Origin of the sequence: Paenibacillus curdlanolyticus YK9, from assembly GCF_000179615.1 — a bacterium.
In the GTDB taxonomy this organism is placed as follows: domain Bacteria; phylum Bacillota; class Bacilli; order Paenibacillales; family Paenibacillaceae; genus Paenibacillus_T; species Paenibacillus_T curdlanolyticus.
This window is the reverse complement of record NZ_AEDD01000003.1, coordinates 266,363-324,033: the sequence shown is the minus strand read 5'-3', so window position 1 is coordinate 324,033 and position 57,671 is coordinate 266,363. Positions and strand designations below refer to the sequence as shown.

Below are 57,671 nucleotides of genomic sequence, written 5' to 3'. Positions count from 1 at the left end.
TGATGCCACTCTCCATTCATTATAAAGACTTTTCCGTTTGGCAGAACGGTCTGTTACAGCAAGAGCAATTTGCGAATCAGGAAAGATACTGGCTGAACAAGTTTTCGGGAACTCTTCCAGTTTGCGAGCTTACGGGCGACAAACCGCGACCTGCCGTCTTTAATTTTGAAGGCGCGCATTATCCGTTTTTTATTCCTGAATCGTTAACCCGCAAGTTGCAATCTTTATCGAGAACGCATGATGTCACCTTGTATATGGCACTCCTTTCTTCTGTATATGTGTTGATGCATCGCTATACAGGTCAAGATGATTTAATTATCGGCTCTCCTGTAGCCGGTCGCTCTCATTTTGATTTGCGGAACGTCATCGGATTTTTTGTTAACACGCTGGCACTGCGAACGACAGTGAAATCAGACGACTCATTTGTCAAGCTGTTGTCGGAAGTAAAGCGAAACATACTAGAGGCGATTGAACACCAAGACTACCCATTCGATCTGCTGGTAGATAAGCTGCAATTGCCAAGAGACACGAGCCGCTCGCCGTTATTCAACGTAAACGTCGTACTGCAAAATATTAAGCTTGACAAAGGTGTTCAGTCCGTATTATCGGAGCTGACCGATATTCAAATTCGCAAAGCCGATATCATCGAGCACGTATCGTCGAAGTGGGATTTGGAATTTGACTTTACCGAAACGGACGACGGTCAAATTTATTGTTTGCTGGAATATTATAAGGGAGCGTATTCCGAAGCGTTCATTGAGAATTTGACGGCAGTATACTTGCAGTTGCTTGATCAACTGGTCTCGGAACCAGAGCAGCCCCTGGGTCAGTGCAATTTGCTAACGGATCGTCAATGGGAACAAATGCTGCAAGCGAAAGAGACAGACATTCCATATAAAACGATTCATGAGATTTTCAAAGAGCGGGTGAAAGAAGTACCGGATCAGGTGGCCGTTCGACATGGGGGTCGGGAAGTTACTTATAAGGAATTGGATGAACAGTCGGAGCGTCTGGCTGCATTTTTGTACGAGCGGGAAAAGGTTCGCGAAGGTGCATTTGTCGGCATACTCGCGGATCATTCACCGGAAATGATCGTCGGCATACTCGGAACTTTGAAAACAGGAGGGGCTTATGTTCCTCTCGACGCCAGATTTCCGATAGAGCGTCTGGAAACGATTGTGGAAGCTTCCGGCATGATAACAATCGTATCCGAGAAAAAATATATCGGGTTGTTGGACAAGCTGCAGTGGTCTTGCGAATCGCTGCGCTCCTTTATTTGTTTGGACACGGAACATGTTTATTTGGAGAACATAGAACAGTCCAGCGAGCTCATGAATAGCCAAATCTGGAACTACGTCTCAGAAATCTCAACCGATGAAATCAGCGGAAGTGGCTGGGTAAGCAGCTATACCGGCGAGCACTTCAGCGAACTGGAGATGGCGGAATACAAAAGTAACGCACTGAGTAAAATCCGTCCGTATTTGCATAAAGACGCCAAAGTGCTGGAAATCGGATGCGGATCCGGGATCACGGCCTTTGAAGTAGCGCCCGAAGTTAAAAAGTATGTGGGCATTGACTTATCCGAAACTATTATCGCCAAAAATATCGAGAGAGTGACAGCGGCAGGCGTTGCCAATACCGAATTTATAGTCATGCAGGCGGCTGATATTGATCGGTTAGAGCCAGGGGCATACGATGTCATTATTATGAATAGCGTCATTCACTGTTTCGGCGGCCTTAACTATTTCCGCAACATTGTAAGCAAAGCGATTGATCTGCTCGCAGGTACCGGGGTGTTGTTCTTCGGGGATGTGTTGGATCCAAACTTGAAAAAACAGCTGATTCAATCCATGACGCAATTCAAAAGGGAGCATAGCCAAGTAGGTTACACAACGAAAATCGGCTGGGAGACGGAGCTGTTCGTATCCCCTAAGTATTTGGAAGATTTGCAAGTCGATTTCCCTGTCATTCGCTCCGTGCAATGTTCGAAAAAAGTGCATACTGTCGTTAACGAGCTGACGCTGTTCCGGTATGATGCGATTCTGGAAGTGGACAAAAACGAGTCGAATGCGAGCGAGCGACCGCTCGTGAAAATGAAAAATCAATATGATCGTAAAGATCTTGATCAGTTAGACGCATGCCGGTCGATCGTTGCAGCCAATCCGTCGAATGCCGCGTACGTTCTGTTTACATCCGGTACGACCGGCAAACCTAAAGGGGTAGTAGTCGAGCACCGCAGCGTAGTGAATTATATCCAATGGGCGAATCGCTACTATTATGCGGAGCGGCAGCCTGTATTTCCACTGTACTCGCCATTGACCTTTGATTTAACGGTTACGAGTATTTTTTGTCCGTTATTTGCGGGCTCCACGATCGAAATTTACAATGGCGATTTCGAGACGGTTATTCAAGGAATCAGCGATGAAAACCGAAGTAATACGATGAAGTTGACGCCGGCTCATTTATACTACTTGCAACATAGCGATGTGTCATTGAGTAGTGTTCGTAAGTTCATTGTTGGAGGAGAGGCGCTGAGCTCCAGGAAAACGGAAGAACTGCTAATGCGTTGCGAAGATGGAACTGAAATATACAATGAGTACGGGCCGACCGAAGCAACTGTCGGATGTATCGTTTACAAGGTAACGAAAAACAATCTGGATACGGAACGTCCTTCTGTCCTGATCGGCCAACCGATAGACAACACTAGAATTTATATTCTTGACGGATATAGGCAACCGGTTCCTGTCGGCGCCGTAGGAGAAATTTACGTATCGGGCGCATGTTTGGCACGTGGTTATTTGAACAATGAGAGCTTAAATGAGGAGCGGTTTTTGGCAGATCCTTTTGTCGCCGATCGTCACGAGAGAATGTATAAGACCGGAGATTGGGGAAGGTATCTTCCAAGCGGAGATATCGAATATTGGGGGCGGAAAGACCGACAGGTCAAAATTCGTTCGTTCCGCATCGAGCTGGATGAAATTGAAGGAAAGCTGTTGGAGTATGACCAAATCCGTAGCGCTCATGTCATTGACTGTACGGATCATGATGGAGAAGTGTTCCTGTGCGCCTACGTAGTATCCGACGAACCGTTGGATGTCAACCATATTAAAGCTACGCTAATGCAACGTTTGCCGGAATATATGATACCGAAAGTTATACTAGCTGTGCCGCACATTCCTGTTAACGTGAATGGAAAGGTAGATCGCAGTAAACTACCCGTTCCTAAGGGGATTCAAACGGAGGAGAAAGTGTACAGAGCTCCGGAAAATCAATTACAGGAAACGCTATGCAATATTTGGAAAGACGTGTTGAAAATAAGTGAAGTTGGCATCGATGAAAGCTTCTTTGAGCTCGGAGGAGACTCCATTAAAGCGATTCAGGTTGTTCAAAGATGCAAACGGATGAACTTGCGCGTAACGGTAAAAGACATCTTCTCTTATCGCTCCGTCGCCGCTGTCAGTGAAGCTATAAAGCTGACGGAAGCGCCGACTGCCGCTGAAGCGCATTCGTCCGAGAGCGGGAACGGCGAAGTTCCGCTGCTTCCGATTCAACAATGGTTTCTAGAGAAAGATGTGCCGCAACCTAATTATTTCAACATGGGGCATATGTTCGAGCTTGCACATGACGCTGACTTTGTCAGCCTGGAGCGGGCGTTCCAACATACGGTGGACAGCCACGATATGCTACGCGCCCATTACTTCCTGCAAGGGGACCGCTTCGTACAGGCCGTACGAGATATCGAAGCGACGCCGAAGTTCCAGCTTTGCCATTATGATCTATCATACATTGCGGAATCGGAGCAACTGCACAAGGTAAAAGAAATCGGCGTTTCCATTCAGGAACGATGTGATTTGAAAAACGATTTGCTGCTCAAGGCAATTGTATTCGATTTTGGTCGGCAGAAGCCTAAGAAACTGCTGGTGTTATGCCATCATCTCGTCATTGACGGAGTTTCTTTCCGTATTGTAATCGAGGACATTCAGTGGCGATACGAAGAATTCCGCAAGGGGCGCGAATCACAATCATTACTCCCAGGTGCTTCTTATAAACAGTGGAGTGAGAGCCTTAGCAAAGGGTCGGCAGAACGCCGATTTGACGTGTCTTATTGGGAGTCGCTAGCGGCTGAACAGGTCGAAAATCTATTCGAGGAAACCGATGAAGAGACGACTCACAGAGAGCAGGAATGGATTGAGCTTTCCGCCGAGGACACAGAGCGTTTGCTTCAGGAGTGTCGAACAACGTTCCAGACAGATCCGGGTCAGGTCGTGTTGTCTGCTTTGTCAGTCGCATTAACGAGCGTATTCGGCGTCGAGCGGTTTTTGTTGGGGCTCGAAGGGCATGGAAGGGAGGAGCTGGACGACCGTCTTGACTTAAGCTACACGGTTGGATGGTTTACTAGTCTGTTCCCAGTGATGTTTGAGAAGCAAAATAGTTTGACGGAAGCGGTACGTCATGTACAGGAAGTATTGACGCAGTTGCCTAATCGTGGGCTGAATTACGGAATTGAAAGATATGTTGCCAAAAATGAAAAATTAGCGTCGTTAAATCCGCAAATTCTGTTCAATTACATCGGGGACGTCAGAAGCACATTGGATGAGCGCGAGGATAACAAGTTACTGAAAGATTGTCGGGATGACTACTTTGGTGCGGTATGGTACCGGAACAATGGACTGTTACATTGTATGGAGTTCAATTCCGTCATCAGCTCAGAGGGGAAGATGTGCATTTTCTTTGAATATTTACCTGAATCGGTCAGCCGGGATCGCGCTCGCCAGTTAAAAAATGAGTTGATGTCTGCCCTCCATAGTGTGATTGACGTGCAGAGCATGGCTAGAAAGGGTTAGTGCAGATGAAAGGAATCGAATCCAACAAAGGCGAAGAAAGCGTTATGCTTTCTTCGCCCCGAATTGCCAAGCGCCCGGCACCTCCCGGCCCGAATTTGTGGCAAACGGTACGGTACGGTATTCAAATGGTAAGAGGAAGAGATGTTAATGAAATTTTTGGGGAGATGCATCGGAAGTTCGGGCGTATTTCGAAAATCGGCCGTTATGTGCTGATCGTCGGCCGCGACGAATGTCGCAATGTGCTAACGGCATCCATCGACGAGATTCAACGCTCGCCGCTTGCAGAGAAAGGGGTTGAAACGCTTGGCGGTTTGGACGGAAAAAAACATACCCACCATCGCATGATCGTCATGCAAGCGTTTCGACACGAACGGTTCGAAGAGTATATTCCTCGAATGGAGCGTCTTATTAAAGAGCGAATTTTGAAATGGAACGGTCCTGTCCGTCTGATGGAGCAGCTAAGAGAACTGACGTTGGATATTATGATCGAAACGATGGTGGGCATCGTCCCCGGTTCGGACGAGCATGCAAGATTTCTTTCCCACTACTGGCCGATCACTCACCGTGGCAAGAAGAGCAGCATCCCCTGTTCGCATTATCAAAAAGCGATGAAATCTAAGCGAGCGATGTGGTGGATATTAAAGAAAAAGCATGCAGAACGGCCAGACGAGCCGACTGCACTTAACATCATGTTCAGAGCGTCTCAAGCCAGCAAGCAAGGTCCGCTCACGGAAGATGAGTTGATCAGTTATGCCTACATGCTCACCGAGTTTGGGGAAAGCGACGTTGCGGCTCTTACTACCTACGCGCTCTTTGAGATGCTATCCAGCCCTCAATGGCTAAACTCGTTTGAACAGGAACTTGCGCAGTTTTCCGGCAGTTCGGTCGACTTGAAGATGCTGAATCGATTGTCGTTTATTCAACATTCGATAAGTGAAGCCGAAAGGTTGCATCCCCCCGTTCCGTTTATAGCTAGGCAAGCGATGGTCGATATGACGTTCAAAGGGTTTCGGATCAAAAAAGGGAGCAAGTTTATTTGTTCCATAGAGCAGACTCATCTGCTCGAAGAGTTGTTTGATAATGCCACAGTGTTTGACCCGAACCGCTTCGCTCGATCGGGAGACGAGCATAAGGCTCCGTTTTCATTGCTTGGATTCGGTGGGGGAAGTCATTCCTGTGTAGCCAAGCAATATAGTCAGCTGCTAAGTGTGCTGATTGTGTTTCTCTTGGGAGAAACGTTTGCGATGTCCGACTGCTACCTTGTGCCTGGAACAGCGCAGGAAAAAGGTGCAAAAATCGATCTAAGCTCGATCGAAGTCGATTTTCGTCTTCGTGTGCAGTAGTCAAAGCTCATATCTCCTGTTTAAGGAAGGATGACAGAAATATATGCCAAGCGCAGTGCGCGTTTATCTAACTATGGTTTCCTTGATTGCATTTGCGAATACCGTCATGTTCACGACTTATGCCGTGTACTACATCAATACACTGGATTTTAACCCCTTACAGTTGATTTTAGTTGGCGTTGCATTGGAGATTACCGTATTTCTTTGCGAAATTCCTACAGGTATCGTTGCGGACGTTTATGGTCGAAGGTTATCGGTCATTATCGGCTGTTTCGTACTCGGACTTGCTTTTGTGCTGGAAGGGTCGGCCCTGTATATTTCGGTACTTTCATTCATTGCGATGGTCATACTCGCCGAAATTATTCGTGGAGTCGGAGAAACGTTTGTAAGCGGGGCTCAAGGCGCGTGGATTACGGACGAAGTAGGAGAGGATAACGTCGGCAAGTTGTTCCTTAGGGCAAGACAAATTACACTTGGCGTCGAAGTGATTGGAATCGGGGTTAGTGTAGCACTTGCCAGCTATAAGTTGAATGCTCCGTTTATTGTCGGCGGACTTACTTATTTGGTGCTCGGAATTTTCTTGTTGATGAAAATGAAAGAAACGAATTTTATCCCAGCTATTGCCGAGCGAGGAAACCGCAACACGCTAAAAGTCATTTCAAACACGTTAATGAGCGGCATAAAGGAAGTAAAGAAAAAGCATATTCTGTTGATGCTAACTTTTGTAACTTTTTTTGTAGGAGCTTCTTCGGAAGGGTTCGATCGATTATGGGAGCTTCACTTTATCGACTCGATCGGACTGCCTAAACTCGGAGGTTTATCTACAGTCGTATGGTTCGGCATTATTAGTATCGGTTCCAAACTTATTGGAATCGGGGTTGCAGAAGTTGCCAGAAGAAAATTGGATACAAGATCTGTTTTCTCGGTAAACATCGCTTTGCTCTTATTAACTTCAATCAAAATTGTATTTATATTTTTGTTCGGAGCATCCGTCAACTTTCCGATGGCACTTACGAGCTTTTGGGCGTTGACTGTAATCGGCACTATCTACGGTCCTATTTTTGACACTTGGCTTAATCAAAATATCGATAGCAAAGTTCGAAGCACCGTTCTATCCTTGATGAGTCAAGTGAATGCGTTCGGCCAAACGGCGGGTAGCCCTTTTATAGGTACGGTAGGGGTACGTTATACGGTCAGGGCAGCGCTTATTTTGGCAGCTGTGCTGCTTATCCCTGCCTTTATCGTATTCGCAAGAATGTTAAAACTCGTGAAAAATAGCTCTTCAAAAACTTCTGGGGTCGGACATTAAGGAGGATGCGTTATTGGAAGCGGTTCTTGCAATAAGCCGTAAAAATCGAATTTGGAAGCGGATCGGCATTTGGACTTCATGTGTCTTGCTCGTTGCAGTTGCTGCCGTGTGTGCGGTGTCTGTTTATGTAGGGTGGGTTCTTACTCACCCTGACCGTTTGTTAATTCAGGATAACCCTCAAAATTTCAATTTGAAATATGAAAATATACATTTTCCGAGTAAGAACGATTTAACATTGAAAGGATGGTTTTTGCCTGGGGATGCGAGTGGCGCTAATAGGGGGAAAACGATTATATTCGCCCACGGCATCGCCAACAACAGACTTGAACCGGAAGTTCCGGCGTTACAGATTGCTTCTCGTCTCGTTGAGAAAGGTTTTAACGTGTTGATGTTTGACTTCCGGAACTCGGGGGAGTCTGAAGGAAGTTTAACTAGCGTAGGCTACTTCGAGAAAGATGATTTGCTGTCGGCCATTGAGTATGTCAAGGGAAAGGTAGTTGGAGGGAAAATAGGACTTCTCGGATTTTCCATGGGCGCCTCGGTGTCACTTTTAGCAGCGGCAGAAAGTAACGATATAAGGGCGGTTGTTGCAGATAGCCCGTTTGCTGATCTCAAACAATATTTGAATGATAATCTAGATAATTTCACTGATTTGCCCAAATACCCATTTACGCCTATAATAATGTATTCGATTCCGATAATTACAGGGATAAAACTGGAGAAAGTTAGTCCGATTTCTGCTATGCAAATGATGAATGAAAAACGTGTATTGCTTATCCATGGAGAGAAGGATCGTACGATATCATCAATTAACTCTGAAAAATTGTATGAAGCGGTAAAAGATCGTAATCAGGCAGAATTGTGGCTTGTTCCTGATACAGATCATGTATACGCACATGCAAATTTTCCAAATAAGTATGAGGATAAAGTTTTGAACTTTTTTGAACGAATGTGACTGAAGAGTTTGAACTATGTCCATAGGGGCATAGTTCTTTTTAAATTAATAATGGATTATAATTTTTATTAACATGCATCGGAGGTGGTACCTTGATTGCAGCTTCCTTTTTTTCTTCTCCTCATCGGATTATTGCATATAATCGCTCCACGCGTCGGCTGGTACTTGAGCATTGGCTGAAAGCTTCGTGATGCGGAGCCTTCGGACGCTTATCTGATTTGATTATGATCCGAGTTGGCGGGATCGTAGCCTGTATCATTGCCGTCGTCTTTTCATCAACTTGCCTTCGGCCGAGAGCAGCGCAATGGCTGAAAAGAATATTCGCGAAAGTTTAAGCAGCAATTCCGTTATTGCGGTGACATCTTTCAACTAAAGCTAGAACCGGCAAGCGGTAAACGGCAGAAGCGCATGAGCTGAACCAACTGATTTTGGACTCGGAAAGGGAGAAGCCAGCCCGCCGTAATTACAATTCGCAGAGCTCTTTCGGTTCGATGGGCGAAATGGAGCTGCGTCTTACTAAGGACAGGAGATGACGGTGTATGCGATAGGGGATGACTAGTTCGGCATCGGCATGGAATGCTCGGGGGATCTTTACATATGCTATTGGTTCGCCGCATGCGCCTCAAAAATAGAAAATAAAATATAATTTACCTTTATAAGCGTGACCCAAATACAATCTAAAATGACTGGTTAAACTTTGAATTAGCAAGATGAAAAAGCGATCCGACTGATCCCAAAATGATAATCCGATTGGGATGTTTAGATTCCGTTTGTGCTGGATGATGGTCATATTGGTACCAGCATGTGCAAAAATCCCCCGAGCATTTTCTGCTCGGGGGATTCGTTATTAGTCGCTGAATCGCATCCGCATCCGAACCTGCATCCGCACTACAGCACCATCTCAAGAAACCGTGCAGCTCGTTCGCTCTCCGGCTTGGTGAAAAATTGCTCCGGCGGCGCCTTCTCGACGAGCAGTCCGCCGTCGAGGAAGTAGATCGTGCCCGCCGCTTCGCGCGCGAACTTCATCTCATGCGTGACGATGAGCATCGTCATGCCGGACGAGGCAAGCCCTTGGATGACGGCGAGCACCTCCTTGACCATCTCGGGATCGAGCGCGGACGTCGGCTCGTCGAAGAGCATGACGTCCGGGTCCATCGCGAGGCTGCGCGCAATGGCGATCCGCTGCTTCTGCCCGCCGGAGAGGCGGGACGGGAATGCATCGGCCTTGTCGGACAGGCCGACGCGCGCGAGCAGCTTCAACGCCGTCTCGTGCGCTTCTTCGCGCGAGAGGCCTTTGACCTGCATAGGCGCGAACGTAATATTGTCCATGACGGTCATGTGCGGGAACAGGTGGAAATGCTGAAATACCATGCCGATCCGCTGCCGGATGCGCGTAATGTCGGTGCGGGGATCGGTGATGACGGTGTTGTCGAACGTAATTTGTCCGCTTGTCGGCGTCTCCAGCAGGTTCAGGCAGCGTAGGAAGGTGGACTTGCCTGAACCGGACGGACCGATGACGGCAACGACCTCGCCCTTTTCTACTGTTGTAGAAATGCCGCGCAGCACCTCATGTTTGCCATATGTTTTCGTTAGCTGTTCTACATTAATCACTGCGGCGGAGCCTCCTTTCGAGCAGATGGGCGAGCGATGTAAGAATGAGCACGAGGCAGTAATAGATCGCTCCGGCGAACAACAGCGCTTCGAAGGCGCGGAAGGTGGATGCTTGCACAACGTTCGCGCGGCGCATCAGATCCTGCACGCCGATCACGGAGACGAGCGACGACTCCTTGAGCAGCGCCACGCATTCATTGACGAGCGCGGGCAGAATGTTCTTCACGGCCTGCGGCAAAATAATGCTCCGCATCATCGTCCGGTACGGGATGCCGAGCGCCATCGCCGCTTCGCGTTGTCCGCGGTCGACCGCCATAATGCCGCCTCGTATCGTTTCCGACAAATAGGCAGCCGAGTTGAGCCCGAAGGCAAGCCCTGCGGCCAGCAGCGCCGGGATATCATAATCGAACAGCTGTGGTGTTGCGTAGTAAATAATAAACAGCTGCAGCAGCAGCGGCGTGCCGCGGAACACCGATGTATAGACGGTGGCGAACCATTGGAGCGGACGAACGGAAGAGATTTTGAACAGAGACAGAATCGAGCCCCATACGAAGCCGAGCAGCGCCGAGACGAGCGTGAACAACAGCGTTACAAGCGTGCCTTTCACGATATACCCGACGTAGCCGTTCAAAATGCTGAAGTCCAAATTCAGTTGATTGCCTTTTTTCGCGCCTTCATGCTGACCGAACCAGGAATCGATCATCTTCTGCTTTTCGCCGGACGATTCCAACTCTGCGAGCTCCGCGTTAAACGGAGCAACCAGCGAAGAGCCCTTCGGGAACGCAATGGCATAGCCTTCGGCATCATCATCGGATGGAATCATCGTGAAGGCGAGATCGGCGTTGGCCTCGATATACCCGATAGCTACCGCATCTTCGACGATGGCGGCATCAATCCGGTTCGCCTTCAGCTCCTGAATGAGCGAGGAGATCGTATTGAGCTTCGTGATCTTCGCATTTTTCAGTCCGGCAATCGCCGTTTCTTGCGTAGAGCCGAGCTGGACGCCGACCTTTCCGCCTTCCAGCTCCTGCAGCGTCGCGAACGGTTTCTTCTTCTTCGATACAATCGTATTGCGTGCCGCGTAGTACGGATTGGAGAAATCGACGTTCTCCTTCCGCTCCGGCGTTACCGACATGCCCGACATGACAAAATCGACCCGATGCGTCTGGAGCGCGGCAATGAGCCCGTTAAAGTCCATCGCCGAAATCTCAAGCTTGCAGCCGAGCTTCGACGTAATCGCCTTGGCGATGTCGATATCCAGCCCAACGATATCCCCGCCATGTTTGGCGTCGACGTTCTCGTAAGGCGGATAGTCCGGCGACGTGCCCATGACTAGCGCTTTGCCATCTGGGCAAAAGGATGCGCTGGCATTCGATGTCGCGCCATTCGCACGGCTTCGATCGGTCGGCCCGAACACGCCGAGCAGGATAAATACGATCAATGTAAGCGCGAGTATTCGCACAATTGCGCTTTTTTTCATAATAAGCCATACACCTCTGGTAATGAAATCATATTGCTTATGTAGCCTACTTGGTTGGCCTTATCCCCGTCAACAAGCGGATTTTGACAATTATAAACTTAATATTCCTCCTGCTGAATGGATTGGCTATAGGACATGTTCATCCATCCAGTTTTACTGGCTTTGAACAGGTTTGGCATATTTTTAGCATCGCGATTAGTATCTATTCGAGTCGTTTAACGCAAAAAAACCTCTAAGGCGCATGTCCTGAGAGGTTTCCTTATGAAGCACTGTGATTCTAGTAGAACGTGATGGACGAAACGTAGAACTTGTTCGTATCGTCGTTCAGCGAATACGTGATGTAAACGCCGAAGCGTCTCGAGTAATCGTCCGACTCAGCCGATACATAGTAGGTTACATACTTGGAGTAGGTGTAATCCTCGAAGCTGGAATCGCCGTTGAAGGTTTGCGATTTTGCTTTGTTGATCGCATCGTTGGCGATTGGTCCCAGCTCTGCATCGGTGTAATTTTTACGCAGGTACGAAATTTGATCGTCCAGATCAGCTGCATTATCAACGTAGCGGTCATTGCCGTTTTCGCTCTTTTTAATATTTTTGCGCATCCAGGCTTTTACTGCGGCAGTGTCGCCATTTTGAAGAGCTGCAGCAAACAGTCGGATGCCGTATGCAGCTGCTGCTTTGTTGTCTGCAAAGATTTTGCTGGCTGCAGAGTTTGCAGTATAGTTCTGCGCCAAGTTCGTGCCGTCGGAAGCAACGGTTGCATCGCCGCCCGTATTAGGCTTAGCTACAGTCGAAATGTCTACGCTATTGGAAGCAGCGTTGAAGCCTGCGGAGCCGCCCATCGCCTTCACGACTGGCGCAGCAGGAATGTACGTACGGTTATTGTACGTGATTGGGTAGAGGTTCTCTCCGCTATCGTACAAAGAAACCGTTTTGCCGTCTACTTTGATCGACAGAGCGGTGTTTTGATAAGCTGTAATTTTTTTCAGTGCCGTGCCTGCATAGGCAACGGAGCCGACAGCGACAGCCAGCGAAACAGCAGTCGTCGTCAGTAGAACCTTCTTGCTTAATGATTTCATCTAGTAAACGCTCCCTTATGAATGGATGGATATCAATATGAATATCGGATAATTTCCCTAAATTTTGAGAGTTCGTAAACAAATAGGCGGTGAGAAATGCAATTTTTAGTCTGACTATAAATGGGGCATATTCGTTCGCCGATGGGCGTAGGTTGAAGGATGGGCAATAAAACCGCTTAGCAAGCCACAGGCCCAACAACATTAGGAGGACATCCAATGGAAACGTTCGGCAGAGGCTGTCTGTACATTGTCGTCGGCTTAATCGTAATCATGATCCTTGCTTTTCTTGTCGGAGGGACGATTACGATCCCATGGATTATTTTGATCCCGCTTATTGGATTGGCGTTTTGGGCGGCTTCGCGCAAAAGCAAGTGAAGATAGCTTGAGAGAAGAGCGAGGCGCTTTGCGCTTCGCTTCTTTTTCGTATACGATATTTGATAATAGAGCAATCATCGCTTTCATATACAGTGGACAGAAGGGGAATAAGATATGGCAAATACAACGAACAAGCCGACAGTTGACGTGCATGTCCTGACGGGCTTCCTGGGCAGCGGCAAGACGACATTGCTCAAACGGCTGTTGGATGAATACGAAGCGCAAGGCAAGAAAGCGGCAGTCGTCATGAATGAACTAGGCGATGTTAACCTGGACGGGCTAGAAGTAGAGTCGGAAGTGCCGATGGCAGAGATGCTTGGCGGCTGCATTTGCTGTTCGATCCGCGGCGATTTGAGCATGGAGCTTAAGCTGTTGATCGATGAGCATCAGCCTGATGTCGTGCTTATTGAAGCGACAGGCGCGGCGAATCCATTCGAGATGATTGACGGCGTGACCGAGACCGCCATGTACACGCCGGTTGAGCTGAAATCGATCATCGTCGTGGTGGACGGTCCAGAGCTGTTGGCACGGAGCCGCAGCGGCGGGCAGACATTCAAATTAATGAAGGAACAGATTCGAAGCGGGACGAGGCTGCTGCTAAACAAGGCGGATCGTCTTGCAGGCGAGCAATTAGTCGAAGCCGAGCAGCTGATTCGCGAAATAAATGGATATGCGCCGATTTTGGCGACCGTGCGCTGCGCCGTGGACAGCGAATGGCTGGGTGGCATCGTGGCGTTCGGAGAAGCAATCGAGCTGCACGGCAATGGCAATGAGAAGGAGCATTCGCATGCGAAGGAGCATGTTTGCGGTCCGGCATGCGATCATGATCATCACCATGATCACGCGCATCATGCCCATCACTCCCATGAGCATGTCATGGCATTGACGCATTACCTAAGCCAGCCGGTCGATAGCCATCAGTTCGAGGCTTTCCTCAAGTCGCTTCCGGATAATGTATATCGTGCGAAAGGAGTCGTGACGTTCCGAGACAGCGAAACGGCTAGCCGGTTCTTGTTCCAATACGCATACAAGGAAACGGATTTCATGCGCATCACGCCGCAGGGCAAAGTCCATGATGTCGCGGTATTTATCGGCGAGCATTTCTCTAGGGAACATCTGCTGCAAGAGCTGGCGCAGCTGGAGACGAATGAATAGCGTCGAAGCGATGCATAGTTCTTGGTAATAAAGCCCATACTAAGCCCGATTTCACAACGGGAGGTATGTAGCAAGATGACGTTACGAACAAAAGGGCTCGCATTCGGGATTTCTGCCGCGCTGCTGCTAACGGCGATTCCTTCTATTGCTGGCGCCGCTGCTGTGCCTGAAGAACAGACAAGGCCGGGAGCGGAGCTGCGCCATCAAGAAGAGGTTCATGGACCGGGACATGGCTTCGGCCATGGTCGGCATGACGAGAAGCATCGGCTGGAGCGTCTGCAGTATGTTGCTCGCTACTTTGATATCAAGACAGATGGCAAAGACGGCAAGCAGCTTTACGAGGAAATTCAAGCGGCGAAAAAAGCGAACCCGCAGAAGTGGGAGGCGTTCAAAGCCGAGCACCGCGCAAAGTTCGAGGAGCGGATTAAGGAAGCGGCACGCTACTTCGGCATCGCTACGGAAGGCAAGTCCGTAGAACAGCTGCACAAGGAGCTGCGCGCAGCTCGCGAAGCAAACCCGGAGAAGTGGAAAGCGTTCATTTTGGAGAAACGCAACCAATTTGACGCGAATAAGCGTCGGGAAACAGGCGACAGCGCCAAGAAGAATGAAAGCGCGACAAGCAATTCGGGTCGCAGCATGTAAACGATCGAGTGAATTGAAAAGCCTCTGCCATCTAGGATTCTGCGGCAGAGGCTTTAATTATTTAACTTTAAACGATACGCTGAACTGGAATGAATGGAAACGACATCCTGTCGTTTGCTTCTTTTTTGACTCGAACTATGATACTGTCATTTAGTAAGGCATGTTCTTATTCTACGATTCGGAGGCTCCTTCCTATGAAATATGATGTGCTGTATGAAGGCGCGTTTGCCATGCTAAAGGTGAAGCTGGAGCGCGGCGAGAGCGTGAAGGCGGAGATGGGCGCAATGGTTTCCATGTCTCCCTCCATTGATTTGACGGGAACGGTTGATGGCGGCATTATGCGCGGCTTGGGGCGGATGCTCAGCGGGGAAAAGTTTTTCTTCCAAGAGCTGGTTGCAGCTAGAGGCGGCGGCGAAGTGCTGTTAGCCCCGACATCGATGGGCGATATTCAAGCGGTAGAGCTGGACGGCTCTTATAAGCTTCTCGTACAGAAGGACGGCTTCCTTGCTGGAACGAGCGGTATTGAAGTGAATACCAAGATGCAAAATTTGAGCCGCGGATTGCTCTCTGGCGAAGGTTTCTTTATCGTCGAGATTAGCGGAAGAGGCACCGTGTTTATTTCGTCTTATGGATCGATTCATGCGATTAACCTGGCACCAGGCGAAGAAGTCATTGTCGATAACGGGCATTTGGTTGCATGGCCGGATTATGTACAATACAACATCGAGAAGGCGTCCAAGGGTTGGCTGAACAGCATCAAAAGCGGCGAGGGCGTCGTTTGCCGATTCCGAGGAGAAGGTGTTGTATTAATTCAGACCCGTAATCCTAAAGGATTCGGCAGCTGGGTGAAGCAGTTTTTACCCGGATCATAACCAAGATCGAAGAGCAGCCATGAGGGCTTGCTCTTTTTTTATTCCACCCGTTGACAGCTCTGCAATTCGATGATAACCTTTAGTTAATTATTCTCATAAGATTTATCGGAATTAAACGATGCATACGGCTGACTGTTCTGAACAGAGGCGCTGCACACTCTCCATCGGGGAGTGGCGGAAGCCTCTGTTTTTTTGTTTTTAAGAGGGGGGAGTTCAACTTGCGTAATGGGGTGCTGGCATCGCCGAGCAAACAGCCAGGCAAATGGGCGCTGCTCGGGCTCGCGCTGATCTTGCCGGTAACGGGCTTGCTCGTATGGCAGTTGCTTGGGGATTTGGGCTACTTATCGGAACTGTTGTTTCCGACGCCTTATACGATTAGCCAGTCGTTCGTCGATCTGGCGCGGTCCGGCGATTTGTGGGCGAACTTTCGGATTAGCGCGGTTCGTGTTTTTGCGGGCTTTGCACTAGGCGGAGGCATCGGGTTGGCTGCGGGTATTGCCGTTGGGCTTTCGCGCCCGGTCGAGAAGCTGCTGGACCCCTCGATCCAAATGATCCGTATGGTTCCAAGCTTGGCAATCGTGCCGCTGTTCATTCTCTGGTTCGGCATCGGCGAGGAATCGAAGGTGCTGCTTATTGCCAAAGGTGCGCTGTTTCCTGTTTACATCCAAACGTATCTGGGCATTCGCAATGTAGACAACAAGCTGTTTGAGGTGGCGCGCGTGCTCGGCTTTAGCCGATGGAAACGAATGACACGCCTCGTGCTGCCAGCGGCAACGCCGAACATTTTGCTCGGCTTGCGCTTATCGCTTGGTTTATCTTGGTTGGGTCTGGTCGTGGCAGAGCTAATCGCATCGACTTCAGGGATCGGTTATATGATGTCCGATGCTCGCCAATTCGCGGATACGCCAGTCGTCTTTGTCGGCATTATCGTATTTGCTGTCGCGGGGCTGACGACGGATACGATCGTTCGCTACATCGAGCAGCGGCTGCTGCGGTGGAAAGATCGTTACGCAGGGTAGAGGGGAGAGGATCAGCGCGTGAGCAATCAATCAGAAGCTGTCGTACGGCATAGGGATTCAATCAGCCAAGATTCTGTTTCGCATGCTGCTTCAGCAGCACCGCCGGCGATATCGCCGGTACCGGCACCGCGAGACAAACGGGTCGTAGATGAAAAAGCTTCTGGGCGAAGCAACCGCTCGGTTGTAACGGATGCCGCGCTCGGAGCGCTGCTGCCTGTTATCGCTCTTGCAGTGTGGCAGCTTGCAGGGGAGCGGGGCTGGATATCGCCGACGTTTTTGCCGACGCCGATTGCAATCGCGGAAGCCTTCGGCAAGCTGCTCCTATCTGGCGAACTGCTTCGCCATCTTGGCGTAAGCATCGGCAGAGCGGCGACCGGCTTCGCGATCGGCGGCTCGCTTGGCCTGCTGCTCGGCTTGGTTACGGGCTTGTTCCGCAGAGCGGAATATTTATTGGACCCAAGCTTGCAGCTGCTGCGTCTCGTGCCGCATTTGGCAATCGCGCCGCTCATTATTTTGTGGTTTGGCTTCGGCGAGGTATCCAAGGTCGTCATCATTATGACGGGCGCCTTCTTCCCGCTCTATATCAATACGTTTTTGGGCATACGCAATGTGGATGCTCGCTTGTTCGAGGTAGCGCGCGTGCTTCAGTTTAGCTGGCGAACTCGAATAACGAAGCTTATTGTTCCAGCGGCGCTTCCTGAGCTGTTCATCGGCCTGCGCCTATCGTTAGCTGTCGCTTGGATCGGCCTAGTCGTCGCTGAACTGATTGGAGCAACGTCCGGCGTCGGGTTTCTCATTAATCTGGCGAAGCAGGAGTCGGACACGAGCACGATTTTCGTTGGCATTCTTATTTTCGCAATCGTCGGCAAGCTGATCGATTCGCTGGTTCGGCTGCTGGAACGCAAGTGGCTGTTTTGGCGGGACAGCTATCAAGGGTAACCAAATTCAAACGAGGCAAGGGGAGGCTTTACACAATGGGAGAGCACGCGATTTCGGGACAATTGAACTTATCGGCGGATGTATTGGTCATCGGAGGAGGACCCGCTGGAACGTGGGCGGCATTAACCGCAGCAGCCAAGGGAGCGAAGGTCGTGCTGGCGGATAAAGGCTATTGCGGTTCAAGCGGGGCGACGGCGCCATCGGGTACTGGCGTTTGGTATGTAAAGCCGGAGCAGGAGCTGCGCGAGCAGGCCAAAGCAAGCCGTTATGAGCTTGGCGGTCGGCTGGCGGAGCATCGGTGGATGGATCGCGTGCTCGATCGGACATATGAGAACATGAACAAGCTCGGCGTATACGGCTATCCGTTCCCGGTCGATGATCAAGGCAATCAGCATCGGCGCGGGCTTCAAGGCCCCGAGTATATGCGGTTAATGCGGAAGCTCGTTCACAAAGCAGGCGTGCGCATCCTTGATCATAGCCCAGCGCTGGAGCTGCTTGCCGACGAGCATGGCGTAGGCGGCGCTGCCGGCGTACATAACCAAACGGGGCAGACATGGAGCGTTCAGGCCGGGGCAGTCGTGATCGCGACGGGCGGCTGCGCCTTCTTAAGCAAAGCGCTTGGATGCAACGTACTGACAGGCGACGGTTATTTGTTCGCCGCTGAAGCCGGGGCGGATCTGTCAGGCATGGAGTTTTCCAATGCTTATGCCATCTCGCCGACGTTTTCCTCGGTGACGAAAACGGCCTATTACAGCTATGCAAGCTTCTATTATGAGGATGGCACGCCGATTCCGGGAGCCGGCTCGAAGCAGGGCCGCTCGGTTATCGCTCGCAATTTGCTGGGGGGCAATCAAGTGTACGCGAAGCTCGATTTGGCAACAGAGGAGCTGAAGCCGCTGCTGCGTGTCGCGCAGACGAACTTCTTCCTGCCGTTCGACCGCCGCGGCATCGATCCGTTCAAGGATTTGTTCCCGGTAACGCTGCGGCTGGAAGGTACGGTACGCGGAACGGGCGGGATTCGGGTAACGAATGAGCAATGCGCAACGACGGTGCCAGGGCTGTATGCGGCAGGCGATGCGGCGACGCGAGAGCTGATCTGCGGCGGCTTTACGGGCGGCGGCAGCCACAATGCGGCATGGGCTATGTCATCCGGCTCATTCGCAGGAGAGGGAGCGGCGGCATATGCGCAAGCGCTCGGTCAGCATGCGGCGGGGCGTTCGGTCCGCGGATTATCGTCCAGTGCGTTAACGACGAGCAAGGTGGGGACCGGCGCAGGCGGCCGGACGGAGCAGTTCGTTCGCGCAGTGCAAGAAGAAGTGAAGCCGTATGACCGCAATTTGTTCCGGACGGAACAGGGGCTTAAGGCGTCGCTGGGACGACTGGACGAATTATGGAAGGAGCAGCGAGGTCAAGCGATCGAGCGCTCCCCCGAAGGGGTGAAGGCGCGCGAAGCGGCTGCCATGACCGCGACGGCTCGTTGGATGTATAATTCGGCACTCGCTCGGACAGAGACGCGCGGGATGCATAAGCGGGAAGATTTTCCGATACAGGATACTGCGCAGCATAACCGGCTCATCAGCGGCGGTCTGGATCATGTGTGGGTCAAAACGGAGGAAGTCGCAAGGGAGAGTGTTCCTTCATGATCGAAGTCGTCAGCGCATCGCGGTGTGTGTCCTGTAACCAATGCGTGTCGGTCTGCCCGACGAATGTATTCGACATGGCCGAGGGCGGCATTCCGGTCATTGCGCGGCAAGACGATTGCCAAACCTGCTTCATGTGCGAGCTGTATTGCCCCGTCGATGCGCTATATGTGGAGCCAGATCCCGAGCGCGTAATTGGCGTTACGGAGGAAGAGTTGGAATCCCAAGGGCTGCTCGGCGGCTATCGGGAGAAGGTAGGCTGGGGGAAAGGGCGCAAGCCGGTATCCAGTCATTCCTTCATGTATCAGCTATCACAAAAAGCAGGTTTTTGACACGAGAGGAGCATACAAAAAATGACGCAGCATTTGAGAGAGAAAATAGGGGGGCGCTCCAGAAGCTTGAAGCTAACGCTCGCCGTGACCACAATGTTGGCGGCAGCCATGCTTCTTCAAGCATGCGGCTCATCTGGCGACAAAGGGGAAGCAGCGCCGGCGAAAACGTCGAAGGAGGCTGCAGCTGGCGAAGCGAAATCAGCGGTTCCCGCCGTGCTGAACTATGGCTTCATTGGCAGCAATAAGCTGAATCTTCCCTCCGGCGCGGAAGGCTGGGGCTTGTATAAAGGCATCATTCAAGCGGAGCTGAAGCAATACGGCATTACGGAGATCAAAGCTACGGGGTTCCCGAACGGTCCAGACCAGACGGAATCGCTTATTAGCGGACGGCTTGATTTGGGCAGCCTCGGCGATACGCCAGCGATAATTGCTTATGGCTCCGGCGCCAAGACGAGGTTAATTACGCAAGCCTCAACCCATACGGTCGGTTATCTCATCGGCCAGAAGGGCGGGATCAAGCAGCTGCAAGAGCTGAAAGGCCAGACGATCGCGATTCAGAAGGGCTCCTTCATGCACCGTTATGTCGTCGGCCTGCTGAAGGCGGCGGACATTACTGATTACAAGCTGGTCCATATGCTCATTCCTGATGCAGAAGCCGCACTCGCCAGGGGCGACGTCGCCGCTATTACCGATACAGGCGCGCGAGCGCTCAAGCTTATTGACGACGGCTTCCCGCTTATCGATGAATCGGCGAACCATCCGGATCTGTTGGGCACGAGCGCGACGGTCGTTTCGAATGATTATTTGGGCAAATTCCCGGATTTTCCGAAAGCTTGGAATGCTGCCCGCGAGAAGGCGCTGGCGGACTTGAAGCAGCATGAGGACGAATATTACGAGTTTGCCGCTCAGGTGAACAACACGACGGTCGAGCTGACGAAGAAGCTGTATCCGATCAGCGACATTAAGGAACAGGCTTTTACGGACGAGGGGCTTAAGCTGCTGTCTGGCACCAAAGACTTCTTGGTTGAAGAGAAGCTTGCGAAGAAAGATTTTCATGTAGAGGACTGGGTGCTGCGTGCGCCATAATTCGGTTTGCGATTCATGGGAGGGAGAGATCGTAATGAGCGTAAAAACATTAATTGTCCAATCGTTTAAGCTGGAGCTGGGAGAGGGGCTCACGATCGAAGGCGAGGTCAAAAGCCGTCAGGATAACGTGCTCAAGCCTGTCGTCATCGTCAATCATGGCTTCAGAGGGCATAAGGATTGGGCATTCTGGCCGGAGGTTACAAGGCAGCTCGCCGAGGAGGGCTTCTACACGGTGAGCTATAATTTCTCGCGGATTGCAGCCGTGCGGGATGGGCTGACGGAGCAGCAAATCGCAGAGGCGACGACGCTGTCGCAGGAGCAGCTTGATTTGCATGCGGTAACGCAAGCTTTGCTGAACAGGGAATTGCCATTAGCGGAGCAAGCGGACACGAACCGGATCGGCCTCGTCGGCCATAGCCGTGCGGGCGGAAGCGTTATCGTCTATGCGGCAGAGCACCCGGAAGAGGTACAGGCGATAGTTGTCTGGAACGGCGGAGCGGGGCCTGTGCGCCAGCAGGAGCAGGCTGGGAAGCCCGCGGCTGAGCAGGCAGAGAAGCTGTCCGTGCTGGAAGCGACGCTTCACGAGGATCAACTGCGCAACGCGGAACGTTACGCGCTCGTCGAGCGCGTCGAGGCGCTGGCTGCGCAGGCGCTGATCGTGCAGGGCGGCGACGATCGCGAGCAGCTGTTGGAGCAGTTCCGAGCGTTCCAGGAACGCGCGCCGCAGCATCATTATCTTGCCATTGAAGGCGGCAATCATACGTTCAATACCGTTCACCCGTATGAGGGCGGTTCTCCCCAGCTATCGGAAGCGGTAGAAGCGACGCTGCAGTTTCTTCGCGTACAGCTTGGTTGAACGAAGAGGCAGACGGTTCGAAGGCGCCGCGTGTGGCAGCGCCCGATGGCTGAATGATTAGCGGTAAGGCACGGTTGGGTGTGTCCCTTCCGTGCCTTATTTGGCGTTAAATATCGAGTAGGAGGCGGGGCTATGAAACGGGAGCATGAGCTTGAGGAGAAGTTCATTGCAGATGTGCTCGTGTTAGGCGGCGGACCTGCCGGCGCGTGGGCGGCTTGGCGTGCGGCATCGGAAGGAGCGAAGGTCATACTTGCGGACAAAGGCTATGTGGGCACGAGCGGAGCTACTGCGCCGGGAGGAACGACGCTGCTCGTCATCCCGCCAATCGCGGAGCTGCGCGAGCAGGCGGTTGCCGCACGGCTGAAGGCGGGCGGGTATCTGTCCGAGAACGCATGGATTCATCGGGTATTGGACCAGGTGGACATTAATTTGCAGCTGCTGGAGCAGTGGGGATATCCTTTTCGGCAGGATGAGCAAGGCCACACGCTGCGTACCCATTTGCATGGTCCGGAGTACATGCAGCTCATGCGGCGCGTCATTCGAAAGCTGGGTGTCCGCATTCTCGATCAATCGCCTGCGCTCGAGCTGCTGGCAGACGAGTACGGCGTCGGCGGCGCGCGCGGCGTGAACCGGCTGACAGGAAAGTCGTGGGAGGTTCGAGCGCACGCGGTCATTATGGCGACGGGCGGCTGTACGTTCCTTAGCAAAGGGCTTGGCTGCAACGTGCTGACGGGAGAAGGGCTGCTGATGGCTTCCGAAGCGGGCGCAGAGCTGTCCGGCATGGAGTTCAGCCGCCAATATGCGCCCAGCTTTGCCGACGGCAGCGTAACGAGGGGACGAATGCTTGCCTGGTCCACCCTATACGATGAGCATGGAAATGCGCTGCACCAAGGAGACCGCACGTTCGGAAGCCTGCAGAAGCTATTGCTCGATGGGCCGGTCTATGCATCGATCGATCTTGCTGACACGCCGGAAAAGCAAACGTTTCTGCGCAAGGCGCATCCGATTTTTTTCATGCCGCTGGAGCGGGCGGGCATCAATCCGTTCACGGATAAGTTTCCGCTTACGCTGCGGTATGAGGGAACGATGCGAGGAACGGGCGGGCTGCGCCTGATTGGCGAGGAGTGCGCGACAAGCGTCGCTGGTTTGTATGCGGCGGGAGATGCAGCTTCTCGGGAAAAGGTGACCGGCGCCGTATCAGGCGGCGGCGCTTATAACGCTTCGTGGGCAATTTGCAGCGGAACGTGGGCCGGCAGCGGGGCTGCGCTCTATGCGCTTAACCAGAAGCGGGACGCTGGCTCTCGCAGCTTGCGCTCTGTAGGGCGTTATGGACTCGCCGCCGGCCAAGCATCCTCCGAGCGGCTGGAGACGAAGCCGTTAATTGAAGCGATCCAACGGGAGGTGCTGCCGCTGGAAATCAATTATTTTCGCAGTGAGCCGGTCATCCGGGCATCTCTCGATCGGCTGCATAAGCTGAAGGCGGCTTTGGAAGGCAGGATCGTTGATGACGCTACGGTGCAGGGGAAAGTGCGGGCGCGTGAGACGGCTGGCATGCTGACGGTCGCGAGATGGATGTATACGGCGGCGCTTGCGCGCAAGGAGACGCGAGGGCTGCAGTCCTTGGCGGAATACCCGCAGCTAGATCCGCGTCAGACTCATCGCCTCATCGTATCCGGGATCGAAGACATTCGCATTCGCGCAGAGAAGGTTCCGCATGCACAGGAGTGTTTGGCTGCGATCGCTCCGCAATCGGAGGTCTCCCGCGGCTCCAAGCCAATTGCCCGCAAGGAGGAATTGCTGACATGATCGAGCTTGTAAGTGCAAATCGCTGCATCGGCTGCCAGCTATGCGTGAAGGTATGCCCGACCAATGTGTTTGATATGGCGGGCATGCTGCCTGTTATCGCCAGACAAGATGACTGCCAAACCTGCTTTATGTGCGAAGCGTACTGCCCCGTCGATGCACTGTATGTCGCCCCGCAGGCGGAGGTTTCCGTTGCGGTGGATGAGGAGCAGTTGATTGCATCTGGCCAACTGGGCAGTTGGCGCGCTGAGATCGGCTGGCATAAAAACGCTGCGACAACGATGGCGAGAGAGGATACGACGCCCTTCTTCGAGACGTTCACGGCAGCCAATCGCAAGCCGCGGCAGCCTTTCGCAACTTCCTGAATGTAGAGGCCCAGCCTTCCACTGCGCGTGGAGGCTTGGGCCTTTTTTCGATGAGCTCATGAGCCAAGCCGGAACTCGTCTGCATAATTGGCCAAGTCTGCACATAGACATGTTATCAGTTGTTCACACAAAGTGCAGAGGGGTGGATTTCATGCGTCGGATCATTTGGATCACGGCCATTATGATGTGCTTCACGATTATCGCTACCGCGTGCGGAGCGAAAAATCCGGAATCCGTCATTAAGGAGCTTGGCAAGGTTCAGAACAAGATGGAAAGCTATCAGGCAAAAGGAACGATGAAGCTCAATACGAGCCAGCAGCCGTTGGAGTACAAAGTTGAGGTTTGGTATCAGAAGGATCATTTCTATCGGATCGCGTTGACTAACGAGAAGAAGGATATTACCCAAATCGTGCTGCGCAATGACGACGGCGTATTCGTCCTCACGCCTAGGTTAAATAAAGTGTTCCGTTTCCAAAGCGACTGGCCGGACAACCAAGGGCAAGTCTATCTGTATCAGACGCTGCTCTCAAGCATTCTGAATGACGAGTCGCGCCAATTTGCTTCGGATAACGATGCGTATGTGTTCGATGTCATGGCTAACTACCAGAATGCCAGCCTCGCACGGCAAAAAATTTGGCTGAACAAAGAAAACTTTGCGCCTAGCAAAGTGGAAGTGTCCGACACCAATGCATCGGTGATGGTTGAGGTGACGTTCGACGAGTTCAAATTCGATCCGAAATTCGATAAGAACGCCTTCGACACGCAGGCGAATCTCAATGCCGGAGCTGCTCCTGCGCCTGCGCCGTCGACGACGGATGATGGCAAAGCAGCAAATCCAGACGATCCGAACAAAGCGACTGGTACGGACGCAAACGGAGAAAAGACGGATGGCTCGGCAGGCGCGGGAGACAACGGAGCGGCAAGCGATCCGAACCAATCGGGAGACGCGGGCAAGGAAGAACCGAAAGCCGAGGATACGATGGCGCTGCCTAGCACGTTCCAAGAAATGCAGCCGACCTACCTGGGTGACGGCGTAGCATGGAAGGATACGCAGGAGATTACGTTCGGCGGCAATACCGGCGTCCTGCAGCGTTACACAGGAACGTATGACTATACCATTTTGCAAACCCAGCCGAAGGATGTAGCAGCTACGTATATTCCTGGCGAGCTGGTGGACCTCGGATTCACGATGGGGCAGTTGACTGGCGATGACCAGCAGACGCTGACTTGGACCTATGAGGGCAACGAGTTCCGGCTCACGACCAGCTCTGACATGCCGTTAGAGGAAATGGTCGCAATCGCGCAATCCGTAGACGGCGAACCGACGAAGTAACTCCCATTTTTTGATGCAATAAGCAGCAGATGGCGGCGCTCCGACGAAGAGCGCTGCTGTCTTTTGTTTTCCAACAGGTCCCTCGTACCAAAACGATTCGCGTTCATTGACACTGCCAGCCTCAAGCTTTAACATAGTTTCTATTGGGTTGTTACGGCATGAGGAGAAGGTGACGAAGGTGGAAGCTTATTATCGGGCGACACGAGCTGAGATTTCTTTAGACGCGCTTCGCGTTAATCTGACGGCGTTTCGCCAAGCAATTCCAGAAGGCATGCTGTTGATGGCTTCGGTGAAAGCGAATGCATATGGACATGGGGCTGTAGGCATCGCGCGCGAGGCTGAAGCATTCGGCGTCGATTACATGGGCGTCGCTTTTTTGGATGAAGCGATTCAATTGAGGCAAGCGGGCATTACGAAGCCGATTCTTGTGCTTGGCTACGTACCTGCAGCGGGTTTGGCGGTAGCGAGAGACTATGATATTACGATTGCGTTGTTCCGATACGATATCCTCGAAGCGGCCGCGGCGTTGCCGGAGAATGGCAAGCAGCTGGCGGTTCATATTAAGATTGATTCGGGCATGGGGCGTCTTGGCATGCTTCCCGGATTAGAGGCCGAGCGATTCATAGAACGAGCGTTAACGGTCAAGCAGCTGCGCGTCGAAGGGCTGTTCACGCACTATTCCAAGGCCGACGAGCTGGACAAAGCTTATACGGAGCAGCAATATGAGCGGTTTAACGGCGTAGTGGATTATGTGCGAAACAACGCGCTGCCGATCTCATTGTTCCATGCGGCAAACAGCGCGACAGGCATCGATACGCCAAACTGGGGCCATGGCATGCTGCGCCTCGGCATTGGGATGTATGGCTTGTATCCTTCCGCTCAGGTGAATCAGAAGGAGATCGCGCTTGAGCCGGTCATGTCGCTGAAGACGGCTGTCGCAATGACGAAGACCGCTCCTGAGCACTGGGGAATTAGCTATGGCGCCCGATACGTGACGAGCGGACAGGAACGAATCGGTACGCTGCCCATTGGCTATGCGGACGGCTTTAGCCGAATGCTGAGCGGCAAAGCCGAAGCGCTTGTGCGCGGCACCCGTGTTCCTATCCTTGGAACGATCTGCATGGACCAGTGTATGATTGCGCTTGATCCTGCTGAGCAAGGGGGCGTTCAGGTGCAGGCGGATGAAGAAGTCGTCATTATGGGACGTCAAGGCGATGAGGTCATTACGGCGGACGATATCGCGGATAAGCTGGGGACGATTAATTATGAGGTCACCTGCATGCTTGCTGCGCGTGTTCCCCGTGTCTTTGTGCGGAATGGGGCAGTACAGTCGATTTCAAACCCGTTGCTTTAATTTCCAGCGCATAATTTGTGAGATGAGGCAGGAATACAGCGATTTGCCTCGAATCTTAATGCTCAACCAGATAGATCCGTTGCAATACGACTGATATGTCATGAATGCGGCTACATCTTGCTGCACTTGCATAACGGCTGTGTTCGTCTCATAAGTATGTGTAGTATAGCGGAGTGGGGAATTTGACATAATGGATATAAGGGTCTGGAAAAGTTTTGGAGGTGCTAGTTCGGTGGCCAATATGCAGAACACCAAGAGAATCATGATCAGCTTGCCAGATCAACTGCTAGAGGAGGTCGATGGCATCGTCGCCAAAGAAAATTCCAATCGCAGCGAATTCATTCGGCAAGCCATGAAGCTGTATCTAGTGGAGCGAAAGAAGCGGCAGATCCGCGAATCGATGCAGCGCGGGTATCTGGAGATGGCGAAGATCAACCTGAACATGGCCTCGGAAGCATTTCACGCGGAGGAAGATGCCGACCATACGCTCGGCCGTCTCGTAAGCGGGGTGTAAAGCTTGATCGTAAAACGCGGAGATGTGTTTTTTGCGGATTTGTCACCAGTCGTCGGGTCCGAGCAGGGCGGTGTCCGTCCCGTGCTCGTGATCCAGAACGATATCGGCAATCGATTCAGCCCAACGGTAATCGTTGCGGCTATTACAGCGCAGATCCAGAAGGCAAAGCTTCCCACGCATGTTGAGATCGAGGCGGAATCGCACGGGTTTGACAGGGATTCCGTTGTTTTGCTGGAGCAGATCCGGACGATCGACAAGCAGCGATTGACAGACAAAATTACGCATCTGGACGACGAGATGATGCGTAAAGTAGACGAAGCGCTTCAAATTAGTGTCGGCTTAATCGACTTTTAACAAAACGGATAACGAATAGTATCTCCCGTCAGTGGGCTTTCATTCACTGGCGGGAGATTTTTTTGTCCGCGGGTTGACAGGGCGCTGTACTTTGCATATGATTTAAACAGATGTTTTAAACGGTCATTTTAAATGTTTGTTTAGAGTGATAAAATAAGGAGTGTGGCGGAGATGAAGCAAGCGGTTATTGCATTTTTGAAACGGCCGACAACGATCGTAGGCATTATTACGGCGATTACGTTCCAGCTTATTTTTTCGGTGATCTGGATGACTGGTTATGACGGGGTGACGGATCGCGTCAGCAAGCTGCATGTGGGAATTGTGAATGCGGACGGCGACGCGGGCAACGTTTTGTCAGAGCGATTGAAGCAGGCGGTTCCTTTCCAGACGGAGCTTTACAAGGATGCGGCGGTTGCGGAGCAAGCGTTGAATGACCGCGACCTGCAGATGGTCATCGTTATTCCACAGGGCTTCATGGAAGGGCTGCAGGCGCCGGGCGGGCAGGGCGCGCTGCAGTTCACAATCAATGAATCGAACCCGGCGATGATTAAAAGCATTATGCAGAGCGCGGCAGACCGCCTGTCCGCAGAGGTGAACAAACAGGCTGTAGCCGGCGGGGCGGAAGCGCTGCTCACAAGCCAGAACATGACGGCCGATCAGGCGAAAGCAATAGCGGCATCGCTTGCTGACAAAGTGAAAGCGGACATTGCATCCACGAATAAAATCGATGGCATGAACAATCAAATGGTGCCGATGATGCTCGTTCTGGCGTCGTATGTCGGGGCGATGATTATGGGGATGAATATCGAGCAGTCGTCGATGATGCTGAGCGCCCAATTCAGCAAATGGCAGCGGATGGCGGTACGTTTCCTTCTGAATGCTGGCTCTGCCATTGTCGTTTCGGGCGTCGGGGTAGCGTTAATCGCATCGTTAGGCGGGCAAGCCGAGCATGGCTTCTTGCTGCTGTGGGCATTCCAAGCGCTGACGGTCGTCACTTTCATGTTCGTTTCTCAAATGTTCCTGTTCCTGTTCGGCATGGCGGGCATGCTCTTTAACATTTTGTCCTTGTCGATCCAACTCGTCTCGTCCGGCGCTATGATTCCACGTGAGCTTCTTCCAAGCTTCTACGTGCATGTCGGGGATGCTTTGCCAGCGACCTATGCGGTGCAGGGCATCATGAATATCTTGTTCGGCGGGCCTACAGCCGCGCATGCGGCAGGGCTGCTTGCTGTGATCGCGGTTGCGGCAATGGCCATTAGCGCTGCTGCGGTAGGCATGAAGAAAGGCAAGCCGATCCAATCGGCGGCCCCTGCTCAAGTGGCGACTGTATCCAGCAAGTCTTAATTGCAATTGCATAACCAGCCGCTGTCCCTCATAATACGAGCATAAGCATCGATTCGGAGGTTTCGCGTATGGATTCGGATATTAAGCTCAAAATCTTGCAAGCAGCCAAAAACCGTTTTGCAAGCCAGGGCTTTGACGGCACGACGGTTCGTCAAATATGCGAGGATGCGGGCGCCAACCAGGCGCTCGTCTCCTATTATTTCGGCGGTAAGGAAAATATGTTTTTTACGATGTTCGATACGTTTTTCCCGGCGGGTCTGTACAGCAAGTATTTGTCTGAGACTTACACGCCAGAAGAGGGCATTCGACGAATGATTAAAGAGGTAATCGCTTACAGAATGCGGGAGCCGAAGATGGTCCAGATTATCCAACAGGAGATATTGCTTGATACGGAGCGGACCGTCCGCATTCGCGAATATGTGTCGGAGTCTTGGATGCAGCTCAGAGAATGGATAAGGGAAGGCAAGGAGCAAGGGGCTTTTCATTATCAGTCGCTTGATTCCGCATTTATGTCGACGCTCGGCATCATTCTCTTCCAGCGCGTATGTTCGTTCTGGAAGCCCTTTTTGTCTGGAGACGAGGGAGAGTTGGAGCAGATGACGGAGGAGGTCGTCTCGTTCGTCCTTCGAGGATTGCGCCCTTCAATCGACGAATAAAGGGATGAAGCGACAAAATTTTCAAAAAACTGTAGACAAGCGACAATCGCCTTGCTAATATAGATTCAAACAAAAGCATACCGTCGATTCAGACGGCGCTGCAAATAGGAACGGATGCGAAGAACGCATGCCAGAAAGTACGTTTTACGTGCTTTGGCTGCGTTCTTTTTTGCGTTCTCAGAGGGCCAGGCGCCAGGAATTAACACGGGGAGAGGAGCGATCATGAACAAGAAACGAAATGTTGCGGTCAGCGTGGCTGCCGCAGTGATGGCGGGGGTGCTGGTTTATGGGATCTATGCGGTTCAGGCTCGGCAGTTGGAGGGCAAGGACATGGTGCGCATCGTCGTGCCGAAGCGATTCATCGCCGCGGGAGAACGGTTAGAAGCAGCGGACTTGACGTATCGCTCGATTGCCAAATCGGCTGTTCAGCAGGATATGGTGCTGGAGCTGGTCGAGGCGGATGGCTGGGAAGCCGTCGTCCCGCTAGGCGCGGAGGAGCCGCTGTTAAAGTGGAAGCTGGACAGGTATCGGCTGCTGCCTGATCAATCGCAATCGACCTTCCAAATTCCGCGGAGCTATGTGTTATCGGTGTCTAACGGCATTCGAGCGGGAGATCTCGTCGTGCTGTACATGTCAGGAGAGGCGGATTCGTCGTCTCGGTTATTCGATAAGCCGGTCAAGGTGGCCTCGGTGAAGTCAGCCGCCAACACGGAGGTCGACGATTCGGATCAATCGAATTTATTGTCGCTTGCCAATGGGGATAAGGAGCAGATGTACGCTTCGCGCCGGGATGCGAACGCGATGATTGATTACATTAATTTGAATTTGACGGAGGCGCAGTGGCTGCGGCTGGATGAGCTGTGCAAACGCGGCGAGCGAAAGCTGGTTATCGCCTTCAGCCCCGAATCGTTAAATGTCGTAGACCACGCGGGTGAGCAGCCATGACGCTTGCTCCGCTCCTGACCTTCGTCGGAACGACGCCGAACATCGGGACGACAGTAGCGGCATTTGCCGCTGCATGCCGAATGGCAGAGCAAAGCGAGGCGGAGATCGGCTATCTGTGCTTAAACCTGAAGAGCGCGAAGATTCAGCGTTACATCGGCATTGACCGGCCAGAAACGGGGCTGGACAGCATTCGGCCGGAGCTGCGGGACCGCTCGCTTGGCGCAGATCAGCTTCGTCGAGCGGCGTATCGGGTTGAAGGAATTGATGGGGTATGCGTACTGTTTGGTAATTTGGAGAGGGATCAAGCAGAGTTCTACACGGCCGATGACGTCGATTTTTTGTTGGAAACGGCAAGGCAGGCATTCGATATCGTTATCGCGGATGTTGGCGCTTATTGGGATAATGCGGCAACCGTCTGCGCCATACGTGCAGCGACGACACGGGTGCTTGTGACAACAGGGGCGTTATCGCATTTTCAAGAGGATTGGAACCGATGGATCGGGCAAGTATCGCCGCTCTTCGGCGTCTCTTCTGTTGATTATGAGCTGGTCGTTATACATTCGCCATGGCGAAACGGAGGGTTCAATGTGAAAAATATTCAAAAAGAAACAGGGCTGCCGCTTGCCGGAGAACTTCAGCTGTCCGAGCCGTTGCTGCTGCAGCTGGATAGCGGGCAATATCAGCATTGGCTGAAGCGGGCTGAAGGTCGCGCAACGATGCGGCAGCCAGCGGAGCGGTGGATACGGCAAACGGGCATGAGGAGCCGGCCTGTTATGCAGGTGCAGCCGTGGTATCGCAAGCTGTTGGCGCATCGCAACGGGGTGGGTTCATGATCGGAAGCGGGCAGGAACGGTTTTCGCCTTCGGCGTTTTCCACCCGGTTAAGGAGCGGGAGGGAACTCTCCGAGCCTGACGGGGCATCGGAGGAAGGCAAGCTGCTGGAAGGGGACAACGGAGGAGGCTTTGGAAGGCTGGCCGATGAGATTCGTGCCTATCTTTCCTCGCCTCGGGGGCTGACAGAGGAGGAGCGGCGGCAATATGGCGAGCGGTTGAATCGGGCGGTGCTCGGATTCGCCAAGGATCGCGAGCATGTGCTTGCGCTCATTAACGACTGGCTGCTGCGCCACCGCATTCACGAGCTGCAGGGACAGCATATTCCATATGAGTCGATTGCGGAGGCGCTGTTCGCCGAAGTGATAGGGATGAACGTGCTGGAACTTGCGCTTGCCGATCGCGTCGGGCTGGAGGAAATCCAAGTCGTAGGCACTCGCATTTACGAGGTTCGCAGCGGCCGATCCGTTCCTTCACGATTTGGCTTTGCCTCCATCCGGGATGTTGAACGCATTCAGCAAAATCTAGTTCTCTATAACAACGACCGGATCAATCCGCGCAAGCGTTGGGCTGAGGTGATGCTGCAGGATGGCTCGCGCGTCACGATGACAGGGTTTGGATTCACCGCTTCGCCGACGTTGACCATTCGATTTTATACGGTGCAGGCGTTTCAATTGTCCGAACTATGCGAAGCCGCATACGGGACCATTAATGAGCAGATTCGCCGCCTGCTGCTTGCGATGCTCGATGCGCGGTTTAATGTCGTCATTATCGGGCCAACCAACTCAGGCAAGACCCATCTAATGAAAGCGTTAATTGCGGAGCTGCCGGATGAGGAACGAATCATCACGCTAGAAAATCGCTTCGAGATGATGATTCATCGCGATTTCCCGCATAAGAACGCGGTGGAGTACGAGTTTGATGAGGATGATGCGCTGCACCGATCCTCACAGGCGTTTAAGCTCGCATTGCGGCAGTCGCCTCAGCGCATTGTTCATGCCGAAATTAGGGATCAGGACGCGAATATTTATGTCCGCGCCTGTACGCGAGGCCATGAGGGAAGCATGACAACGGTCCATGCGAACACGCTGGAGGATGTGCCTGAAGCCGTTAGCGATATGTGCATGCAGGACGGCAGAGCGATGAATCCCGAGCGCTTGACGAAGCGGATTGCCGAATACGTGACGCAGATTGGCATTGAGCTTCGCCTTGTCAATGGCAAGCGGCGCGTATGCCGGATTGGCGAAATCGGTTGGCATGACGGCGCGGTCACGGTGAAGGATTGGATACGGTTCGATGAGTCACTCTCCGATTGGCGAATGCCTGCTATGCCGTCGCAGCGGGCGATGGAACGGTTTCGGCGATATGGCGTTGATACGGCGGGTTTGTTTGCGGGAGCTGGCGCGGTTGCCGGTGCGGTTGCCGGTGCGGTTGCCGGTGCTGCAGAGGCGGCTGGACATGTCAGGCATGTCCGGGGCGTTGGGCTCGATGCTGAGGGGGCGGTTCAATGAGCGGTTGGCTGATTGCAATGCTGCTGGTTGGGCTGTTTCTCTCGTTATATGCCATTCTGCGCAGCCTTATTGGAATGTCTGTCGAGCAGCAGCTTCGGTCTGCCAGACTGCGTTACAAGCAGAAGCAGGGATTGCTCGAGCAGGCGGACGCTGCGCTTAAGCAGTGGGGAAAGCTTTATCGCCATTTGTCCGATTTGTTAGAGTCGCTGCGTGTACCGCTCGTTCCGACATCCTTCATGTTGTTGTCCATCCTGCTTGCTGCCGCAGGGATGCTCGCAGGCGCACTCTTATTCCAAAGCATGAAAGGAACGCTGATGCTTGGCGCGGTTGCTGGCCTGACGCCTTATGTCGTATTCCGAACAGCGCTGCTGCAGCGGCAACTGCAGACGCGGATCGATTTTTTGCCTGCGGTCGAGCTTTTTTATCAATGTTATCTGGTCACGGGCGAACGTCAAATTCGGCATGCGCTGCAGCGGACAGTGGAGGAGAGGCGGCTGCCAGCGCCGATGCAAGCCGTATTCGAGCAGCTATATCGCAACTTATCTGTGAAGGGGGACGATGAAGCGAGCCTTCGCGTGTTTGCAGCTGCGCTGGGACATGTTTGGGGCAATTACTTTGCTAATATCCTGCGTGTTGCGCTTTCTGAAGGAAATCCGATCAGCGATAGCCTGCGGGAACTGTTGACGGACATGCGGCGCGCCCGCCGAGCAAACGAGCAGGAGCGAAGCAAGCTTCTTGAGATACGGATTGCCAACTTTACGCCGATTCTGTTTCTGTTCTTGTTCATCGGCATCAATCTTCACTATAACCCGGACAGCGCTTATCGGTACTATGTGCTTGATCCGAAGGGCAGAGATCTTGTTTTAAACTCGCTTGTGCTAATATTTGGCTCATTCGTGATGGGCATATGGCTTTCACGCCGCAAAATGTAAAGGAGGAGCAGCTTGGCAACCAATGAATGGGTAAGCAAACTGACGCTGGGAGCGGGCGCTGTGCTGCAATTTATTGTGCTTTTCTGGACCGTGTCCAGCCTGCTTCGATTCGTGCCGGAACGACCGCCGCGATGGGCGCATCTCACTGGCTTGCGTTGGACGACCGCTTCCATGTCCGATCGCTGGCTTGAGCGGCTTCGACTATCTCGGGCGCATCCTGTATTTGTAGAACGGGAAGCGCTGCTAGGCGGCTGCGGTTTCGATGGCGACGCAGCGCTGTACATCGCTTGTCGGCGGATCGCTCTTGTTGCGATGCCGGTTTTGGCGGGGGTGGCGAGCATAGGGTGGCTATTGGCAGCCAAGAGCTGGCCGCCGATTGCTTTATTTGGCGGAGGGGCAGCGTTGTTTCTCATCTGTCGGTTTGATCTGGCATGGCTCCGCTCGATTCATCGCGTAAGGGCGCAGCGCATTACGAAAGAAGTGCATGTCATTAGCAATCAGCTGCTGTATTTTGCTGGAGCCAATCTTCATCTGCACACGAAGCTGTCGCGGTGCGTTCCATTTGCCAAGGTGCTGCAAAGCGATATGCAGCGGCTGCTGGCGGAATGGTACCATGATGCCGAAGAAGCGCTCCGCCGCTTCAAGCTTCGCTTGGGGACAGAGGATGGCGCCAGCTTCGTCGAAACGCTCGATTCGCTGAGGCTTCATGAAAGCGAGGAGTTTTATTCGCTGCTGCGCCAGCGCATTCAAGATTATAAGGAGAAGCTGGAGCTTGCCAAAGAGAGCCGCAAGGAGACGACCTCCTATGCGTTGTTTGTAGTCGCGGGCATTCCGATCCTCTACACGTTTCAGGTGTTTATTTATCCTTGGGTGCGGGAAGGGCAGAAGCTGTTTGAGTCGCTAGGCAGCTGAGCCGAGAGGAGTGCAATGTTGGAGCGCTAACGTAAAGGAGGTGAAAGGATGCGCAATATTTTAATTACGGTCATGATGATCGTAGTTGTCATCGTCATGTTCAATACGATAATATCGGCAGACCAGACTGGCACGAAGGAGCAGATTTTGACGCAAGGAACGAATGCGAATACGAAAATCAGCACGCTGAAGCCGTAATGCTGATGGAAAGGGACGGTGTCAATGAGGGCGCTGTTAATGACCGTGTTGTTATTGATCACCGTCGTTTTAATCTATGAGCAGGTGGTCGGAGGAAATGATGGCGCCACGGAGCAGCTGAAACAGAGCGGCGAGCATATGGGCGGCTCGATTCGGCGGATGAGCCCATAGTCGGTGACGACATATGGCGTGTGATAACGGAGATGGATGATGCGAAGCATTTTAATATTTGTACTGTTTGCAGGGCTGCTGTGCTGGATGATGTTCTCGCCGATCTATAAGCATGTGCTGATCGTTAGGCAAGCGGCGCTGCAGCAAGAGGCGGATTATTTGCTGGAGGTCGGCGCCAACGGCAGCCACGGTTATATTGATGCGACGATGATCAATCAATCCAAGCAGCGGCTTGCAGCGATAGGGCTGAGGCCGGATGACATCGAATACGACGTAACATCGACGGACGGCAGTATCGCCACGAGTGCTTCGGCGCCTGTGCTGCGCGGCATAGGACTTGCGCTTACGGTCAGTTATCCGTATGACGGTCTGTTTGCCATCGATCGGCTGGTTGGAATCGAGCCGCCTCCAGCGGACGCGCGAATGCGGGCAACGGGCATGAAAATGAGCGAGTTTGTTCCGTAAAATTGGGTAAGACACGCAGCGATAGATGTGGCGAGGTGTGTAGATGGAGAAGCTGTTGTTATTCGTGCTTATGGCTGTCGTCTGGACGACGGCGCAAGGCCAGCAGATGGACGAGGAAATGGCGATGAAGGCATTGTTCCAGGGCAAGCATGCGGTCAATCGAGCTGCGCATGCGGCAGCTCAGCAGATTGACATGAGCGAGCTTGCGAGCGGGCGGATTCGGATTGATCCAACTGAGGCGGAAGCCGAGGCGCAGCGTTATTTGCAAGCAAACTTGCTGCTGGACGACGCGCTTGCGCCGCTGCCGAACTCATTTTTGCGAGAGAGGGTCGAGGTCGTTGTTTTTGAGGTCGTGAATGGGGATCGCACTTTTCCTTATACCTATCGGAATGCGGCATACGAGTATGAGGTAACGCTGGAGCAGCCGGGCGTAGTGCTCATTATTCATCTTCACTATCCTCGTGCATTCCGGGCGATTGAACCAATCGATTGGTATGTGAAGGGGGCGGCTGAGCTCGTTCATTGACGCAGGAGGCGAAACCTGATGTAATGGGGGAATGTGAGGAACGGAGTTGATTAGGAATGGGTTTGCAGGACTCGTATACGACGGTGCCATCCGCGGAAATCGATCAGCGGGTAGCGCGACTGAAGCAAGCGCTGAATGAAGCAGGACTGGATGCCGTCCTCATCACGCATAACATAGGCATTCTATATTGGACGGGAACGATGCAAAGCGGTTATTTGTTCGTCCCGGCTGTTGGCGAACCTACGCTGTATGCACGTCGAAGCTTGGAGCGCGCCTTAGGCGAAGCTTCTGTTCATACGGTTTCGCTCGGCTCGTTCAGCCGATTCGGGGCGACGCTGAACCGAGACTATCCAACCCTTTTCGGTGGTGCGGTAGCTCCTCGGGTCGGAGCGGATCTGGACACGCTGCCGGCTGCAACGTTCTTGAAGCTGAATGGTTTAGTCGCCTCAGCTTTTTCTAGCTCCACCGTGGCGGGGGCTGATCTCCAGCAAGACAGCCAGCCCAAGCAGCCTTCACTGCTCGAAGACGCATCAGCGCTGCTTCGGCGCGTTCGGATGGTGAAGTCAGATTGGGAAGTTGCCCGGATTGAGCAAGCTGCACTGGCGCTGGATGAAGCGCTTCAGGATGCGTTGCCTGAGCTAAAAGAAGGAATCTCGGAGCTGGAGTGGATTGCGCATGTGGAGTATGGACTGCGAATTCGCGGGCATATCGGTACAATGCGTTTGCGCGGCTACAATCAGGAAGTGCTGACGGGCATGGTTGGATCAGGGGCTGCGGCGGCCGAGCCGACTTATTTTGACGGGCCTGCCGGTGGGCGTGGACTTGGCGCAGCAGCGCCGCAAAGCGTGAGCACGAAGCGATTCGTCCGAGACGAACCGATCTTAATCGATTTGGGCTGCTGCATAGACGGCTATGTCATCGATCAGACGCGGACTGCGGTTATCGGGCAGTTGTCGGAGAGACTGCAATTCGCCTATGGAACGGCAGAGCGAATCATGCGAGAAGCGGAGCGTCTGCTCGTTGTTGGGACGCGCTGCTCGGAGGTGTATGCCGCATCACTGCGCATGGCGGCGGACGCTGGTCTGGCGGACCATTTTATGGGCTTTGGCGCGGATCAGGTCCGGTTTCTTGGTCATGGAATCGGGCTTGAAATCGATGAGTGGCCTGTGCTTGCAAACGGCTTTGATATCCCGCTTGAAGCGGGAATGGTCATCGCTGTCGAGCCGAAATTTACGTTCCCGGGCATCGGTGTCGTGGGCATCGAAAACAGCTATGTCGTCCAACCGGACGGCTTGCCGCCGCGCGCTTTAACGCGTACCGGGGAGCGGTTGATCGAGCGTTAAAATGGATAATGATAGGAGCAGAGAGCCATCCTGTGGACAGGGTGGCTTTTTGTTTTTGAGCCGGAGGCGTAAATTAAGCTTTACGACTATGTGTATCTACTGTTATATTACTAATATAACAAGTGAACGATTGATAAGGGGGATGGCAATGAATACAGAGATGACAATGAGCACCGCGGAATTGTTTAAGGTACTTGCACCGCTGTTCGCGATCCAGGTCATATTGATGGTAGTAGCGATTATTATGTTAGTTCGTGCGGAGTCCACCAGAGGCCCGAAGTGGATGTGGGCATTGATCATCATCTTTATTAATATTGTCGGTCCCGTGCTGTTCTTCGTGATCGGACGGAAAAATCAGCGATGAGCGCGCTGCTGCAAGCGAATGCGCTCAGTCAAACGTTCGGCGGCACGACCGCAGTGAAGCATTTGAACTTGTCCATCCGCGAGGGGCGATGCGTCGCTTTGTTAGGGCCCAACGGGGCAGGCAAGACGACGACGATTCGAATGCTGACCGGACTGCTTCGACCGACGGGAGGGTCAATTCACTTTCAAGGCGAGAAGGCGGGCGAGGATATCCGGCGTTATATTGGTTATTTACCGCAAACGCCATCGTACTACGGGTGGATGAGCGGCGAGGAGCTGTTGATCTATGCGGGACAGCTGTGCGGATTAAGCGGACGAATGGCTAAAACGCGCGCAGCAGAGCTGCTGCAGCGCGTCGGGCTGTCGGATGCGGCTCGCCGCCGCGTTGGCGGATATTCGGGAGGGATGAAGCAGCGGCTTGGGATTGCGCAGGCTTTGGTGCACAGTCCAAAGCTGCTCATTCTCGATGAGCCGGTGTCTGCCTTGGACCCGATTGGAAGACGCGATGTGCTGGCGCTAATGACGGAGCTGAAGGAAGAAACGACGATTTTGTTTTCGACGCATGTGCTTCATGATGCCGAGGCGATTTGCGATGATGTGGTCATTATGGCAGCCGGTCGGGTTGCCATTGCTGGCACAGTGGAGGAGTTGCGTGCAGCGTACCGACAACCGATTATTGAGCTGCGTTTCGAAGAGGAGGATGACCGCTCGATTCGCTGGAGCCATGACGTGCTCGCCGGCAGCAAAATGATTGCGGGAGGCGCCTCCGTTACGATGCAAGATGGCGCGCTCGTCATTCAAGGCGAAGATTTGGACCAGCTGAGGCGAAGCGTTATGCAGATGATCGCCGAGGACGACGTGAAGGTATCGCAAATTAAAGCAGGCTACACGTCCTTGGAAGATTTATTTATGAAGGCGGTGGGATCAGGTGGCAGTATGGATCGTCTTATTCCGTAAAGAATGGCTGGAAGCATGGCGGAGCATGAAGCTGGTTTGGATGCCGCTCGTATTCGCGCTGCTCGGTGCCGGCCAGCCGGTTAGCGCTTATTTTATGCCCCAGATCATGGAGCATGCCGGCAACCTGCCGGAAGGCGCGGTCATTTCGATTCCGCTTCCGTCGCCAAGCGAGGCGCTAGCGCAAGTGATGCAGCAGTTTGGCACGCTTGGCGTACTCATTGTTGTGCTAGCCTTTATGGGAACGGTATCCTCTGAGATTGCCAGCGGCACAGCATCCTTTACGCTGGTGAAGCCGGTATCCCGTCTCTCGGTCGTTACTGCGAAATGGGCATCGGCCTTGTCCATCGTGTGGGTTTCGTATGCGATCGGATTCGGGGCGGGCTGGTATTATGATGAAATGCTTATCGGGAGCCCTGATGCCGCTGACGCTATTATGGGTTTTCTGGCATATGGCCTATGGCTATCACTCGTAGTATCGATAACCGTACTGTTCAGTACGCTGCTTCGCAGTGCGGCTGGCGCAGCTTTTGCAACATTAGCCCTGACGATAGTGCTCTCGCTCGCGTCATCATTGTTCCCTCGTATCTGGCAGCCAGGCGCGTTGCCGGGAATTGCCGGGTCACTAGTTCAAGGGATACGTTCGGAACAAAGCGCTGTCGTGCTCATTGAAACGTTCTGCGGAATCGCCATGCTCATTGCTATTGCTAGTTTTCTATTGAGGCGCAAAGCGCTTCCGTGAAACATTTCCTCCCATTCCATGACTCCTGATTGGACTTCCCTATTAATTTTTAGTAGGATAGAAGCACGAAGTTAACGGGAGCTAGAACGGGGAGGCGAAGTAGGATGCTGAAGCTGGGCGAGAAGGTTATCATTGTGGATGACCGCTTCGAACAAAATCTCCCCATAGGGGAGTACGGTTATGTGATCGCTTATGATCGGAATGCGGACAACGTGTTTGAATATGTCGTGCGCGTGCCGAAGGCGGGGCGTAATTTTCTTGTTCCGGGCGACGATGTCGAACGGGAAGAAGTATTGGTGAAGCTCGAGGTTGACCGGATTGAACGCGAGGCGTTGATCGACTACGCTTTGTTGACGCGCAACGAGGAGCTGTTCCGTCATATTATGAATGGCGGCGAACAGGAAGAGCCGGTAGAAGAAGCGGCTGAGGAAACGCAAAGTCCCGAAGATTTCGTTCGTCAAATCCGCTTGAAAGCGTGGATTTGATCGGTTAAGGTAGCTTTTTGCAAGGGTGCTCCCAGGATGGGGCACCCTTCTTTTTTTATCCGCCATCGGCTATAATATGAAGAATGACTGCAAGAAATGGAAGGAGAGTTACGATGAGTATTACGACGAATGATGTCGATCATGTCGCCAAGCTGGCACGATTGTCATTGACCGACGAAGAGAGAGCAACCTTCACCGGGCAGCTGAACGCGATTTTGAAGTATGCCGAGAAGCTTAACGAGCTTAACACGGATGACGTTGAGCCAACGAGCCATGTATTGCCGCTTGCAAACGTCACGCGCGCGGACGAGGTGCGTCCATCTGTGCCGCTGGAGACAGCGATGCGCAATGCACCGGATGAAGAGGATGGCCAATTCAAAGTACCGGCGGTGCTCGAGTAGCAGCTGGCGGGTTTCACATACGAAGGGAGGAACGACTGTTGGCACTGTTTGATTTACGCCTACAGGATTTACATAACCAGTTGAATAATAAGGAGCTGTCCGTTGCTGAGCTGACGGAGGCATCCTATAAGCGCATTGCCCAGACCGAGCCTGCTGTTCAAGCGTTTATTACGTTGAACGAGGAAGGCGCGCGCAAGCAAGCGGCTGAGCTGGACAAGCAATTGCAAGAGGGCGGCGAACGAGGCCTGTTGTTCGGGCTGCCTGCGGGCATTAAGGATAATATCGTGACGGAAGGGCTGACTACGACTTGCGCCAGCCAATTCCTGCGCAATTACGATCCGATCTATGACGCTACAGTAACGAAGAAGCTGAAAGCGGCGCAGACGGTTACGATCGGCAAATTGAATATGGACGAGTTCGCAATGGGCGGCTCGAACGAGAATTCAAGCTTCTATGCAACGCGCAACCCGTGGAATACGGAATATGTGCCGGGCGGCTCCAGCGGCGGCTCTGCGGCATCCGTTGCAGCGGGACAAGTATACTTCTCGCTTGGCTCGGACACGGGCGGTTCGATCCGCCAGCCGGCAGCGTATTGCGGCATCGTTGGCCTGAAGCCAACGTACGGCCTCGTATCGCGGTTTGGATTGGTTGCATTCGCTTCGTCGCTTGATCAGATCGGGCCGTTGACGAAAAATGTTGAAGATTCCGCTTACGTGCTACAAGCCATCGCAGGATATGACAGCATGGATTCGACATCGGCGAATGTTGAAATTCCAGATTACACGTCCGCATTGACGGGCGATGTCAAAGGCTTGCGCATCGGTGTGCCGAAGGAATACCTCGGACAAGGCATCGATCCGAAAGTAAAAGAAGCCGTGCTTGCAGCGCTTCGGGTTTACGAGAGCCTCGGCGCAACGTGGGAAGAAGTATCGATGCCGCATACGGAATATGCGGTGGCAACGTACTACCTGCTTGCTTCATCCGAAGCATCCTCTAACTTGGCTCGCTTCGACGGCGTACGTTACGGCGTGCGTGCGGACAACCCGGACAACCTGATCGACCTGTACCGCAGGTCGCGCAGCGAAGGCTTCGGCCAAGAGGTGAAGCGTCGTATCATGCTGGGCACCTATGCGCTCAGCTCCGGTTATTATGATGCTTACTATTTGAAGGCGCAAAAGGTTCGGACGCTCATTAAACGCGACTTCGATCAAGCGTTCGAGAAGTTCGACGTGCTAATCGGGCCAACGGCTCCGACACCAGCGTTTCGAATCGGCGAGCAGGTCGGCGACCCGCTGACGATGTACCTGAACGACATCTTGACGATTCCGGTCAGCCTCGCAGGCGTTCCGGCAGTTAGCATCCCATGCGGACTTGCAGACGGACTTCCGGTCGGTCTCCAAATCATCGGCAAATCGTTCGACGAATCTACGGTTCTGCGCGCAGCGCATGCGTTCGAGCAGCACACCGATTTCCATAAAGCACGGCCACAGCTGTAACAGTAACCTATATTTGCGGAGATTTTTTTAATCGACGCATTTGCATTCACCCAAATAAGAAAAGTGAAATCGACGGCTGGACGTAGCTCGCGAAGCGGGTGGCATTGTTCTGAAGAAACGAAGTGGTCGCCTTTGTCATCGGATTGTTACCTTGTAATGGTCTTACAAATTCATACAATCTGATGACAACAGCGATCGTAAGAATAATGCCACACGCGTAGCGCCGCACCATCCGCGGTCTCCACAAGCAGGAGGATAAACGATGTCGACCCAATACGAAACGGTCGTCGGGCTGGAAGTGCACGTCGAGCTGCATACGAATAGCAAAATCTTTTGCGGATGCTCGACTGCTTTCGGCGCGCCGCCGAACACCCATACTTGCCCAATCTGCCTCGGTCATCCCGGCGTATTGCCGGTATTGAACCGCCAAGCGGTAGAATATGCGATGAAAGCGTCGATGGCGCTGAATTGCCAGGTTGCGGACGTGAGCAAGTTTGACCGCAAAAACTATTTCTACCCGGATAGCCCTAAAGCGTACCAAATTTCGCAATACGATCAGCCGATCGGCGAGCACGGCTGGATCGACATCGAAGTAAACGGCGAGACGAAGCGCATCGGCATCACGCGCGTTCACTTGGAGGAAGACGCTGGCAAGCTGACGCACGTCGACGGCGGCTATGCTTCGCTCGTAGACTTCAACCGTGTCGGCACGCCGCTCATCGAGATCGTTTCGGAGCCGGATATCCGTACGCCAGAGGAAGCAAAAGCCTATTTGGAGAAAATCCGTGCCATTATGCTTTATTGCGACGTTTCGGACGTGAAAATGGAAGAGGGCAGCATGCGCTGCGACGCGAACATCTCGCTTCGTCCTTATGGACAAGAGCAATTCGGCATTAGAGCCGAGCTGAAGAACATGAATACGTTCCGCGGCGTTCAGCGCGGCTTGGAATATGAGCAATGGCGTCAGGCCGAAATTTTGAACAGCGGCGGTACGGTCGTGCAGGAAACGCGCCGCTGGGATGAGGCGCAGGGCAAAACGCTCTCGATGCGCGGCAAGGAAGAAGCGCATGACTATCGTTATTTCCCGGACCCGGACCTCGTTCGGTTGAATATCGATGCGGAATGGAAAGAACGCGTTCGAGCTTCGATTCCCGAGCTGCCTGATGCGCGCAAGGCGCGTTATGTTGCGGAATACGAGCTGCCTTCGTATGATGCGGAAGTGCTGACATCTTCGATCAAGATGGCGAATTTCTTCGAAGAGAGCCTGCAATACACGAAGGATGCGAAAGCCGTTTCCAACTGGATTATGGGCGACCTGCTTGGCTATTTGAATGCCAACAGCCTGGAGTTCGATCAGATCAAGCTGACGGCGCAGGGGCTGGGCGAGATGATCGGATTGCTAGACAAAGGGACGATCAACAGTAAAATCGCGAAGACCGTCTTTAAGTCGATGCTGGAATCCGGCAAGCTGCCGCAGCAAATCGTAGAGGAGCAAGGGCTCGTTCAAATCAGCGATGAGGGAGCGATCAAAGCGATCGTGGAACAAATCGTAGAAGCGAACCCGCAATCGGTAGCCGACTATAAAGCGGGCAAGGAGAAAGCAGTAGGCTTCCTTGTTGGCCAAGTGATGAAGGCATCCAAAGGCAAAGCGAATCCGGCGCTTGCGAACAAGCTGCTCGTGGACGTTTTGAGCCAATTGTAAAATCGAAGGAAGAGGCGGCCATGTGCCGTCTCTTTTTTGCTTTTTTATAAACGATGTTGGGTTTAGTGCTGGAGTCGCATACAATATGATACAATCATTTTTAAATCGAAGGGGCGGATGCGAATGACGAATGAAATGACAAGCCCTTGGTTTATCGAGCCCACTCATATGCTGCTGCGGTTGGGCCTTGCGCTGTTGCTTGGCGGCCTGATCGGCTTTGAGCGAGAGCAGTCTAACCATGCGGCGGGATTGCGGACGAATACGCTCGTCTGCCTTGGCTCCTGTCTGCTTATGATGCTGTCCATGTACGGCTTTGGCGATTTTGCGAACCAACCGAACGTACGGCTGGATCCTGCACGCTTAGCGGCGCAGGTTATTACGGGCATCGGTTTTCTTGGGGCAGGCACGATTCTGTTTACTGGAAAATCGATAACGGGGCTGACGACGGCTGCGTCGTTATGGGTCGTATCGGCGATCGGCCTTGCGGTAGGAGCGGGGTTTTACTTAGCGGCATTAGCTTCCACGATATCGGTATTTTTTATTTTATGGGCGATGAACAAGCTGGAGAAACGGTTCTTGAAGGGGAAGAAGGAGCAGTTGCTTCGCATTCATGCGGATGATCGCGCCGTTCTTCTGCAAGCGATGAATACGATTCTTCAGGATCGGGACATTATCGTTCGTAAAATCGTTGTTAACGACCAAAATGAGGTGCATGACGGGCGGGTAACCGTGCAAATGTACGTAACACTGCCGAAACAGCAGTCGATCCTGCTTTTGGTCAATGATATTAACGATGTGGACGGGGTAAGAGGTGTAAGTACAGAATGACAAGAACGAATCAATCGACCGGCAGATTTTCTGTGATTCGATGGCTAGCTGTGCTCAGCGCGTGCTTTGTGCCTGGTGCTGGGCATTTGGTTATCGGACGGTATCCTCGTGGCTTGCTGCTGATGGCGCTTGCTGCGCTAGATGTTGCATCGATCGTACGGCTTGCCGATGCGGCAGGCGGGAAGCATTTACTGCTGATCGTTTATCTGGGCATGGCGATACCTGTCATCTATTTTTATGGCGTATTCGATGTCCTGCAGCTTACGGGAGCTGGAGCCAATGACGGCGAGCGGCTAGAGGAAGATCAGGAACGCCAAAGCGACGCATCAAAGCTGGATCGGACTTGGCGACAATGGCGGTGGGGAGCGGCTGGCTTAATGGCAGCCGGCTTGCTGCTGTTGATTCTTTTTCTAATGCCGGACGAGCTGCGCTATACGCTGGACTCTGCTGGAAATTACGGGGCGCCGCTGCTGCTGCTCTTATTGTCGTGCTGGCTTGCATGGCGTCGTCGGGGCGATGGACCTTTTTGGCTTGGACGATGGACGGCTGCGTTCTTCACGTTATCTGTTGGCGGCTTATTGTTGGCTGACCATTGGACTGGCCGTGAGGATATCGCACTTATTGGGCGTTGGTGGCCAGCATTGTTTATTCTGCTTGGCTTCGAGCTGTTCATGCTGACCTTGCGGCGAAATCGTCAAGAGCGAAAGCCTTCCGCAGATGTTTCGGGCGTGGCGACTGCCATCGTCATTGCTGTTACGGCGTACGGTGTCACGCAATACGCTGAATTGCCTTATCGCTGGTTGGATCAATGGGCAGCCGAACGGAGCGGCTATGGCGATTATGGCGAAGAAAAGGGCTTTAGCTATGTCAAACCGGTTGTCTCGGCTGCGCCGACAGCTGATTTGGAGCGAATCGTAATCGATAATCCGAACGGGAAGGTACGCATTGAGCGAGGAGGCGTGGATACGATCGTTGTTGAATCGACCGTTTGGATTGATTCCGGTGACCACACGGAGGCTGACGCCGCTGCTGAACGGACGGAAACGGTGCTGACAGCTGGGGAAGAGACGACCATTAAGACAATAGCTGCGGGCTTTGGGGGCAATGGCCAGCGCAAACCGCGGGTCAATCTGGTCGTTTATTTGCCGCCTTCTATTGCGGATGCTGCCCCAAGTGTTCCTACAGCACCTGAATTGCCAGCAATGACAACCTCAACGCCTCCGTCGGATGCTGATATCCATTCGAATAAGCCAATCGATGAGGAAACGCCAAATGCGGATGAGGAAATAGCTGTAAAGCCTCCGCTTGATATTCAGGTTACGATTGTCAGTGGGGATGTGAATGTATCGCAACTCACAGCGCCAATCAACTTAACCCTCTCCGTGAGCGATGGGCAGGTGCTGGCTTCCGGCATTGCTGGCTTGGTATCCGCCAAGATGGTAAACGGCAATGTACAGCTGCGGGATATTCAAGGCGACGTAGATGTGTCTGCTCGCAATGGCTCGATTGAGGTTGCGCGTGCGAGCGCAAATGTAAACGCATCTACCTCGAATGGCAGCATACATTTGAATCAAGTACAGGGAGATTTAGAGGCGGATACGAAAAACGGCGGGATCAAAATCCAAGAGGCGAACGGTAGCGTAAAGGCGGATACGTTAAACGGAACCATTGAAGCAAGCAGCGCGATGGTAGGCGGTGACTGGGACATTGTGGGGCTGGTCGGCGACGTTCGCTTGAAGCTGCCTGTCCATGGCAGTTATGAAATGAATGGCTCGGCAACGTTTGGAACCATCAAGGTAGAGCCGGGTTTGCCGCTTGAAGTCAACAAGAAAACGGTGCGCGGAACGATCGGTACCGGACAGCATCGCGTTTATGTGAACGCAAACAGCAACATCGTAATCTCTCCATTCGCAGCGCAATAGCCTTCCAGTTGCTAGGAGATTTCGGTTGACTTGACGTGCGCTTTCATTGACAAAAACTTAAATCTGAACGTACAATGATTGTAATGAAGCCAGAAAGGCGTGAAGGGGTATGGGTGCCACCGTCGAGAGAGCACTAGAACAACTGAAAAATAACGGCGTCCGGATGACTCCTCAGCGTCACGCGATTTTGAGCTTTTTGATGGGGTCGATGTCTCATCCGACTGCCGACGAGATTTATAAATCGTTATCGCCAAGCTTCCCGAGCATGAGCGTAGCGACTATTTATAATAATCTGCGTCTGTTCGTCGAAGCGGGTCTCGTACGCGAGTTGACCTATGGCGATGCATCCAGCCGGTTTGACGCGGATTTGTCGGATCATTATCATGCCATTTGCAAATGCTGCGGCCGAATTGTCGATTTTGAATATCCGCCGTTGCTCGAGGTGGAGCGTGCAGCGTCTAAGACTACGGGCTTTACTGTCGAAGGACATCGCATGGAAATTTACGGCGTTTGCGATAAGTGTTTAACTTAAAGTTTTGGAACTTTTCATCCCATCGATTCGTTCATAATAGCATGCGCGATTACGTGCAGAAGGAGGCCTGTCTTCCCGCTGCACGTTTTTATTTGCGGTGATATGGCGTAAAGGCCAGCACATCAGGGAAAAACAAGGAGTGTGGTAGGATGGAAACGATTCGTATTCGCATCGGCAAACGCAGACGTCGTCGGCGCGGGCCAGCATTATTATTCAGTTTACTCCTTATCATAGGATTCATAATAGGCGGCAGCATCATATGGATGACCAGCAAGCCGAACACGACGCATGTTAAGCCGGATTACGGGAGTCCTTTCGCGCTGTTTTACCAAGGACAGCGGCTGGATCAAGATGCAATCATGGATGGCGATGAACTTAAGCTGCCGCTGAAGGCACTGAAGCAGGTGTTGGGAGAGAACGGGCCGATCCGTTATGAATCAGCCAGCGGCTCCATTATTTTAACGACGTCCGACCACGTGCTTCGGATGAAGACGGATGAGCTGACTGCTACGCTCAACCGCAAGCCATATGAGCTTAGAGTGACAGCGGAGAAACGGGATAAGGATGTGTATTTGCCAGTAGCGCCTTTAACTCAATTGTACGGGCTTCAAGTCGAGTACAAGCCCGATAGCGGCACGGTAACGCTGCTTCAAGCAGGGGATGCCGCAGATCGCGGCAAGCCGACTAACCCTGCTAAGGGGGCTGCTATCCGGACGAAGGCATCCATTCGAGCTCCGATTGTGGAGCAGGTGGAAGGAACGAGCTTGATTCGAATATGGAAAATGGAGCCGTCGAATCCCAAGTGGTATATCGCGCAAGGGCCGGATGGCGCAGTCGGTTATGTTCGTGCCACAGAGATTAATCAAGCTGCTGCAGAGACGGTGCCAATGCCGGACAAGCCTAAGCCATTTGTTGCACCTAAACTAGAAGGCGGGCTGCTGAATTTGACGTGGGAAGCTGTCTATGACAATCCGACGGTCACATCGAAGATTGGTCCAATGCCGGGCGTGAGCGTCGTTAGTCCTACATGGTTCGAGCTGCAGAACGGCTCAGGCGAGATCAAGAGCAAAGCCTCAGCCAAATATGTGCAATGGGCGCATGCGCGTGGCATGCAGGTGTGGGCGTTGTTCAGCAACGGATTTGAGCCAGAGCGTACAACTAAAGCTTTAGCGACGGTCGAGACGCGATTCAAAATGATTCAGCAGCTGCTCGCGTTCGCACAGCTTTATGACCTGCAGGGAATCAACATCGATTTTGAAAATGTGAACTTATCCGATAAAGCCAACCTCGTACAGTTTATGCGAGAGCTGACGCCATTGCTGCATGAACAAGGGCTCGTCGTTTCGATTGATGTATCACCCAAATCGACTAGTCCTACGTGGTCTATGTTTCTTGATCGCAAGTCGCTTGGCAAGATTGTGGATTATATGATGCTAATGGCTTATGACGAGCATTGGGCGACGAGTCCCGAAGCGGGATCGGTTGCATCGCTGTCGTGGACGGAAGAATCGATTGCTCGTATTTTAGAAGAAGATGATGTTCCTGCGAATAAGCTGGTTCTATCCATGCCTCTGTATACGCGGTTGTGGACCGAGAAAGACGATAAGGTTAGCTCAAAAGCGATTGGGATGCAGAAGGCAGCGGACATTGTGAAGGAACATAAGCTTAAGCCTGTATTAGACGAAGAGGCGGGCCAGCGTTATGTCGAGTATGTGGAGGATGGAGCGAAGCAGCGCATTTGGCTGGAGGATGATTATTCGATCAAAGCTCGCATAGCGTTGATGCATAAGTACGGCTTGGCTGGCGTGGCAACATGGCAGCGCGCATTCCAAGCGGAATCGATTTGGACAACGATTGATCAAACATTGAAGGCGACAAACCATAAGAAATAGCTATCATTCATTGGATACAAAAATCCCTCTCACCAAAATGCCGGCGGCATAATGGCGAGAGGGATTTTCATTATTTAAGACTGCGGAGGCGCAATCGTCGTTGAAGGTCCTGTTACCGCGGATGGCTCGTCCTCGTCGCCAAGATCGGTAGCGAGCGATGCATCGATCGTCATTTTCGTTTTGCAATACATGCAGCGATCCGTCTTGCCGATCATTTTGGTTTGCTTATTGCATTCCGGACATTCAATCGTTTTGACGCTAGTGGACATCATGCCTGCCCAGAAGTAAATGCCTACGCTGACAAGCATCAGGATGGAGCCTAGTACCATGAATGTGCCGGAAAAGATGCGACCAGCGACCCCTCCCCAGAAAACGATGCCAGCGGTTCCAAAAATCATCATACCCATGCCCGCAAGCATGAAAAGCAAGCCCCATAGCCGAAATTCGTTGATTTTAGCGGTTTTGAAGAACACGTAATGAACCCCTCTCGAAAGTTGTCGGAAAAAGTCGAACCCGATTTACGTGACTTTAGCAGGAATCGGTCCGAGCCATGTCGAACAAAGAAAGTACTGTAGACTAATATTATAGCTGAAACCACGCGGCGAAGCTATATGGAGGCCTCAAGTGGAACATATCAAACAGCACTTTGTAGATTGTTATCAAGAAGAGACGGGGCTAATCAGCCTGGCTGCCATCGAGAATCCGTTTCCCTATAATCCTCTTATCGACGGCGCGGATATGCTCCTTCTGATCATAACGGAGCATGCGGAGCGTTCGGGGCGAACCGAACATTTGCGTATTGACGGTGAACGCGTACTCGTTCGTACCGTCGATCGTGAGCTTCTTCGACGTTGGATATATGGCGGCGAGAATCGCAGCATCATTCAATGGCTTGAGCGGGGACAGCTGCTCATTGACCGTAATGATTACCTGCAGAACATTCGTCAAACCCTCTTGCAGTTCCCGGAATTGCTACGAGAACAGAAGCGTTTTATAGAGTTTGCATCGTATATTCGCACGTATCTTCAGGCCAAACAGGATTTGAGGGATGGCAACCTTCTGGATGCCTACTCCAATGTGTTGGCGGGGTTGCATTTATGGGCGCATATTGTCCTGATCGAGGAAGGGCATCACCCCGAGCTTACCGTATGGCGCCAGATCCGCCGGGTTCATCCTGGCATCTATAAGCTGTACGAGGAGCTTACGACGAGCCATGAGACTTTGGAGCAGCGAGTTCAGTTGGTTATGCTCGCTTGCGAGTTCTCCGTCATGAGCAAAATGAAAGCCTGCTGCTCCCTGCTGCTTCGTACTTTATCGAGCAGAGAGGAGCCGTGGAGCGTGATGGAGCTTCAGAACCATCCGACTTTCATCGACCTCCATGTCGATTTATCGCTCGTGCTGCAAAAACTCGTTAGCCGCTCCTACGTTCGCGAAGTGGCGTTTATGCCCGAGTCAGGCGATCCCGAGGCGCTGGAGCTCCGTTATTTGGCGGGCGTAACCGTTGAATCCGGACTTGCTGACGCAAGCGATGCGATAGGCTAATGATTAGACTTGCCGATCATTCGTAATGGTATTATAATAGAGCCATTAAATAGGAACGGGCAGGAAGCACCTGCTTGCGACCGACTGTATTTTACAGGCGGATGCGAGCAGGTGCTTTTTTTGTGCGTAGAAGGAGGAAGAAATGTCGAACAATGTAAAAATCTGCTTCGCAGTTTCCATTCAAGATGTTAGTATGGGAATTACTAGAATTTATTACTGAGGGGCGCAGCCTCCTCGCATTTTAAAGGGGATGATGGTTTATGTTGAAGCGTTGGGTTGTTGCGGTTTGTACGATCGTGCTGCTGTTCGGAAGCATTGAATATGTTCGTTTGAATCGGGTGGCGGAGGCTGCGCCGGCGGTTTCAGATATTTCAGGACATTGGGCGGAATCAAGCATTTTGAAAATGATTCAGCTAGGGTATGCCAACGGCTACGCCGATGGCACGTTTAAGCCAAATGCCAGCATTACTCGCGCGGAGTTTATGAAAATGGTCGTGAATGTTATGGGATTGTCTACTAAAGACACGACGGGCAAATGGTATGTTCCATACGTTAATGCTGCCGTAGCAGCGGGCATTCATCAAACGAAAGACTATAACGGCAATTACGACCATGCCATTACACGTATGGAGATTGCGAAAATCGTTGCCAGAGCTTCGAACGCATCGCTTCGGACTGGCAAAGATTCGAACGACTTGCTTATGTACGAGGCTACGAAGCGCGGACTCATTACAGGCCTCGCCAACGGCGATTTGGGAAAGGATAAAAATGCCACGCGAGCGGAAGCGGTAGTCATGACGGATCGGCTGCTAACGCTGAGCAAAGGCGGTGCGCTCAAGGTCGACAAACGCGCAGCATCATACGCTGAGGTCGCTTATCACCACACCAACATCGAAACGATGTGGGGAGGCAAAATGAACCCGCTGCCGCAGACGCATGATTTTTCGTATACGGTGAAGGGGACGTTTGAGCAGATTTTGATTATTGATTTGTCGGATAAGAATAGCCCTTATCGGGGGTGGGTTCCCAGTTTGCAAAAGATAGATGGTAAGGCAGGAGATGATGATTATCTGATTGCAATGAAAATCGAGTTGGAAAACACTAAGATAACACCTACACGTACTCGAGTATACACTTATAACTTGATTGGTAATCCGTACTTTGTAAGAGCGGGGATACCATCGGGTAACTCTCCAATAGGAGCCATCAACTTCTTGTCACTAGAAAAGATTAATAAGGTGAGAACGTGGCATCTTATGACGATTAGTAAAAAAGATTTCCAAGAGAAGAGAGAAAAGAATTGGAGACTTTGGTACTTTGATTGGAATGTACCCAAGTCATTCGAACTGTCTAACGAAGGACGTCTGTTCACGAAATAAGGAGTGCTAAATTATGAAGAAGTTACCTGCTTTACTTATATTGTTTTCAGTATTTTGGACGCTCGTTCCCATCAATAGTTTCGCTACTAGTAGTGCACCGATCACTTCTACTATTATATTGTCTTCAAATATGCCGGGATATCAAAAGTTTGATAAAAATTATGTGAGGAGCTTGTCGTTATCAGTTCCTCAAATTGCGAATCATAAAGTGAAATCTTGGACTGTTACGAAAAACAATCTTAATAAGGGACAGCTTGGGGTATATGATGAAGCTACAAAAAAAATAAATATAGATGCTATAAATGGTGAGTCAATTGCACTAACTGCACAGGGTGAATCTCATATGTATCATGCAATATGGCGTGATTCTTCAGGTAAAAAGTGGATTACGGCGAGAGAAGATCTAGGTACTTTTTCTTTTACTGCAAGCACTTCTACTCATCTTAATGGTATCTCAGAGGCACCGGGCTATTTTCCAGTCACAGCGGATAATGGTCAGATATTACCTCCGCAATTACGTTATTCTGATGGTTCAGCAGCGGCTTGGTCAGACAAGCTTAGTCCGCCTGACACGTTTATTGGTGTATACGGAGAGACAGTTGGGCGTGGATTCTTAGAACCAAGTTCTGTTACTATCACTGGTGCCGTTCCCAAACAAAGAGGTGTGAGCATTGATTTTTTTGGTAAGGGACAAGATGGATATGGTTATATTAAAGCGCACAAGCCTTTTATTCTTGCTTATAATACTGAAACTTTCGACTACGACGCCGATAACTCACTAGCCGCCCCAGTCCAAGGCCGCACCTACTACATTGACTCCACAACCTCATGGTCGGCCAAAACCTACCTGCTCGAATTCGAAATTGAAGTCACCTACGAAAGCACATCCGCCAACGGCTCCGCCCACATCCGTCATGTTGATCGCAACGGCAATCCAATTCCAACCCTCACAGATCGTCAGGATGTGCTCGAGCTAAATCAAGCCTACTCGTCAACTCATACCGCAGCCCCCACAGGCTATAGCTACGCTGGCTATGCCAAAACAATAACAGGAATTCCTCCAACTAACTTTACGAGCCCGACAGCTGGGGAATATGCCATTTCGTCCTATACCGGCACATTTGACACCCTCTATCTCTATTACGTCTATGACGTCGATCCTAATGCCAACAAAGGCCATACGCATGTGCGGCATATGGTTCGATCAAGCCCAACGGGAGCATACGTGCAAGCAGCAGAGTCCACTACAGCGGTTGTTCTGCCGTACACGCACACCCACCAAGCAGACAGCAATAGCTACGGGACTGTAATCGGCAGAAGCGTCTCGTATACCGGATACTCGAATACAATAACTGCGACCTCTAGCGCATACGTCTATTTAGATGGAACAACCACAACTAAGGACGTCTACATAACCTTCTTTTACGAAAAAACAAAATCAATCACAGGCGATTTTGAAATCATACCGGATCATATTGCATACCGCGATTCTTTTGCACTAAGGCCGACTAACGTTCAACTGAATGGCTGCACCTATCAAGGTCATCAATGGAAAATCGAACGAAACGGAATGGTATACACCTCGCCAATCATCAAAAATCAAAAGGCAGACACCAATTTTGATTTTAGCCAGTATCCTTCCGTCCTATCGGTAGGGACGCATCAGGTGTATATGAAAATCATCACAACGGATTGCGGGGACAGCAATTGGATCGGTCCGAAGCTGCTGGAAGTGACGGGGCCTGCTGCCAATCATCCTCCTCAGTTTAAAATCGCATGGGTCCGCGCAAGCGAGCCGCTTAAGCCCGTTACAGAGGTGCTTGAAGGAGAAACGCTAAACTTAGTCGTTATCCAAGACCCAACTATTCCAACACCAACCGATCCTGACGGCGACACAATCACATTTGACGGCTTTAACTTCGCAAGCGATTGGGGGAAGCAGATTCCAAACAAATATGCAGAAGGCTGGATGTCTTACAATAACATTGTGATGGACAGCATAGGCACGCACAGCGTTACGGCTGCAATGCATGATGCATTTGGTGCTTCAGCAACCGCCTTTGCTACGATACGAGTCGTTCCTCCTAACCCGATTGCCATCATCGAAGGACCTAACCAAGTCGTCGAGGGCCGACCATTGCCTTCCCAATTTAAAGCTGACAAGAGCTATAGTCCCGTTGGCCGCGCAATCGATCATTCGAAGGACGAGTGGATCAACCGAAAAAGCATGTATGCGACTCCAGGCAAAGAATTGATCAGAGTGGATGTCTATGACAGCATCGGGCTAAAATCTGTGGTTCCAGCGGAACACGAGCTCACCGTTTTGGAGGATTTACCGCCGGTAGTGGACTTGCAAGGCTCGCTTGCGGTGGTTCGAAACGTAACTTATCCCTATAACGGCACTGCAACTAGCCCGGATGGCGATAAAATCGTCTCAGTCACAATCAAGCGCGCCTATGACGCTAACAATGATGGTTCATTTGCCGGAGAGATGGAGACAAGCTTGACGATCTCGCCAACCTACGCATTCCAATACAGCTATCCTAAAGTCGGTAAATATCGATATACCATTTGCGCGACTGAGGATTGGGGCAAAAGCGCATGCAAGCAAGCGGTTGTCGAGGCCGTTAACGACTCGCCTACCGTATCTTTCGAGGTGTCCTCCACCGTGACGGAGCCTCCGCTCTATGTGCCGGTTCCAATCAATACCCGCGATATCGTAAGCTCGACAAATTGGAGGAACACAGACGTCTCTAATCAGGACAAACCCAAAGCATGGTCTGTAAATTCTAACGGCGCTTTAGGATCCATTCCATATAACGCAGGAGATTACACGATAACTGGCGGTGAGCATTCGACTTACCGAGCGCTAAGCGCTATTACAGAATCGCAGTCTACCAATATAAGCGATGAAACGCACCTCCCCAATGACGGCAATCAGTATAACATCTATAGCAACGCCCTGATGTTAGGCGATGGGTATTTTGCCTATACGATGTACAGTGCTTCCGGTGGCGCGCCTACGATTCCGATCTTTAATAAGAATGGTTTCATTTTTGCGAGAGGATTTGGAACCTCAAACGGCTATAGCTGGTACGGAGAATCGGTTGGCGCTATCGACCTTTATCAGGGTATCGTCGTGACTTTAATTCGTACAAGCCAGGCAACAAAGTATGCTGTTTACACAATCGAAAGCTTTATAAATCCGTCGGGCAAACCATACGCGATTTTGGATTCTTATCAAGCCTCTAACACCACAACAGCTGACCAAGCAAATAAAAAGTTAGCAGGCCCATATTTTGATTTTAAGCCTTTTACCGATTCCAATGGCAGCTATTTGACCATCTACCCTTGGAGCAATGCTTCAACATCAGGTACGTTAACAAAAGGAGGCTGCATTGAAACGTTGAACTGCGCGTTCGGAGCACGTTTGCTAAGCAGTTATTTTGGACGGTATTCCGTGCTTCGTTTTGGAAGCAGCGGGGCTATTAGCGACGGTATCTTTATAGTTGATGTAGCCCAGCATACGAGTAAAAAAATAGCGGATACAGAATTCAGCAGCTATGCACCCGGCGTAGGCTGGCTGTTATCCAAGGACGAGAAATATTTGCTTCGTTACGCGGATGCGGCAGGGAACTGGAGCCTGATGGATGTTTCCACTGGCGTAATCAATCAAACCGGCATCGGGCCAAAGTACAGGCTGCTGACGCAGTTTAACGATTATGTAGCTTTTTTAGACCAGGCTAACAATCGAATTATTGGCTATAAATTTGGGGAAACACTGACGCAGCTATGGACCAATAGCAACAACTATCAAGCGATTGCTGCTGCAGAGCCAGAGACCCATCCGGTTACGAACGATGGTTTTATGTATTTTCACGATAGCGTTAACACGCTCATGACGTTGGATGTGCGGACTGGTCAAATGCGCAGCTTAGGTGCGATTCCGACCGATGGATATCGTACGACCTCGAGCGGTACGCTCTACATTCGAAAAATGAAGCTGGTTACAGAAGACACAGTTGAGGTTCAAATGCGGTATTCCAGCAATAGTGGTGCCGATTTTTATATCACTTCATGGATGAGTGGAACGGCTTTGAAAAGTGATACTAGCCCGATTGGTTCACAAAACCAACTCATGTCGAGCACCAATCTTTCCAATGTACAGTTAGCGTTCACAGCGAGATTAAATGATGTAGATACGGATCAGTTATACGCTGGCTTTTCTTACCGCATGGCCGACAACGAGAACATGTATCGGGTTGAATGGAATAGAAAAACCATTAGGTTGGTGAAGGTCATCAACGGCACTCGTTTTGTCATAAAGGCCGCTCCTCTGGCTGTTTCAGAAGGTGCATGGCTCCCGATCAAGATCATCGCGCAAGATGAACGGCATAAGGTATACGCAAACGGGGTGCCTTTGATCGATGCGAATGATGCGGATTTGAAAAAAGGCTATTTTGGGCCTTATGCAGAGATCCCAAGAACGGAGTTTAAGGCAATAGCCTATGCAGACATGGATTCGACAGCCTCATCAGCTCAATACAGTAATGTAGCTATCGTCGGCGGGGATGTGAATTATAACGATCATTTCAATGATCCGGAGAACGATCCTGCTGTACAAGCTTTAACCAAGTGGACGTATACCAAAATTGCTGAGAAGTTTCTCGATGCAGGAGACGGGAATTCAGGCGAATCCGCCTTGAATGGCAAAACGTATACAAAGCCTCAAAGGGCATTTGATAAAGTTGGCGTATATCGAATCAGCTACTCTTCGACGGACGATTCGCATCCCGACCACTTGTACGCGGATATGTCCTTTGCTGCTTATCGCGGAGCTTCTAATACGTATACGGCTGATGTTATCGTGCACCGACGGCCAGTATCGCGTTTTGTGATACAGCAGCAGGCCGATGGAAAAATCGCATGGACCGATTTCAGCCGAGATCCCGATCGCTATTTGAACGCTTCGACTTATTCAACAGAGGCAACGGGCATTGATTATTTCAAAACGCGCGGCGTACTAGAGAAAAAGTTCTATTACATCACCCCAAGCGGCAAGATGGTGAAGGAAAAGCTTGTTACGCCGCAGGAGACGGGAAGCTATGAAATCGGCATGGCTGTCCGTGATGAGTATGGCGCGTGGAGCGATTACTTTGTCGCTAGCCTCGATGCGGATAAAGTTGCGCCTTCAAATACGTCGCCTGTGCCTGGATTTACGAGTTCGCACATTAATACCTTTCGTGGCGTTCCCGTAACGTTTAATTCTTTGGCTTACGATAAAGAAGATGGAGGCCGTGAAAATGTAGTCCATGAATATTACATGCGCAACCTGACCGCGATGTCAACCGAAACGCTGCAGAGTATATCCCGTACGAGTTGGACGAAAACATTTAGCTCGTTGGGTACTTTCAACATAAGGCAAGTTGTTGAGGATAAAGAGGGAGTATCAGCGCAATATGAACTGCAAGTTTCCATTCATAATCGTCCTCCGGAGGCAACTATCAATACGCCGAATAGCAATGATCAGTCCAAACCAACGAAATTCGATGTAACGCGTCCTGTGTTTAAGTGGTCGTATAACGACGGGGATGGGGACGCTCAGAAGCAATTCCAAATGAGGATCTATCGCTACGGAGGGATATTGCAGGCTGATACGAACACAAGAACGGGATCCGATAATACGTTCGTCCCTAATGCCGAATTGCCAGAAAAAATAAACATGTACGTCGTTGTTCGAGTTTACGATGGATTTGATTGGAGCGAGTGGAGTGATCCGAAATACTTCTATATAGAAACGAATCAACCACCGGAGGCAGCATTCGATTGGTGGCCAAAGCCTATTTGGGAGGGGGATGACATGACCATAACGAATCAATCATCCGATCCGGATGGCGATGTACTAACGTCACTATGGTCAGTGGTGACCCCTTCCAAGACAAAATTAACTTTCTCAGACGATCCGAAAGTTTCAGCTGCAACACCTGGAACGTATCAGGTTACATTGTTGGTTGATGACGGGCAAGCAACAGATATTGAAACAAAGTCAATTAAGGTACTTCCTCTTAGTATTGACGCAGACGTTCATCACACAAGTGATTGGAAGGCGATACATGATCAAAAAGGCCATGAGACAAGCGCGAATCCAAAAGATTTTTATGCTGGCGAAACAATTGTGACTAATGCGAGCACTGCACCAGATGCTCAGGTCATTCAAGTAACCGTGAAGCTAAGTGCCACCGGCATAGATGGTAATGATCTCACTAAGGTCTGGACGATGAAAGAAGCGGGAGGGAAGGGCCGATACGTTGCCGATCTGCTGGATACAAGGTGGGCGTCGC

At 51.8% G+C, this 57,671-nt stretch carries 50 protein-coding genes (2 of these 50 running past the window's edge); 46 read left to right on the top strand and 4 right to left on the bottom strand.

The window, feature by feature from the left end; all coding sequences use genetic code 11:
• The 4 genes in view from PAECUDRAFT_RS07325 to PAECUDRAFT_RS07310 are tightly spaced (at most 43 nt apart) and all read left to right on the top strand, a layout consistent with a single transcriptional unit that may run on beyond the window.
• Positions 1-4,844, top strand: the 3' portion of a protein-coding gene (locus PAECUDRAFT_RS07325) for a condensation domain-containing protein (protein WP_006037480.1). Its footprint begins 2,692 nt before the window's first position; 4,844 of the gene's 7,536 nt are visible here — the last part of the coding sequence; its start codon lies beyond the left edge, outside the window; it ends in the stop codon at positions 4,842-4,844.
• A gap of 5 nt (positions 4,845-4,849) precedes the next feature.
• Complete coding sequence (locus tag PAECUDRAFT_RS07320) at positions 4,850-6,187, top strand: cytochrome P450 (protein ID WP_006037479.1); 1,338 nt, start codon at positions 4,850-4,852, stop codon at positions 6,185-6,187.
• A 43-nt stretch (positions 6,188-6,230) separates the two neighbouring features.
• A complete protein-coding gene (locus PAECUDRAFT_RS07315; protein ID WP_006037478.1) occupies positions 6,231-7,496 on the top strand; it encodes an MFS transporter in 1,266 nt (421 codons plus the stop codon).
• Positions 7,497-7,509: 13 nt separating this feature from the next.
• Entirely contained in the window at positions 7,510-8,451 is a 942-nt protein-coding gene (locus PAECUDRAFT_RS07310) for an alpha/beta hydrolase (RefSeq protein ID WP_006037477.1), read from the top strand.
• A gap of 888 nt (positions 8,452-9,339) precedes the next feature.
• Here the strand turns inward: PAECUDRAFT_RS07310 and PAECUDRAFT_RS07305 are convergent.
• The 3 genes from PAECUDRAFT_RS07305 to PAECUDRAFT_RS24480 form a co-directional block, all read right to left on the bottom strand.
• The gene (locus PAECUDRAFT_RS07305) at positions 9,340-10,062 is read right to left on the bottom strand and encodes an amino acid ABC transporter ATP-binding protein (protein WP_006037476.1); all 723 of its coding nucleotides are present in this window, start codon (positions 10,060-10,062) and stop codon (positions 9,340-9,342) included.
• Positions 10,055-11,542: an ABC transporter substrate-binding protein/permease gene (locus tag PAECUDRAFT_RS07300; protein WP_006037475.1), complete on the bottom strand. Its 1,488-nt coding sequence runs from the start codon at positions 11,540-11,542 to the stop codon at positions 10,055-10,057. Before PAECUDRAFT_RS07300 ends, PAECUDRAFT_RS07305 begins: the two co-directional genes overlap by 8 nt.
• Positions 11,543-11,819: 277 nt before the next feature.
• A complete protein-coding gene (locus PAECUDRAFT_RS24480) occupies positions 11,820-12,620 on the bottom strand; it encodes a hypothetical protein (protein WP_006037474.1) in 801 nt (266 codons plus the stop codon).
• 216 nt (positions 12,621-12,836) lie between these two features.
• Here PAECUDRAFT_RS24480 and PAECUDRAFT_RS26095 point away from each other — a divergent pair, with 216 nt between their 5' ends.
• From PAECUDRAFT_RS26095 to PAECUDRAFT_RS07110, 39 genes are all read left to right on the top strand, one after another.
• On the top strand, positions 12,837-12,995 hold the full coding sequence (locus PAECUDRAFT_RS26095; protein ID WP_006037473.1) for a hypothetical protein: 159 nt from the start codon (positions 12,837-12,839) through the stop codon (positions 12,993-12,995).
• Between the two features lie 114 nt (positions 12,996-13,109).
• The gene (locus PAECUDRAFT_RS07290) at positions 13,110-14,150 is read left to right on the top strand and encodes a CobW family GTP-binding protein (RefSeq protein ID WP_006037472.1); all 1,041 of its coding nucleotides are present in this window, start codon (positions 13,110-13,112) and stop codon (positions 14,148-14,150) included.
• 75 nt (positions 14,151-14,225) lie between these two features.
• On the top strand, positions 14,226-14,792 hold the full coding sequence (locus tag PAECUDRAFT_RS07285) for a hypothetical protein (RefSeq protein WP_006037471.1): 567 nt from the start codon (positions 14,226-14,228) through the stop codon (positions 14,790-14,792).
• A gap of 194 nt (positions 14,793-14,986) precedes the next feature.
• Positions 14,987-15,664 (top strand): TIGR00266 family protein, encoded by a 678-nt coding sequence (locus PAECUDRAFT_RS07280; RefSeq protein ID WP_006037470.1) that lies wholly within the window; start codon positions 14,987-14,989, stop codon positions 15,662-15,664.
• 218 nt (positions 15,665-15,882) lie between these two features.
• Complete coding sequence (locus PAECUDRAFT_RS07275) at positions 15,883-16,683, top strand: ABC transporter permease (RefSeq protein WP_006037469.1); 801 nt, start codon at positions 15,883-15,885, stop codon at positions 16,681-16,683.
• A gap of 18 nt (positions 16,684-16,701) precedes the next feature.
• Positions 16,702-17,622, top strand: a complete 921-nt coding sequence (locus PAECUDRAFT_RS07270; protein ID WP_006037468.1) for an ABC transporter permease — start codon at positions 16,702-16,704, stop codon at positions 17,620-17,622.
• 35 nt (positions 17,623-17,657) lie between these two features.
• A complete protein-coding gene (locus tag PAECUDRAFT_RS07265) occupies positions 17,658-19,265 on the top strand; it encodes an FAD-dependent oxidoreductase (protein ID WP_006037467.1) in 1,608 nt (535 codons plus the stop codon).
• On the top strand, positions 19,262-19,594 hold the full coding sequence (locus tag PAECUDRAFT_RS07260) for a 4Fe-4S dicluster domain-containing protein (protein ID WP_006037466.1): 333 nt from the start codon (positions 19,262-19,264) through the stop codon (positions 19,592-19,594). Before PAECUDRAFT_RS07265 ends, PAECUDRAFT_RS07260 begins: the two co-directional genes overlap by 4 nt.
• Positions 19,595-19,615: 21 nt before the next feature.
• Complete coding sequence (locus tag PAECUDRAFT_RS07255; RefSeq protein ID WP_006037465.1) at positions 19,616-20,680, top strand: ABC transporter substrate-binding protein; 1,065 nt, start codon at positions 19,616-19,618, stop codon at positions 20,678-20,680.
• A 34-nt stretch (positions 20,681-20,714) separates the two neighbouring features.
• On the top strand, positions 20,715-21,536 hold the full coding sequence (locus PAECUDRAFT_RS07250) for an alpha/beta hydrolase family protein (protein ID WP_006037464.1): 822 nt from the start codon (positions 20,715-20,717) through the stop codon (positions 21,534-21,536).
• Between the two features lie 132 nt (positions 21,537-21,668).
• Positions 21,669-23,342 carry an FAD-binding protein gene (locus PAECUDRAFT_RS07245; RefSeq protein WP_006037463.1) on the top strand — a complete coding sequence of 558 codons (1,674 nt, stop codon included), beginning with the start codon at positions 21,669-21,671 and terminating at the stop codon, positions 23,340-23,342.
• Entirely contained in the window at positions 23,339-23,704 is a 366-nt protein-coding gene (locus PAECUDRAFT_RS07240; protein WP_006037462.1) for a 4Fe-4S dicluster domain-containing protein, read from the top strand. Before PAECUDRAFT_RS07245 ends, PAECUDRAFT_RS07240 begins: the two co-directional genes overlap by 4 nt.
• 151 nt (positions 23,705-23,855) lie before the next feature.
• Positions 23,856-25,037, top strand: coding sequence for a LolA family protein (locus PAECUDRAFT_RS07235; protein WP_006037461.1), 1,182 nt, complete (start codon positions 23,856-23,858; stop codon positions 25,035-25,037).
• A 178-nt stretch (positions 25,038-25,215) separates the two neighbouring features.
• Positions 25,216-26,391, top strand: coding sequence for an alanine racemase (alr, locus tag PAECUDRAFT_RS07230; RefSeq protein ID WP_006037459.1), 1,176 nt, complete (start codon positions 25,216-25,218; stop codon positions 26,389-26,391).
• A 232-nt stretch (positions 26,392-26,623) separates the two neighbouring features.
• Positions 26,624-26,905, top strand: coding sequence for a CopG family ribbon-helix-helix protein (locus PAECUDRAFT_RS07225; protein WP_006037458.1), 282 nt, complete (start codon positions 26,624-26,626; stop codon positions 26,903-26,905).
• Positions 26,906-26,908: 3 nt separating this feature from the next.
• Positions 26,909-27,259: a type II toxin-antitoxin system PemK/MazF family toxin gene (locus PAECUDRAFT_RS07220; protein WP_040711809.1), complete on the top strand. Its 351-nt coding sequence runs from the start codon at positions 26,909-26,911 to the stop codon at positions 27,257-27,259.
• A 171-nt stretch (positions 27,260-27,430) separates the two neighbouring features.
• A complete protein-coding gene (locus PAECUDRAFT_RS07215; RefSeq protein WP_006037456.1) occupies positions 27,431-28,603 on the top strand; it encodes a YhgE/Pip domain-containing protein in 1,173 nt (390 codons plus the stop codon).
• A 68-nt stretch (positions 28,604-28,671) separates the two neighbouring features.
• Positions 28,672-29,259, top strand: a complete 588-nt coding sequence (locus PAECUDRAFT_RS07210) for a TetR/AcrR family transcriptional regulator (protein ID WP_006037455.1) — start codon at positions 28,672-28,674, stop codon at positions 29,257-29,259.
• A gap of 222 nt (positions 29,260-29,481) precedes the next feature.
• Entirely contained in the window at positions 29,482-30,204 is a 723-nt protein-coding gene (locus PAECUDRAFT_RS07205; protein ID WP_006037454.1) for a CpaB family protein, read from the top strand.
• Positions 30,201-31,037: a P-loop NTPase family protein gene (locus PAECUDRAFT_RS07200; RefSeq protein WP_006037453.1), complete on the top strand. Its 837-nt coding sequence runs from the start codon at positions 30,201-30,203 to the stop codon at positions 31,035-31,037. Before PAECUDRAFT_RS07205 ends, PAECUDRAFT_RS07200 begins: the two co-directional genes overlap by 4 nt.
• A complete protein-coding gene (locus PAECUDRAFT_RS07195; RefSeq protein ID WP_006037452.1) occupies positions 31,034-32,545 on the top strand; it encodes an ATPase, T2SS/T4P/T4SS family in 1,512 nt (503 codons plus the stop codon). Before PAECUDRAFT_RS07200 ends, PAECUDRAFT_RS07195 begins: the two co-directional genes overlap by 4 nt.
• Positions 32,542-33,477 (top strand): type II secretion system F family protein, encoded by a 936-nt coding sequence (locus tag PAECUDRAFT_RS07190; protein ID WP_006037451.1) that lies wholly within the window; start codon positions 32,542-32,544, stop codon positions 33,475-33,477. Before PAECUDRAFT_RS07195 ends, PAECUDRAFT_RS07190 begins: the two co-directional genes overlap by 4 nt.
• A gap of 12 nt (positions 33,478-33,489) precedes the next feature.
• On the top strand, positions 33,490-34,389 hold the full coding sequence (locus tag PAECUDRAFT_RS07185; RefSeq protein ID WP_006037450.1) for a hypothetical protein: 900 nt from the start codon (positions 33,490-33,492) through the stop codon (positions 34,387-34,389).
• A gap of 48 nt (positions 34,390-34,437) precedes the next feature.
• The gene (locus PAECUDRAFT_RS26090) at positions 34,438-34,587 is read left to right on the top strand and encodes a hypothetical protein (protein ID WP_006037449.1); all 150 of its coding nucleotides are present in this window, start codon (positions 34,438-34,440) and stop codon (positions 34,585-34,587) included.
• A 39-nt stretch (positions 34,588-34,626) separates the two neighbouring features.
• The gene (locus tag PAECUDRAFT_RS26565; RefSeq protein WP_006037448.1) at positions 34,627-34,758 is read left to right on the top strand and encodes a hypothetical protein; all 132 of its coding nucleotides are present in this window, start codon (positions 34,627-34,629) and stop codon (positions 34,756-34,758) included.
• Between the two features lie 36 nt (positions 34,759-34,794).
• Positions 34,795-35,223 (top strand): hypothetical protein, encoded by a 429-nt coding sequence (locus PAECUDRAFT_RS07180; RefSeq protein ID WP_233516734.1) that lies wholly within the window; start codon positions 34,795-34,797, stop codon positions 35,221-35,223.
• 43 nt (positions 35,224-35,266) lie between these two features.
• Positions 35,267-35,749 carry a hypothetical protein gene (locus PAECUDRAFT_RS07175; protein ID WP_006037446.1) on the top strand — a complete coding sequence of 161 codons (483 nt, stop codon included), beginning with the start codon at positions 35,267-35,269 and terminating at the stop codon, positions 35,747-35,749.
• A 56-nt stretch (positions 35,750-35,805) separates the two neighbouring features.
• Positions 35,806-37,092: a M24 family metallopeptidase gene (locus PAECUDRAFT_RS07170; RefSeq protein ID WP_006037445.1), complete on the top strand. Its 1,287-nt coding sequence runs from the start codon at positions 35,806-35,808 to the stop codon at positions 37,090-37,092.
• A gap of 148 nt (positions 37,093-37,240) precedes the next feature.
• Entirely contained in the window at positions 37,241-37,456 is a 216-nt protein-coding gene (locus PAECUDRAFT_RS07165; protein WP_006037444.1) for a PLD nuclease N-terminal domain-containing protein, read from the top strand.
• Positions 37,453-38,412, top strand: coding sequence for an ABC transporter ATP-binding protein (locus PAECUDRAFT_RS07160; RefSeq protein ID WP_006037443.1), 960 nt, complete (start codon positions 37,453-37,455; stop codon positions 38,410-38,412). The genes PAECUDRAFT_RS07165 and PAECUDRAFT_RS07160 overlap by 4 nt, the downstream gene beginning before the upstream one ends.
• A complete protein-coding gene (locus tag PAECUDRAFT_RS07155) occupies positions 38,384-39,151 on the top strand; it encodes an ABC transporter permease (RefSeq protein ID WP_006037442.1) in 768 nt (255 codons plus the stop codon). Before PAECUDRAFT_RS07160 ends, PAECUDRAFT_RS07155 begins: the two co-directional genes overlap by 29 nt.
• 104 nt (positions 39,152-39,255) lie before the next feature.
• Entirely contained in the window at positions 39,256-39,636 is a 381-nt protein-coding gene (locus PAECUDRAFT_RS07150; RefSeq protein ID WP_006037441.1) for a hypothetical protein, read from the top strand.
• Between the two features lie 113 nt (positions 39,637-39,749).
• Positions 39,750-40,037, top strand: a complete 288-nt coding sequence (gene gatC / locus PAECUDRAFT_RS07145; RefSeq protein ID WP_006037440.1) for an Asp-tRNA(Asn)/Glu-tRNA(Gln) amidotransferase subunit GatC — start codon at positions 39,750-39,752, stop codon at positions 40,035-40,037.
• 38 nt (positions 40,038-40,075) lie between these two features.
• Positions 40,076-41,533 (top strand): Asp-tRNA(Asn)/Glu-tRNA(Gln) amidotransferase subunit GatA, encoded by a 1,458-nt coding sequence (gatA, locus tag PAECUDRAFT_RS07140; RefSeq protein WP_006037439.1) that lies wholly within the window; start codon positions 40,076-40,078, stop codon positions 41,531-41,533.
• Positions 41,534-41,795: 262 nt separating this feature from the next.
• The gene (gene gatB, locus PAECUDRAFT_RS07130) at positions 41,796-43,235 is read left to right on the top strand and encodes an Asp-tRNA(Asn)/Glu-tRNA(Gln) amidotransferase subunit GatB (RefSeq protein WP_006037438.1); all 1,440 of its coding nucleotides are present in this window, start codon (positions 41,796-41,798) and stop codon (positions 43,233-43,235) included.
• A 135-nt stretch (positions 43,236-43,370) separates the two neighbouring features.
• Entirely contained in the window at positions 43,371-44,063 is a 693-nt protein-coding gene (locus PAECUDRAFT_RS07125) for an MgtC/SapB family protein (RefSeq protein WP_040711878.1), read from the top strand.
• Positions 44,060-45,985, top strand: a complete 1,926-nt coding sequence (locus PAECUDRAFT_RS24475; RefSeq protein ID WP_006037436.1) for a DUF4097 family beta strand repeat-containing protein — start codon at positions 44,060-44,062, stop codon at positions 45,983-45,985. The genes PAECUDRAFT_RS07125 and PAECUDRAFT_RS24475 overlap by 4 nt, the downstream gene beginning before the upstream one ends.
• Before the next feature lie 109 nt (positions 45,986-46,094).
• Entirely contained in the window at positions 46,095-46,517 is a 423-nt protein-coding gene (gene perR, locus PAECUDRAFT_RS07115; protein ID WP_006037435.1) for a peroxide-responsive transcriptional repressor PerR, read from the top strand.
• 149 nt (positions 46,518-46,666) lie between these two features.
• Positions 46,667-48,409 carry a glycosyl hydrolase family 18 protein gene (locus PAECUDRAFT_RS07110; RefSeq protein ID WP_006037434.1) on the top strand — a complete coding sequence of 581 codons (1,743 nt, stop codon included), beginning with the start codon at positions 46,667-46,669 and terminating at the stop codon, positions 48,407-48,409.
• A 74-nt stretch (positions 48,410-48,483) separates the two neighbouring features.
• Here the strand turns inward: PAECUDRAFT_RS07110 and PAECUDRAFT_RS07105 are convergent, their stop codons facing one another.
• Positions 48,484-48,882 (bottom strand): DUF2614 family zinc ribbon-containing protein, encoded by a 399-nt coding sequence (locus tag PAECUDRAFT_RS07105; protein ID WP_006037433.1) that lies wholly within the window; start codon positions 48,880-48,882, stop codon positions 48,484-48,486.
• Between the two features lie 151 nt (positions 48,883-49,033).
• On the opposite strand from PAECUDRAFT_RS07105, the gene PAECUDRAFT_RS07100 reads away from it, so the two are divergent.
• The 3 genes from PAECUDRAFT_RS07100 to PAECUDRAFT_RS07090 all read left to right on the top strand — a co-directional run.
• Entirely contained in the window at positions 49,034-49,951 is a 918-nt protein-coding gene (locus PAECUDRAFT_RS07100) for a nucleotidyltransferase-like protein (protein WP_006037432.1), read from the top strand.
• 260 nt (positions 49,952-50,211) lie between these two features.
• Positions 50,212-51,330, top strand: a complete 1,119-nt coding sequence (locus tag PAECUDRAFT_RS07095) for an S-layer homology domain-containing protein (RefSeq protein WP_006037431.1) — start codon at positions 50,212-50,214, stop codon at positions 51,328-51,330.
• Between the two features lie 13 nt (positions 51,331-51,343).
• On the top strand, positions 51,344-57,671 hold the 5' portion of the coding sequence (locus tag PAECUDRAFT_RS07090; RefSeq protein ID WP_006037430.1) for a glycoside hydrolase family 78 protein. 140 nt of this gene lie beyond the right edge of the window; only the first 6,328 of its 6,468 coding nucleotides appear in the window; the start codon lies at positions 51,344-51,346; the stop codon falls past the right edge of the window.

What these genes read in the sequence shown, in the direction of transcription:
- PAECUDRAFT_RS24480 (WP_006037474.1), bottom strand. Translation starts at nt 12,620, where the DNA reads ATGAAATCATTAAGCAAGAAGGTTCTACTGACGACGACTGCTGTTTCG.
- PAECUDRAFT_RS07125 (WP_040711878.1), top strand. Translation starts at nt 43,371, where the DNA reads ATGACAAGCCCTTGGTTTATCGAGCCCACTCATATGCTGCTGCGGTTG.
- PAECUDRAFT_RS07160 (WP_006037443.1), top strand. Translation starts at nt 37,453, where the DNA reads ATGAGCGCGCTGCTGCAAGCGAATGCGCTCAGTCAAACGTTCGGCGGC.
- PAECUDRAFT_RS07200 (WP_006037453.1), top strand. Translation starts at nt 30,201, where the DNA reads ATGACGCTTGCTCCGCTCCTGACCTTCGTCGGAACGACGCCGAACATC.
- PAECUDRAFT_RS07095 (WP_006037431.1), top strand. Translation starts at nt 50,212, where the DNA reads ATGTTGAAGCGTTGGGTTGTTGCGGTTTGTACGATCGTGCTGCTGTTC.
- PAECUDRAFT_RS07195 (WP_006037452.1), top strand. Translation starts at nt 31,034, where the DNA reads ATGATCGGAAGCGGGCAGGAACGGTTTTCGCCTTCGGCGTTTTCCACC.
- PAECUDRAFT_RS07215 (WP_006037456.1), top strand. Translation starts at nt 27,431, where the DNA reads ATGAAGCAAGCGGTTATTGCATTTTTGAAACGGCCGACAACGATCGTA.
- PAECUDRAFT_RS07205 (WP_006037454.1), top strand. Translation starts at nt 29,482, where the DNA reads ATGAACAAGAAACGAAATGTTGCGGTCAGCGTGGCTGCCGCAGTGATG.
- PAECUDRAFT_RS07165 (WP_006037444.1), top strand. Translation starts at nt 37,241, where the DNA reads ATGAATACAGAGATGACAATGAGCACCGCGGAATTGTTTAAGGTACTT.
- PAECUDRAFT_RS07210 (WP_006037455.1), top strand. Translation starts at nt 28,672, where the DNA reads ATGGATTCGGATATTAAGCTCAAAATCTTGCAAGCAGCCAAAAACCGT.
- PAECUDRAFT_RS26090 (WP_006037449.1), top strand. Translation starts at nt 34,438, where the DNA reads ATGCGCAATATTTTAATTACGGTCATGATGATCGTAGTTGTCATCGTC.
- gatB (WP_006037438.1), top strand. Translation starts at nt 41,796, where the DNA reads ATGTCGACCCAATACGAAACGGTCGTCGGGCTGGAAGTGCACGTCGAG.
- PAECUDRAFT_RS07300 (WP_006037475.1), bottom strand. Translation starts at nt 11,542, where the DNA reads ATGAAAAAAAGCGCAATTGTGCGAATACTCGCGCTTACATTGATCGTA.
- PAECUDRAFT_RS07180 (WP_233516734.1), top strand. Translation starts at nt 34,795, where the DNA reads ATGATGCGAAGCATTTTAATATTTGTACTGTTTGCAGGGCTGCTGTGC.
- PAECUDRAFT_RS07280 (WP_006037470.1), top strand. Translation starts at nt 14,987, where the DNA reads ATGAAATATGATGTGCTGTATGAAGGCGCGTTTGCCATGCTAAAGGTG.
- PAECUDRAFT_RS07170 (WP_006037445.1), top strand. Translation starts at nt 35,806, where the DNA reads ATGGGTTTGCAGGACTCGTATACGACGGTGCCATCCGCGGAAATCGAT.
- PAECUDRAFT_RS07290 (WP_006037472.1), top strand. Translation starts at nt 13,110, where the DNA reads ATGGCAAATACAACGAACAAGCCGACAGTTGACGTGCATGTCCTGACG.
- PAECUDRAFT_RS07235 (WP_006037461.1), top strand. Translation starts at nt 23,856, where the DNA reads ATGCGTCGGATCATTTGGATCACGGCCATTATGATGTGCTTCACGATT.
- PAECUDRAFT_RS26565 (WP_006037448.1), top strand. Translation starts at nt 34,627, where the DNA reads ATGACCGTGTTGTTATTGATCACCGTCGTTTTAATCTATGAGCAGGTG.
- PAECUDRAFT_RS07110 (WP_006037434.1), top strand. Translation starts at nt 46,667, where the DNA reads ATGGAAACGATTCGTATTCGCATCGGCAAACGCAGACGTCGTCGGCGC.
- PAECUDRAFT_RS07265 (WP_006037467.1), top strand. Translation starts at nt 17,658, where the DNA reads ATGGGAGAGCACGCGATTTCGGGACAATTGAACTTATCGGCGGATGTA.
- PAECUDRAFT_RS07245 (WP_006037463.1), top strand. Translation starts at nt 21,669, where the DNA reads ATGAAACGGGAGCATGAGCTTGAGGAGAAGTTCATTGCAGATGTGCTC.
- PAECUDRAFT_RS26095 (WP_006037473.1), top strand. Translation starts at nt 12,837, where the DNA reads ATGGAAACGTTCGGCAGAGGCTGTCTGTACATTGTCGTCGGCTTAATC.
- PAECUDRAFT_RS07150 (WP_006037441.1), top strand. Translation starts at nt 39,256, where the DNA reads ATGCTGAAGCTGGGCGAGAAGGTTATCATTGTGGATGACCGCTTCGAA.
- PAECUDRAFT_RS07190 (WP_006037451.1), top strand. Translation starts at nt 32,542, where the DNA reads ATGAGCGGTTGGCTGATTGCAATGCTGCTGGTTGGGCTGTTTCTCTCG.
- PAECUDRAFT_RS24475 (WP_006037436.1), top strand. Translation starts at nt 44,060, where the DNA reads ATGACAAGAACGAATCAATCGACCGGCAGATTTTCTGTGATTCGATGG.
- PAECUDRAFT_RS07320 (WP_006037479.1), top strand. Translation starts at nt 4,850, where the DNA reads ATGAAAGGAATCGAATCCAACAAAGGCGAAGAAAGCGTTATGCTTTCT.
- PAECUDRAFT_RS07285 (WP_006037471.1), top strand. Translation starts at nt 14,226, where the DNA reads ATGACGTTACGAACAAAAGGGCTCGCATTCGGGATTTCTGCCGCGCTG.
- PAECUDRAFT_RS07315 (WP_006037478.1), top strand. Translation starts at nt 6,231, where the DNA reads ATGCCAAGCGCAGTGCGCGTTTATCTAACTATGGTTTCCTTGATTGCA.
- PAECUDRAFT_RS07250 (WP_006037464.1), top strand. Translation starts at nt 20,715, where the DNA reads ATGAGCGTAAAAACATTAATTGTCCAATCGTTTAAGCTGGAGCTGGGA.
- perR (WP_006037435.1), top strand. Translation starts at nt 46,095, where the DNA reads ATGGGTGCCACCGTCGAGAGAGCACTAGAACAACTGAAAAATAACGGC.
- PAECUDRAFT_RS07175 (WP_006037446.1), top strand. Translation starts at nt 35,267, where the DNA reads ATGGAGAAGCTGTTGTTATTCGTGCTTATGGCTGTCGTCTGGACGACG.
- gatC (WP_006037440.1), top strand. Translation starts at nt 39,750, where the DNA reads ATGAGTATTACGACGAATGATGTCGATCATGTCGCCAAGCTGGCACGA.
- PAECUDRAFT_RS07260 (WP_006037466.1), top strand. Translation starts at nt 19,262, where the DNA reads ATGATCGAAGTCGTCAGCGCATCGCGGTGTGTGTCCTGTAACCAATGC.
- PAECUDRAFT_RS07255 (WP_006037465.1), top strand. Translation starts at nt 19,616, where the DNA reads ATGACGCAGCATTTGAGAGAGAAAATAGGGGGGCGCTCCAGAAGCTTG.
- PAECUDRAFT_RS07240 (WP_006037462.1), top strand. Translation starts at nt 23,339, where the DNA reads ATGATCGAGCTTGTAAGTGCAAATCGCTGCATCGGCTGCCAGCTATGC.